We start from the raw sequence: 57,274 nt of genomic DNA on the forward strand, positions 1-57,274 counted from the left end.
GCGCGGACAACAGACCCCCAATCCCCGCCAAGAAGAGATACAGAACGCATCTTTCTCTTGAATCATAAGTCGGACACTCAATTCAATCCATTACCTTCGCGCCTATGGGGCAGCGCCCTCGCCTTGACCGACAATGACTATCCCTCAGCCTTCATCACAATCGGCCGATCCACCAGCACAATCGACAGAATCCCCGCCACCACCAGCGCCACGGCGCACATATACCACGCGATATCGAACCGCCCGGTATAGGACACGATATAGCCCGTCATGATCGGGGCCAGCAGCCCCAGCGAATTGCTGAAGGTCAGGGTCACCCCGGTCACGGCCCCGATCTTGCGCCCGTCTTCCACCAGATCGGTCAGCAACGCGGTATTGGCCCCGTTAGCGGCGATCAGGCAGCAGAGCGAGACCGACAGCACCAGCAGGATCGGCCCCATGGTATGGAAATGCGGCAGCAGGCCGATGCTCGCGGCCCCGGTGACGCAGGCCGCCACGATAAACCGGCGGCGCGGCGGGTGCAGGTCGCGCCGGAAGACGATGCGCTCCGACACGCGTCCCACCACTATCGCCCCGGCAGCGGCGGCGAGGTAGCACAGCGCGGTATGGGTGCCCGAGCCGGTCACGTCGATATGCAGCTCATGGATCAGATAGAGCGGCATCCACGACATGACGAGGAAGTTGAGGTAATTCTGCGTGCACTGCACGGCCAGGATGCCGAAGAACGAGCGCGAGCGGAACAGCGCCCGCACCTCGCCCAGCGAAATCGGGGTCTTCGGCTGCCGATGCACCCCCTCGCCGGGATTGCGATAGATCAGCCACCACGCCACGGCCCACACCAGCCCGATCACGCCCAGCGCGATAAACTCAAGGCGCCAGCCGAACAGCGCGATCAGATAGGCCCCCGCGATGGTGCCGCCCGCCAGCCCAAGCTGCATGCCGGTCAGCAGCACGGTCATCACCGATCCGCGCTCCTTCGGCAACGCCCAGTTCCGCACCACCGTCGCCCCGACCCCGAAGGTCGGGGCTTCGCCCACGCCCAGCAGCACGCGCGTCATCAGGAATTGCGAGACATTCTGCACCATGCCGCCCAGCAGCATCGCGCACGACCACAGCGCGACGGCCACACTGCCCACCAGCCGGGCGCCCACCATGTCCAGCACGATGGTGGACGGCAGGTTCAGCAGAAAATACGACCAGAGAAAGCTGGACGACACCCACCCCATCTGCACCGGCGTCAGCGAGAACTCCTTGCCCAGCGCCGGCAGGGCAATCGATAGCGCCGCCCGGTCGCCATAGCTGATGACGTACATCAGGAACACGAGGCCGAAGAACACATAGCGCGAGGCATGCGGCCCCCGCGCCGGCGCCGCGAGGGGGATCGGTGCAGGATGAGTGCTGGGGGCGGCGCTCATGACGGCGCTCCTTCGACAGGGGTTGAGGCCATGGCGGGTACGGGCGCTTTCGGCCGGTCGTGACGCAGCATCCACAGGCCCGATCCGACGATCAGCAGCCCGCCGGCCAGCATGGCCAGGCCGGGAACCTCCCCGAAACCAAGCCAGCCGATCATCGCCGCCCACAGCAGCCCGGAATAGGTGAACGGCCCGATGGCCGAAACCTGGGCCGAGGCAAAGGCTTCGGTCTGCAACACCTGGGCAATGCCGGCAAAGGCCCCCACCGCGACCAGGCACAGCGCGTCACCCATATGCGGCGTGGTCCAGATGAACGGCAGCGGGATGGACGTGGCCAGCGTCATCAGGATCGCCTGCCACAGGGCAATCGTGGTGCTGGATTCGGTGGCCGATAATTGCCGGATCTGCATGGTCGTCAGGGCGCCCACCGCACCCTGCGCCAGCGCCACCAGATAGGCCCAGCCGGCAACCGCCCCCACCACGCCCGCCTGGGGCGCATTCCGCCCCATGGCCACGACCACGACGCCGCAGAAACCGAGGAACACCGCAATCCAGCGATGGCGCGACGGCCGCTCATGCAGCAGCGGAATCGACAGCAGCACCAGAAACAGCGGCTGGGTGTAGGACAGCACCTGCTGCTCGGCCAAAGGCAGCCGCGTCACCGTGACCACGATCATGATCATGCTGATCAGCCCGACGACCGAGCGCGTCAGGTGCCCGCCGAAATGCTGCGTCTTCAGCGTCATCTTCGTGCGCGCCGCAATCATCATCACGAACGGCAGCGAAAACAGATTGCGGAAGAAGATGATCTCCAGCACCGGCAGGCGCGGCCCCGTCACCTTCTGCAAACCATTCACCATGGCCGTGAACAGCATGGCCGAGGCCAGCAGCAGGGCCCCGCGCTTCAAATCATGCCTCATGGCGCCATCCACCCGACACGACTCCATACCGCCACCGCAATGACTGGCGCACTCTCTCCGGGCAGGATGGGGCGGTCGGACAAATGGGAAATTCCTGTAGCTGGGGTCAGTCGGTCAGAAGGTGCGCGGGCGTCAGTTCGGCACCCGTCGCCTCGATTTCCGCGCGGACGGCCCGCGCCAGGTCCAGCGATCCGGGCGTGTCGCTATGCACCAGGATCGAACGCGCCTTCACCGGCAGCCGGCCGCCATCGATGGTCCGCACCGACCCGTCTTCCAGAAACTGGCGCACCCGCGCCCGCACCGCCGCCAGGTCATGGATCACCGCACCGGGCTGGCCACGTGGCACCAGCGCGCCCTCGGCGGTATAGGCCCGGTCGGCCAGAAACAGCGTCAGCGTCCGCAGGCCCGCTTTTTCCGCCGCGCGTTCGGTCGGCTGTCCAGGCATGCAAAAGACGGTCAATTCGCGGTCCAGCGCGGCGATCACACGCGCCAGCCGCAGGGCGCGCCCGTCATCCGCATTGGCCATGGTGCCGAAGGCGGCATGGTAGCTCACATGCGTCACCCGGTGCCCATGCCGCGCCGCAATCCCCTGCAACGCGCCGATCTGGCAGGCCAGCATCGCTTCCATCTCGGTGTCGGACACCGCCATCGGCCGCCGCCCGAACCCGATCAGGTCCGGCAGGCCCGGATGCGCGCCAATGCCCACCAGCCGCGCCTTCGCGGCCTGCACCGTAAGGTCCATGATGGCATAATCGCCGGCATGGAACCCGCAGGCGATGTTGGCCGAGGAGATGATTTCCATCAGCCCGTCATCGTCGGCGATGCTCCAGCGGCCGAACCCTTCGCCCATGTCCGAATTCAGATCGATCTTCATCATTTGGCTCCGGCTGCGCGGGGCGCCCGTCGCCGGGCAGAGCCGCCATACAGGGCGACCATCATGCGCAAATCATCGAGATACGCGGCAATCGGCCGCATGGCGGCCACACCCTCCGCATGGTCGCACGGCGCAAAGCGGATGCGCCTGCCGATGCGGGCCTGGGCCAGGCGCCACAGATCGGCTTCGATCACGGTGGCAATCCGCGGATAGCCGCCGGCCGTGTTGGCATCCGCCATCTGCACGATGGGCGTCCCGGCCGGCGGCACCTGCACAATGCCGGGCACGATCCCGTAGGACCGCAGCTCGACCGGCTGATGCAGGCTCAACGCTTCACCCTTCAGCCGATACCCCACCCGGTCGCTCTGCGGCGTGATCTGCCATTCCGTGGCCCAGAACCGCTCGCGCGACGCCTCGGTGAACAGATGGAAATCGGTGGCCGGAATGGCACGCAGCGTCACCACGCCGTCATCCCCGTCACAAGGCCGGCGCAGCACGACCGAAGGCGGCACCGCCCCATAGCCGCCTGCCACCGGGCCACCCACCACCGGCAGACTGTCCCCGGCCTCCAGCGGCCGGCCCGACAGCCCGCCGAATCCCCCGCGCAACTGCGTGCTGCGCGAGCCCAGCACCACCGGCACATCCACCCCGCCCGACACGCAGACATAGCCACGCGCACCCCGGCGCGGGGGCGATACCGTCAGCACCTGCCCGGCCGCCGCATGCGCCACGGCCCAGGGCAGGAGAGGGTGCCCGTCCAGGTCCAGCACGGCATCCACACCCGTAACGGCAAAGCTGCATGCATTCTCGAACCGGATGACGAACGGATAGGTCTGCAACTCGATACCGGCCGCATCCGAGGCATTGCCCAGCAGGATATTGCCGATTTCCAGCGCCAGAGGATCCATGGCGCCGGACGTGCCCACGCCCAACTGGCGATAGCCCGGCCGGCCCAGATCCTGCACCGTGTTCAGGGCGGAGGTTTCCAGAATCGTAATCACAGCTCAACGCTTTCCGGATAGAAGCGGATACGGTCCCCGATCGCGAACAGGGCAGGCGGCTCCCGGTGCGGATCGAACAGCGCGATTTCCGCAAAGCCGATCGAATTCCACCCGTTCGGCCCGGTCAGGGCGGAAATCCCGGCCTGCATGCCGCCGATCGTCACCGTGCCCGCCAGCATCTTCAGCGACGGCACCGATTTCCGGGGGGTCGCAATGCGCGGGTCCAGCCCGTGCAGATAGCCAAATCCGGGCGCACTGCCCAACGCGCAGACCGTGTATTCGCCCGCCTGATGAATGGAAATCACCTCGGCCGGCGACAGGCCGGTATGGGCGGCGACATGGGCCAGATCCTCGCCCAGCGCCCCGCCATAGCGCACGCCAACCTCGAACAGCCGCCCCGCAATATGCCGCTCGGGCAGCGTCTCCCAGGCATGGCGCAGCCAGTCGGCCACGATGGCGGGCCGTTCCGGCGGCACGGAAAAGACCAGCATCAGGTTGGTCACACCGGGGATCAGTTCCTGAACGTCGCTGCGCGCACCGGCTTCTTCCATCAGTGCCCAGATCCGCCGCTGCTGCGCCAGGGTAAACTCCCCCGGCGCTTCGAACAGCATCGCCCGGGTGCCGATCATGCTGATCACGGGCCTGTCCCCTGCGGGGGGCGTCCGGGCGGCAACGGGGGCCGGATTGTGCATCGTGTCGCTGTTCACCTTATGCCGTCTCCAGCCCGATATGCACACATGCGCAAAAGCGCGGAGGGTCCGATTCTAAAACCGATATCGCAACGATATGGGGTCCGATCGTCCTTCCGATACCCAAACGTATGGCGATTCACGGACCGCTCGCCAGACCGAATTTCGCTGTGATGTCATCGGATAATCTTATGGCTCCGGCCCCGGTGCCCTTCCATCGCATTATCTTATGACGCGAGAACGAACGGCTCTTGGCGCTCCGGTCGTTACGATACTAGCATCAAAAAACACCATGCCCGGACGACGCGCCACGACCCGCGCCGCGCGGCCATTTTTCCTTGCAGGATCAGGATTCAGCCAATGAGCACCCAGCCCTATAACACTGCTCTCGTCACCGGCGCCTCGTCTGGTATCGGTGCGGCGATCGTGGGGCGGCTGCAACAGGCCGGCATCACGGTCCACGCGGTCGCCCGCGACAAGGAACGCCTGGCCAAACTGGCGGACGAAACCGGCTGCGTCCCCCACGCCCTCAGCGTCGCCGACCATGCCGCGATCGCAGCCCTCGCCGAAGAGATCGAGATCGATGTCCTGGTCAATAATGCCGGCCAGTCCCGCACCGGCAACATCACCAACACGACGCCGGACGATATCGACGCGCTGGTCGACGTCAATCTGCGCGCGGTCCTGCACCTGACCAACCTGGTCGTCCCCGGCATGATCCGGCGCGACCGGGGGCATATCGTCAATATCAGCTCCATCGCCGGCCATTACGCCTTCGCCGGCGGCAACACGGTCTATCACGCGACCAAGGCCGGCGTGCATTCCCTGTCGCAGCAATTGCGGTGCGACCTCTACGGCTCGCATATCCGCGTCACCGAAATCTCTCCGGCCCGCGTGGAAACCGAAGTCTTCGGCCGGCTGATCGGCGACATGGCAGAAGCCAAGCGCCGCTTCTTCGACGAATATGACTCCCTGCTGCCGGTCGATATCGCCAATTCCGTCGCCTTCGCCGTCCTGGCCCCGCCGCGGATGAATGTCAGCTTCATGGAAGTGCTGCCGACCATGCAGGTGGTGGGCGGTCTGAACTTCGCGAAGAAAAAGCCCGACGCGGCGTAACGCCAGTGGACATCCAGCAGCTCAAACGCCTGATCGACCTGCTTGCCCGCTCCCCGATCCAGGAACTGGCGATCGAGGAAGGCGGCCAGTCCATCCGGCTGACCCGCCAGCCGGCCGGCGCCATCATCCCGGCCCCGGCGCCGCTGCTGGCGGCACCGCAGGCACCCGCCGCGCCGCCCCCGGCTCCGTCGTCCCCGGCTCCGGCGGCCGAGGCACCGCGCATCATCACGGCCCCCACCTACGGCGTCTTCCATCTCTCCCCGTCACCGGGCACCCCGCCTTACGTGACGGTGGGGCAGGCGGTCCAGGCGGGCCAGCAGGTAGGACTTGTGGAAGCGATGAAGGTCTTCAACGCCGTCAAGGCGACCCTCTCGGGTCAGGTCGCGGAGATCCTGGTCGAAGACGGTGCGGAAGTCGAGGCAGGCCAGCCCCTGTTCCGCCTGTCATGAGCGCGCCGCGCCGTTTCAACAGGGTGCTGATCGCCAATCGCGGCGAAATCGCCCTGCGCATCCAGCGCGCCTGCCGCGCCCTCGGGCTGGAGACGGTCGCCGTCCATTCCGAGGCCGACGCCGAAAGCCGCCATGTGCGCCAGGCCGATATCGCGCTGTGCATCGGCCCGGCCCCGGCGGCCCGCTCCTATCTCGATGCCGATGCCCTGCTGCTGGCCGCCCGCGCGACCGGCGCCTCGGCCATCCATCCGGGCTACGGTTTCCTGTCGGAAAACGCCGATTTCGCCGACGCGGTGGAAGCCGCCGGCCTCACCTTCATCGGCCCCACCGGCGCCTCCATCCGCATGATGGGCGACAAGATCACGGCCAAGCGCGCCATGCGCGACGCCGGCGTGCCCTGCGTGCCCGGCTCCGACGGCCCCCTGCCGGCCGAGATGGACGCCGTCCACGCCCTGGCGGCCCAGATCGGCTTCCCGGTCATCGTCAAGGCCTCGGGCGGCGGCGGCGGTCGCGGCATGCGCGTGGTCTGGAACGCCGAGGAACTGGGCGAAGCCGTCACCCTGACGGCCAAGGAAGCCCAGCAGGCGTTCGGCAACCCCACCCTCTATCTCGAACGCTTCATGCAGAAGCCCCGCCATATCGAAATCCAGGTCCTGTGCGACACGCACGGCACGGCATTGTGGCTGGGTGCCCGCGACTGCTCGCTGCAACGGCGCCACCAGAAGGTGCTGGAAGAGGCCCCGGCCCCGGGCATCCCCCCCGACATCATCGCCGAAATCGGCGAACGCTGTGCCGAGGCCTGCCGCCGCATCTTCTATCGCGGCGCCGGCACGTTCGAATTCCTCTACGAGGACGGCATCTTCGCCTTCATCGAGATGAACACCCGCGTGCAGGTGGAACACCCGATCACCGAGGCCACGACCGGCATCGACATCGTCGCCGCCCAGCTCCAGATCGCCCAGGGCGAGAAACTGGCCATCCGCCAGCAGGACGTCGCCACCCACGGCCACGCCATCGAATGCCGGATCAATGCGGAAGACCCGCTCTCCTTCATGCCGTCCCCCGGCCGCATCACGCGCTGGGACCTGCCGGGCGGCCCGGGCGTCCGCATCGATACGCATGTCACGGCCGGCTATACCGTCCAGCCCTATTATGACTCCCTGATCGGCAAAATCATCGCCCACGGCACCACCCGGCAGGAAGCCATCGCCCGCCTGCGCGTGGCGCTGGCCGAAATGCAGGTGGAGGGGGTATCGACCAATATCCCCCTGCATCGCGACGTGCTGGCCGACCCGCATTTCCAGGAAGGCGGCGTCGATATCCATTATCTCGAACGATGGCTGGCAGACAGGACGACGCCATGACCGCAACGCCGCCCCTGCTCCCCGACCTCTCGACCCTCCCGAACGTGGAGGAAATCGGCCAGATCACCACCTGGCTGGCCGAAGCCGGCCTCGCCGCGATGGAACTTGCCAACGGCGCCGGCGGAAAACTGCGCATCGCCGTAGCACCCGCCCCGGCCCAGGTCGCCACACCCCAACCGGCGGCCCCCATCGCCACCGCGCCCGAAACCGTCACCGCCACGGCCCCCTTCTTCGGCCGCCTGGCCCTGCACCACCCGCTCCGGCAGGACCCCTTCGCCCCGGTCGGGTCCACCGTGTGCAAGGGCGACACCATCGCCCTGCTGACCATCGACAGTCTCCAGCTTCCCGTCACCGCGCCGGCCGACGGCACGGTGGTGGAGATCCTGGCGCAGGAAGACGCATTGATCGGGTACGGCGCCCCCATCCTCACGATCGGGGCCTGACCCTCTTCGGTCTTTTCAGGGCCTGTCGGGGGCACGGTCCCTGTCGGCACGTTTCATCAGGACGGCAAGCACGAGCGCGACCAGCAGCAGCGCGGGAACGTCCCCTGCAAGATGCCCGTGATGCATATCCTGATTCAGCGCCTGCAATGCCATGACAACGGCATGCACGACACTCGACCAGACGGTGAACCAGATGAGTGACCGATTGTCGAAGGGCTTCCACGCCGCGCGGATCAGGAAGACGCCGAGGGTCGCATACACGCCGACGATCATCATGAAATAGTTGCTGGAGGCCGGCGACCCCGCATGCCAGGCCCACCCGGACGGCCAGACGACCGCAAGCGGATAGACCAGGCAGAACGTCACGCCGAACACGATCAGGGCGGCGGAAAGAAGGCGATCGTTGCGAACCATGGCGCTACTCCTGGTCGGGGACGGCAAGATCAATGCAAGGTCGAACGGGTCCGGCATGCCGGAGATGCGGAACGCGCGACCTGCTGCTGAGAGCGTCCTGAAGCGTCGCGGGTTTTCCGGCAGCTCCTATCCATGAGGGGGAGCCTTGCCGGCAGGCAGATCCATATCGGTATGGATGGACGCTCCTATGCCCTCGCAAGGATGGTATGGGGGGCAGCCTGTGTGCTATCCCGACAACGGCGTGTCGAAGCGTTTTTGCAACTGGGCGGCCTCCTATGTCGGGTGGCCTGCCAAATAGAACACCCGGACCTGTGGTCCTGTGGTGAGCCGCCTCGGCTGTTCACCACGGGGGAATAGGCAGGAGGTGCGTACGCCCACTGTGAAACACCTTTCGACCCGCCCGACGCCAGGCGGGGCGCGGGAAGGCCTGTCCGCCGAGGCTTTTATCGCCATGCCGGTCCCTGCATCGCGGCTCATGGGGTCTCCGTTCCGAACGGGAGACACTTTCTCCCTCTGATGCTTGCCATCCAAAGGCCGCGAAAACCCTCCCTTGCATTGTCTTTCCTCCCTGTCGAACAAGCCTGGCGTACGCGCAATGCGCTCTATGAGCCTGCGCCAGGGTGGTATGGGGCCAGCCTGTGTGCTATTGTAATAATGGCGTGTCGAAACGCTTTTGCAACTGAGCGGCCTCCTATGTCGGGTGGCCTGCCAAATAGAACACCCGGACCTATGGTCCTGCGGTGAACCGCCTCGGCTGTTCACCACGGGGAAATAGGCAGGAGGTGCGTATGCTCAGTGCAAAACACCTTTCGACCCGCCCGACGCCAGGCGGGTCGTGGGGAACGTGTGTCCCCCTTGCTTCCGTCGTCGTCATGCCGTGCGAGGGTGGAAAGCGGATTGGCGATACAAAAAGATGACGATATATCCAATGAAATGTCTGCATCGGACATGGCTGTTGCCCTGGTCCGAGCCTGCGGATGGAGTCGTGCGCGGAAAAAGGCGCATACGCACGTCATGCGATGCATCGAGACGGATCGGACGGGCGAGGCGGCATTCTGGATGGCCGTTCGCAACATCCTGGATCATCCGATGAACGCCGATCCAGAAGAGAACGATTTGATTCATTGATGAAAAAAGGAGTTTTTCGAATGCATGGGGTTCGAATGGAATCCATGGTGAAGACATGGATCGGGCAGAGCCTTCATGAGCGATTCGATCACGTTGTCGAAGAGCCCATTCCTGAAACACTCATACGTTTTCTCGATAGAATAGATAGAGATAATGAAACGGGTTCTGTCATGGCCGAGTGATGCTGGCCGGATGTGGATTTATTTTTAATAACTCACGTAATGTCAGAGCGTAATTGTCCGTATTTATTTTTGAATTCCATGAGTCTATTGATGTTCATTAAAATTACTGAGATGTTGTAACTGAAGGGTGAACGTTGGTTACGCCAGTTCGAGTTGGAAAACGCCGGTCGCTTTGCCGTTTGTGGATCGGCAGGCGATTGTGGGTTGGCGCCGTGGTCGCCGTTTTGCTGTCCACCACGATGGCCGGCATCATTCTGGTCCATGTCTGCCAGCTTTTCCTGCACGCCCGGCACGATGTGGCGGGCCTGGAGCAGCTTCGCCAGGTCCTGGACACCGCCAATCGCATCAGCGCCGAACGCGCCCCGTCCAATGTGCTGATGTCGGGCGAGCCCGGCCTGGCATCCGCCCGCGACAGGCTGCGTGCCGCGCGCGCCGAGACCGACCAGGCCCTGGCGCGCGACGCCGCCATCGTGCCGGCGGCGCAGTTCCAGGATGCCGTGCGGCATCTGGCGCGGGCACGGGAACTCGTCGATCGGGCCGCCGACCTGGCCCCGGCCGGCTATGACACCGTCCAGCACGCGGTCGATGCTCTCTTCGCGGCTTACGACACCTACCGGGCGGCAATCATGTGGGAGGCCGCCTCACTCATCCGCTCCGATCCCGGATTGGCCGGCTCTGTCCAGCACGCATTGCTCCTTTCCACCCTGCGCGACGACGCCGGGCGCCTGGGTTCGAGCATCATCGCGCCCCTGATCGTCCAGACCGCAATCCCATCGCCCAATATCGCGGCTGGCGACCGCCTGGCCGGACGTATCGCCATGCAGTGGCAGATGCTGGCTCTCAATCCCGACCTGACGGATCGTGGTCCACGCCTGACGGCCCTTAGGACCGAAGCCGAGGCAGCGTTCTTCGGCGATGGGCAGCCGCTGGTCACCCGGTTGATCGCCGAGGGAACGCATGGCGGCGCCTATACGCGAAGCGCCGCCGCATTTTCCAATCATTACGTCGAAACGCTGACGCCACTGGAAACCTGGCGGACCGCCTGCCTGGACACTCTTCTTTCCCATTACAGGCAGAGGGCGCGGCGGGCGCTGGAGCTGGCATGGGTGGTCGGGGCCATGATGCTGGCCGTCGTCGGCCTGATCGCCGGCGGGGTGCTGCTGGTACATCTACGGGTGCTGCGTCCCCTTCTGCAGGCCAGCGAGGCCGTTGTGGCCCTGGTCCATGACCAGCCCGTCCACCTGCCTCTCCCCCATCGCGGCAGCCCGGAATTGCGGCCGCTCTTCGCAGCCGTGGAGCTTCTGGACGTCAAGCTGCGGGAGCGTGCCGCGCATGCGCGGCACCTGAAGCACCAGGCCGAGACCGACGAACTGACCCGCTTGCTCAACCGGCGAGCCTTCCGGATGCTGGGGAAACCAAGACTGGATGTCGCGGGATCGGATAGACGCGCGTTTCTCATCCTGCTGGATATCGACCATTTCAAATCCATCAACGACCGATATGGCCATACCGAAGGCGACCGGGTGCTGGTCGCGGTTGCCGCCGCCTTGCGCGCGCATGTGCGACCTGACGATCTGGTCGCGCGGATCGGCGGCGAGGAGTTCGCCATCCTGATCCAGGCGCACACGCAAGGGACCGCGCTGTCCCTGGCGCACCGCCTGCGCCGGGGCGTGGACGATCTCGAGATCCTGTCCGCCGATGGTGCCAGGATCTCCGTCACCGCCAGTTTCGGCGTCGCGGCAGGTGACAGCCTCCCATGGCGGCAACTCATCGCGAAAGCGGATGCCGCCCTGTATGCCGCCAAACGGGCAGGGCGCAACTGCGTTCGCCTGGCCGAACAGGATGTCTTCGACTGGCCGCAGCCGCTTCCTGCAAAGACCGATCCATCGCGCTCCTTCGCATGATCGTAGCGATATGCTGAAGGGGCCATAAGCCTCGGCGGGGGTACGCTCTCGCGAACGCCAACCCCGCCTTTTGAATCAATCCCGAAGACCGGCCACAAACGCCGCAATCCGCCGGCACCCCTCGCGCAGCGTCTCGGTATCGGTCGCATAGGAAATACGAAAGAACGGGCTCATCCCGTACGCCGCACCCTGCACGCTCGCCACCTGCTGCTCTTCCAGCAGCGCCATGACGAAGTCGGTATCGCTGTCGATCCGCCGGCCACCGGCCGAAACCTTGCCCAGACAGGCACCGATCTCGGGATAGACATAGAACGCGCCCTGCGGCGTGTGGCAGTGCAGACCGGGGATGGCATTCAGCAGCCCCACCACAAGGTCGCGCCGGCCCTGATATTCGGCGGCCCGCTCCTTGAGGTAATCCTGCGGGCCTTCCAGCGCCGCGATGGCGGCAGCCTGCGCGATGGTGTTGATGCCGCTGGTGGCCTGGCCCTGCATGTTGTTCATGGCGGCGATCAGGTCGCGGGGGCCACCGCAGAAGCCGACGCGCCAGCCGGTCATGGCATAGCTCTTCGACACGCCGTTGACGGTCAGCACCCGGTCCTTCAGCCGCGGCTCGACCTGCGCCAGCGTGAAGAATTCGAAATCGTCATAGATCAGATGTTCGTAGATATCGTCGGTCAGCACCCACACATGCGGGTGCTTCATCAGCACGGCGGCAATCTCTTCCAGATCCTTGCGCGGGCAGCACGCCCCGGTCGGATTGTTGGGGAAGTTCAGCACCAGCCATTTCGTCCTGGGCGTAATGGCGGCATCCAGGTCGGCAGGCGAAAGCCGGAAATCATTGTCGGCCAGGCACGGCACCTGCACGATCTCGGCCCCACCCAGCCGGGCGATGTCGGCATAGCTGATCCAGTAGGGGGTCGGCAGCACCACCTCGTCACCCGGATTACAGGTGGCCATCATGGCGTTATAGATGATCTGCTTCGCGCCATTGGCGATCAGGATCTCATCCAGCGCGTAGTCCAACTGATTGTCGCGCAGGAATTTCTGCCGCACCGCCGCCTTCAGCGCCGGCTTGCCGGCCTGCGGCGGGTATTTGGTGTCGCCACCGCGCGCGGCGGTGATGGCGGCGTCAACGACATGGTCGGGCGTCGGAAAATCGGGTTCGCCGGACGACAGGCTGACAATCCGCGCCCCCTGCGCCTTGAGCGCGGAAGCCTTGTCCGTCATGGCGGCGGACGCCGAGATCGCAATCCCATTCAGTCGGTCTGCAAAGCCAGGCATCGATGATCACTCCAGGCGCGATGGCAAGATGGCGCACGGGGCGCATCCGGCAATTTAGTTCGTTTCGCATCCGTCGAGATACTGCCGAAAATAATCTGGCCCCATACAACTATTATATGGGGCCGGAGAGCCCCCTCAACATTACGGTATGGATACGGTCCGGCCGATGGGGCGAGCGCAGAACGCCCCGGCCGATCGGCCTCCTCTTCGGATGCGGGAATCACCATGGCGGACATGATACGCAATGACGAAGGCGCCGGCATGCCGGCTTCCGGCACGCGCACCGAACGCGACCTGCTGGGCCCGGCGGAGCTTCCCGCCGACGCCTTCTGGGGCGTCCATACCAGCCGGGCCGTCGCCAATTTCCCCATCAGCGGCACCCCCATCGGCGCGTTCGCCGAGCTGGTGCGCGCCCTGGCCGTCGTCAAGCAGGCCGCCGCCCGCGCCAACCGCACGCTGGGCGACCTCGACCCCGACCGCGCGGCCGCGATCGAGGCCGCGTGCATCCGCATCAGGGACGACCGGCGCTACCACGCGCATTTCGTCGTCGATGTCATGCAGGGCGGGGCAGGGACCTCGACCAACATGAACGCGAACGAGGTCATCGCCAACGTGGCGCTGGACATCATGGGCCGGCCAAAGGGCGACTACGCGACCCTCCACCCCAACGACCATGTCAACATGGCCCAGTCCACCAACGACGCCTACCCGACGGCGCTGAGGCTCGCCGCCCTCTTCGCCGTCGATCCCCTGCTCGACGCCCTGGCCGCGCTGGCCGAGGGGCTGGATGCGAAGGCGCGGGAATTCGCCCCGATCCTCAAGGTCGGCCGCACGCAATTACGCGACGCCGTGCCGATGACGCTGGGCCAGGAATTCGCCGCCTTCCGCAGCATGATCGAGGCCGAAATCCGCAATCTGCGCACGCAATCCGCCGCCTTCCTCCCGGTCAATCTCGGCGGCACCGCCATCGGCACCGGCGTCAACACCCGCCCCGGCTACGCACAGTTGGTGACGGAGGAACTGGCCCGCCTGAGCGGCCATGCCATCATTTCCGCCCCCGATTTCATCGAGGCAACGTCGGATGTCGGCGCCTTCACCATGTTCTCCGGCGCGCTCAAGCGGCTGGCGCTCAAACTCTCCAAGATCGCGGGCGACCTGCGGCTGCTGTCCAGCGGCCCGCGCGCGGGTTTGGGCGAAATCATCCTTCCCCCCGTCCAGGCCGGCTCGTCGATCATGCCGGGCAAGATCAATCCCGTGATCCCGGAAATGGTGAATCAGGTCGCCTACCTCGTCGCCGGGCACGACCTGACCATCACCATGTGCGCCGAGGGCGGCCAGCTTCAGTTGAACCCGTTCGAACCGATGATCGGCTATTGCCTCCTGTCCTCGATGCACCTGCTGACCGCAGCCGTGGACACATTCCGCACGCGCTGCATCGCCGGCATTACGGCCGACAGCGCGCGCTGCCGCGAACTGTCCGACAACAGCCTGGGCGTGGTCACCGCCCTCGTCCCCGTCCTCGGCTACGAAACCTGCTCGATCCTCGCCCGCCGCGCCCTGGCCGAAGGCCGCAGGATCGCCGACCTGGTGCTGGAGGAAGACCTCCTCTCCCGCGACCGGCTGCTCGACCTCCTGCGCCCCGAAAGACTGACCGCACCGAACCTCGCGAGAGCCGGGTAATGCGCGTCCGATCGCCGCCAGCGCGCATGTCCAGGCCGGCTTTACGTGGCTTGGGTTCCCGGCCAGTTCCGGGATGTCGCCATGGCCTTGGCCAGCGCGACCAGATGCTCCCGCACGGCGACCGAGGCTTCCGTTTCCGGAACCGTCTCGGGAATGCACAGCGAGACATCTTCCTGAATCACCGGGTTGCGCAGGGGATAGATCTTCGACCGTTCGGGCACGACAATCCGGCTGGCGACCGACCATGGCAGGATGGTACTGCCAATCCCCTGGGCAATCGCCTCCTGCAGGGTCGGCAGCGCCTCGATCTCCGCGACGATATTGGGCGTCAGCTGCTTGCGCAGAAACGCCATGTCGATCCGCTGGCGGACGAAATTATGCCGGGGCGGGACCAGAAGCGGAATCTCGATAATGTCCGCCAGTTGCACCGCCCCAGACGCATCTTGCGGAAATTCCAATAATGCCGGCGCAAGAAGAAAAAAATCCTCTTTCATCAACGGGGTGAACAGAACACCCTTGATCGGCCCGGACCCATGGATCACCGCCATGTCCAGCCGTCCGGTCATGATCAGCTCGCTGTAGATCTCGTCGAAACTCTCGGTCAGATGCAGCACGACCTCCGGCAGGCTGGTCCGCACCCGCTGCAGAAGATCGACGGCCAGCGTCGACCCGGCACTATAGGGCGAAAGACCGACCGAAACCTTGCCCACCAGCGGCCCCGCGCCGAGCGTGATTTCCGTCATCGCCCGGTCGAGCTGCTTGCTGATCGTCTGCGCGTGCCGGTACAGCTCCACCCCCGCCATCGTCGGGGTCACGCCGCTCTTGCTCCGGATGACCAGTTTCTGCTTGAAGGTACTTTCCAATGCCGCCAGTTGCTGGCTGAGCGCGGGCTGGGCAATGTTCAGCAGATCGGCAGCGCGGGAGATGCTGCCAAGATCTATAATTTTTACAAATGCCTGCAGCCGTCTTATGTCCAACTGTCACTCCGTGTCGCGCGCGTAAGGTTCCTGCGGATAGTAGGCATCGGCCTGCCGCCCGTCAACGAAACTGCGGGGTGGGCGCGCCCGGCCCCCGCTTGTCCCGCCCCTCCATGCTGCCCGGGCAGGGACCCATAGGATTTAACTATGCGGCCATATTCATAACTGCATCGTAACTTATGCATACGCAGTTGGTGTCGCTGTCTCGGATTTTCTGAAATGGCCCGTGGTTCGGCCACGGTTCGGATGCGCGCCGGTGTCATTGTAAATATCCTGTTTCATGACGGGAACATTCCTCAATCAAACCAGAAGGGTGGCGAATATGCTTCTTCAATATTCCCGGCTGCCGCAACCACAGGGCACCGCCGACATCGACCTTCCGGCTGCGCTGTCCGCGAAGCGGCAGGGAATCGCGCCAGCCTCCTTCGGATCATGGTGGAAGGCCGGCACCGCCCTGCGACCGGTCACCTGCTGGGCCGTCATCGGTCTTTTCGCAGCGTCGGCCACCGCCCCCGCGCGGGCCGCGACCGGCACGTCCGATGCAACCGGCACGGGCAGCGTGAAGGCTTCCGCCCCGGCCAAGGCCAAGGCCCGCACGCAGCCGAAGCACAAGGCCGACGCCGACGAGCAGGTCATCGTCACCGGCACCCGCGCCCCCAACCGCCACGCGCGGCAGAGTTCCAGCCCGATCACGGTCGTCACCGCCGCCACGCTGGCCCGCACCGGCCTGCCCAACCTGGCCGAGGCGCTGGCCCGCACCTATCCGTCGATCAACATCCAGGCGATGGGCCAGAACGCGGATGCGCTGACATCGTCCATCCGCATGCGCGGCCTCAACCCCAACCATGTGCTGGTGCTGGTCGATGGCGTCCGCCGTCATACCAGCGCCAATATCAGCACCGGGGCAGGGGTGAATTTCGGTTCCACCCCCACCGACCTGAACATGATCCCCGCCGCCGCGATCGACCATATCGAGGTGCTGGAAGACGGCGCCGCCGCGCTCTACGGCTCCGACGCGATCGCCGGCGTGGTCAACATCATCACCAAGAAGAAGCCCTCGGGCCTGCATGTCAGCGCAACGACCGGCGCCAACGCCTATCTGGGCGATGGCTGGACGGCCCAGCTCGACGCCGATGGCGGCATCCGCCTGGGCGATGACGGCTACCTGCATCTGTCCGGCCAGTACATGCACCGCGACGATTCCGTCATCAAGGCCATCGACCACCGGTTGATCGAAAACCAGGCCCCCGCCGGCGCCTATACGGGCAGCGCCTATACCGGCAGCCTCCCGGTCCCCCTCTATTCCAACCAGGTCACCAACGTTCCCGAGGAAACACGGGAATCCCTGGCGCTCAGCTTCGGCAAGCCCCTGACCGATAAGGTCGAAGGCTATGGCCTGATCACCTACGCCCATCGCCATTCGCAGGCGTTCGAACAGTTTCGCCTGCCCACCGTCCTGCCGTCAGCCTACCCGTACGGTTTCGAGCCCCTCGACGTGGGCGAGGAAAACGACTACGCCGCCACGCTCGGCGTCAAGGGCCGCGATCTCTTCGGCTTCGACTGGAATCTCAGCACCACCTATGGCGCCGACCAGGTCAATCTCTCCACGACCAACAACGTCAATCTCGGCATGCTGAAGTCTACATGCGTGCCCGCCTCGGTCGATCCCACCTCCATCTATGCGTCGGGCGACGGCTGCGGCTACGTCAAGGACAAGTTCTTCCTCAAGGGCTTCACCGCCGCGCAGTGGGACAACAAGCTGGATTTCCGCCGGGGTTTCACCCTGCCGTTCCACATCCCGCTCAACCTGGCCTTCGGCGCGGAACATCGCCTCGAAACCTATGAACTGTCGCCGGGCGAACCCTCGTCGTACCAGCTCGGCGGCCCCCAGGCCATCGTGGGGCTGACGCCGTCGAATGCCGGTTCGTGGAGCCGCGACATCTGGGCCGGCTATATCGACACCGACTTCAAGATCATGCCGCACTGGGACATCGACCTGGCCGGCCGTTTCGAGCACTATACCGACTCCGGCAATACCGAGAACGGCAAGATCTCGACCCGCTACGATTTCAGCAAGCGGATCGCCATCCGCGGCACGGTCAGCAACGGCTTCCGCGCGCCCACCCTGGCCGAGCAGCATTACAGCTCCGCCGCCCTGTCGCCGACGGTCGCGGGCGGCCTCCTGCCCGCCAATTCGGCGGCGGCGCGGGAACTGGGCGCCACGCCGCTCAAGCCCGAACGCTCATGGAACCTGTCGGGCGGCTTCGTCCTGGAACCGATCGACGGTTTCCATATCGAGGTCGACGCCTACCAGATCGCGATCCGCGACCGCCTGGTCAGCAGCAGCACCTATAATGGAACGGCGGCAGTCAGCGCGCTCGAATCCATGGGCTTCACGGTGCCGTCCAGCATCCCGGCCCAGAACGTCACGGCCAACTACATCACCAACGGCGCCAGCACCCGCACCCAGGGCGTGGATATCAAGGCGGACTACACGCTGCACCTGCAGCGCTACGGCAACCTGGCCCTGTCGGCTGCGCTGGATCTCAACCGCACCCGCGTCGGGCATATCGCCAGCAATGCCAAGGGCATTCCCCTGCTCAATGCACAGGCCATTTCCCAGTTCACCACGGAATATCCGCGCAGCAAGCTGATCCTGAACGCGCTGTGGACCATCGGCGATTTCGACATCAACATCCGCCAGAGCCGCTATGGCGAAACCAAGAGCCTGCTGACCTATCAGGATTGGGCCACCGGCACCTGCGCCGACGGATCGTCCCAGCAATATTCGACAAAGTGCTGGTATGAATTCAAGGGCGCACCCCGCTGGCTGACCGACCTGCAGATCGGCTACCGCGTCAACTCCCACTGGCACGTCGCGGTCGGCGGCAACAACATCTTCAACATCCGCCCCCGCGAAATCCCGCAATCGACCCGCTATAACGGGACGAACATCTACGACACCTTCGCGGCAGGCATCCCGATGACCGGCGGCTACTATTACGGCCGCGTCGACGCGACGTTCTAAAGACTGGTTACCCCCCGCCCGGATATGTTCATCCGGGCGGGGTCTTCTGTTCTTTTTTTGGAAAAAAGAACCAAAAAACTTTTGATTCGTTCAGGAGTTTTTTGCCGGGACATACGACGCCCCAAAACGAATAAAAGTCTTTTTGCTTCTTTTTCTTCAGAAAAAGAAGAACCCTTACCCCCGCGCAAACGCCAGCAGATCCGCATTCAGCCGATCCCCATGCGTGACGACAAACCCATGCGGCGCCCCCTCATAGATCGTCAGCGTCGCCTGCGCGATCATCTTCGCCGCCAGCGCCCCGGTAGCCTCCAGCGGCACCACCTGATCGTCATCGCCATGAATGATCAGCGTCGGCACATCGATCTTCGCCATATCCGGACGGAAATCGGTTTCGGAGAAGATGGTGACGCAATCGATTGTCGCCTTCAGCGACCCCTGAAGCGCAATCTGCAACGTCTGCTCCAGCACACCGTCCGAAACCTGCGCCCCGTGATTGATCCCGTAGAAAACCGGTGAAAAATCCTTGAGGAACTGCGCCCGATCGGCCCGCAATCCAGACCGGATTCCGTCGAAGACGCTCTTCTCGGGACCAACCGGATGGTCGTCCGTCTTCATGAACAGCGGCGTCACGGCCCCCAGCAGCGCCAGCCTGGCCACACGTTCGCTGCCATGCCGGGCGATATAGCGGGTCACGTCGCCACCGCCCATCGAAAACCCGACCAGGATCACGTCACGCAGGTCCAGATGCGCGATCAGTTCGGCAATATCGTCGGCCAGCCGGTCATAATCATGGCCCTGCCAGGGCTGGTCCGACCGCCCGAAACCCCGCCGGTCGAAGGCAATGGCCCGAAAGCCGTTCTCCGCCAGATGCAGCATCTGCCCATCCCACATATCGGCACTCAGCGGCCAGCCATGGCTGAATAGAACGGGCTGCCCCTTGCCCCAGTCCTTGTAATAGAGGCCAACCCCATCGGAGGTGGTAAAGCGTGTCATGGTCCCGTCCTTTTCGGATTCGCGTTTGCGGTTACAGGGAATGAAGAAGGTTCAGAGAGCAGGCGTTTTCGCGGACCGGCCCAGCCGCAGGGCAAACCGCCCCGGTCCGGCCACCGCAAGGGCGATCAACCCGCCGGCAATCCCGATATTCTTGTAGAAATGGATCATCATGTCGTACCGGAGCATTCCCTCCATGGTCCAGAAATGATGGCCGATAAACCCGGTCACAACGGTATAGGCAGCCAGCAGCAGCGCCAGCGGCTCGACGAACACACCCAGCACCAGCGCCACGCCGATGCCCAGTTCCACACCCGTCGCCACCAGCGCGGACAGGGCGGGCAAGGGGGCACCGGTCTGGGCCATATAGGCAACGGCGCCGGAATAATCCGACAGCTTGCCCCACCCCATGACGAGGAACAGGACAGAGAGGGCAATGCGGGAAGCGAGCAGCGCTGCATCGCGGGTGGCGGGCGTGATCATGGCAGATAATTCCTTTGGCAAGGTCCGGTGAAGCGGAAGGTCCGTGTCCGTCGGTTGACGTTGCAGTCACGTTATGAGCGATCGAGGTGCAATGAAACGGAAACAACAGAAATCCATCGGTTCCGTTTCTTTCCTCTTGCCGGTCAGGCCCCCGCCCGCTGCACGTCGTGGAACGGATAATCGGTGTAACCCCGCGCATCGCCGCCATAGAACGTCGTCCGGTCATACCGGTTGAGCGGCCAATCATGGCGCAGACGGTCCACCAGATCGGGATTGGCGATGAAATTCCGCCCGAACGCGATCAGATCGGCATCGCCCGACGCCAGCAGCCGCTCCGCACTGTCCCGCGTAAACCCGCCCGCCGCGATGATCGTTCGCGTAAACAGCGGCCGCAGCGTGGCGACATCGACCGGATTATCCTCCGCATCCGCCCCGATCCGGGGCTGTACCACATGCAGATACCCCACCCCCATCCGGTCCAGCATCGCCGCGACATACCCAAAGGTCGCATGCCGGTCGCTGTCGGCCATCGACCCATAGGCCCCGCTGGGCGTCAGCCGCACCCCAACGCGCGCCGCCCCCCACACATCGATGGCCGCCTGCGTCGCCTCACGCAGAAACCGCGCCCGGTTCTCGATCGGGCCGCCATAATCGTCCGTCCGCCGGTTCGTCCCATCCTGCAGGAACTGGTCGGGCAGATACCCATTGGCCCCATGGATCTCCACCCCATCGAACCCCGCCTTCAACGCCCGTTCCGCCGCATCCCGATAGGCGGCAATCAGCCCCGGAATCTCATCGCGATCCAGCGCCCGCGGCATGTCGTACGGCACGGTCCCCTCCAGCGTCCACGCCGTGCCCTCCGCCCGAATGGCCGAGGGCGCGACCGGCGCCACACCACCCGGTTGCAGCACCCGGGCCGACTGCCGCCCCACATGCCATAATTGCAGCACCATCCGCCCACCCTTGGCATGCACCGCATCGGTAATGCGCCGCCAGCCGGCAATCTGCGCATCGTCATAGATCCCGGCGGCACGCTCAAACCCATATCCCGTCAACGCCACCGGCGAGGCTTCGGAAATCAGCAGCCCACCCGGCGTCGCGCGCTGGCTGTAATAGGTCCGCATCAACTCATTGGGCAGGTCGCCGGCGCTGGACCGCATGCGCGTCAGCGGCGCCATGACGATGCGATGGTCCAGCCGCATCGGGCCCACGAATTTCGGCGAAAACAGCAGGTCGGTCATATCGAAATTATCCTGTCATCAACTCGCCACCCGGCGGATGGCGCGGCGGCGAGGGGCCGCCGTTGCAATCAAGGATGGACAGTTCCAGATCGGATTGGCAGACAGGATAATTCCATAGTCACCATTCCAGTCTGGAATAATAATGGACCGTCTCCAGGCCATGACCGCCTTCGTGCGGGTCGTCGAAACCGGCTCGTTCACCGCCGCCGCCCGCCGCCTGCATCTGGGCCAGCCGGCGGTCTCCAAGGCCATCGCCCAACTGGAAGCCCAGCTCGGCGTCCAGCTCCTGCTGCGCTCCTCCCACGGCCTGACCCCGACCAGCGCCGGCCAGCGTTATTTCGAACGCGTCGCCCGCATCGTCGCCGAGGCCGAGGAAGCCGACCGCGCGGCACGCGACAGCACCGCCAGCCTCGACGGCCGCCTGCGCGTGGCCCTGCCCACAACTTTCGGCCGCATCCAGATCGTGCCCAGACTGGGCCCCTTCCTGGCCGCCCACCCGAGGCTGGACGTCGATATCGAACTCGACGACCGCAGGGTGGACCTGATCACGGAAGGCATCGACATCGCCATCCGCATCGGCCCGATGAACGACAGCGCCGTCATCGCCAAACGCCTGGCCCAGGGCCGCCGATCACTGATCGCCACTCCCCACTACCTCGCCACCGCCCCATTGCTGGACACGCCGGAAGACCTCCCCAATCACCAGGCGATCCTCTACACACGCGGCGGCACTCTCAAACCCACCTTCCGCCGCTCCGACGGCACGGAAATGACCATCCCCCTCCACGCCCGCCTGCACCTCAGCGCCGCCGAAGGCATCCGCGCCGCCACCCTGGCCCATCTCGGCCTGACCATCGCCGCCGACTGGATGTTCCAGCCCGAACTGGAAAACGGCACGGTCATCCGCTGCCTGACAGACTGGCACCTCACACCTGTGGACCTCTGGGCCCTCTACCCAGCCGGAAGGCTGACCAGCGCCCGCGCCCGCGCCTTTTCGGACTTCGTACAGCATATCGTCACCATGGCCTGACAACCGGAATGCCGGGACCAGGCTTCTCCCTCGCCGATAGCATCAGCCTGCACATCATTCGGTCATCGCGCGCGACACGCTCAACGTCGCAATTCTTGCCGCCATTCCCGACAATCCAATGCCATGTGCAGGAGAATCGTAAATGGTCGGAAAGAGACAGGATAATCCCGCCCACAGAGTGGGAACTTGTTAACATATTGCGCGTTAAAGTCCCTGCGGCACGCCGCAATTATTCATGTGCCACCCTGAATGTTCTCCGAAAATGGGGAAGGGGCCTCCCGCAAGGACCGAGCGAAACGGTGCCTCTGGGCCTGGCATGAAAATCCGCAACGTCCAGGCGCATGCGCTTTCGGCGCATTGCCGCTCTGGAGTGATGAAACGGAGGAAACACATCATGGCGCTGGACGGATTGTCGCGCTTCAAAGGCCGCAAGGTGATCGTAACCGGGGCCGCTTCGGGTATCGGTCGCGCAACATCACTGCGTTTTCTCGAAGAAGGCGCCAGCGTCATCCTCGTCGACCGCGATGCAAAGGCCCTCGATGCCGTCATGGCGGGCCTGGACCCGAAACGGGCCATCCCCTCCCTCACGGACATTTCCATCCCCGCCCAGGTCAAGACCCTGCTGGACCTGACCCGCCAGCATTTCGGCACGCTGGACGTGCTGGTAAACAATGCCGGCGTAACGACAATGGGCACGGTGCTCGATTCCGATCTGCAATCCTGGAACACCGTCTGCGCCACGATCCTCAACGGCACGATCGACGTCAGCCGCACCTTCCTCCCGATGCTCATCCAATCGGTCGGCAACATCGTCAACGTCGCCTCCGTCTCCGGAATGCGCGGAGACTGGAACACGGCCTATTACGATGTCGCCAAGGGCGGCGTCGTCAACCTCACCCGCGTCATGGCCATGGACCACGGGCACACGGGCGTGCGCATAAACGCCATCTGCCCATCCGTAACCCGCACCGGCATGACCAAAGACGCCGTGAAGGACAAGGCCTTCGTCAAACGTGTCGAAGACCGTATCCCCCTCGGCCGCCTCGGAGAACCCGAAGACATGGCAGCTGCCATTTCCTTCCTGGCCAGCCCCGACGCCGCCTACATCACTGGCCTCATCATGCCCGTCGATGGCGGCGTAACCGCCTCCAACGGCCAGCCACCCTTTCCCATGAATTGAAACTCCTGATGGAAGCTATCTTATTTCCATCAGGTTTTTTGGAACGGAATCCGACACGCCCGCACAGACGGTATGTCCCGATTGGCAGGAAAGTGGAAGGTCGGCTTCTGAACTGGTAAGCAGTCGTTCGGTTGAGTAGGCTCGAATGATGGAACTGATGTTCGTAAAACGCAGCGGTAAGTATGACGAGCTGACCATCGTCCGGAGTGATGGAACAGTAGAGAGTGTTGCATGCCCAAAACAAGGGATCATTCCCCACGACATGGTGCATTACGCAGTAGAGAGCGTACTGGCCCATCGCGGTTTCCTCTCGTTGGTGAAGGAAGGACAGGCGTCGGCATTCACAACAGGTGCAGGGGACAGCGACGAAGCAGTAGAGCGGCTGGTGGAAACGTTTCAAGCCGAAATGTGGGGTGGGCGCGTATCGGCAGCAGATCTCCTTTCAACGTATGAGCATGCGTGCGAGTCCCGAGGGCACCGTATCGCGGCAGTTTCACGGGACGATGTAGAGGCGATCCGGGATCGTCTCGATGAGCTTACGCTTCAATGGGGTGCCCTACCGCAAAACGGAGCTCTGACCATCCGCTTCTGACGCTCGCCGGGGCGATCACGAGCGTCTGGCATGCGGACGCAAGCTGTCACACTCCCGTCAATTGTCGGCCCACGCTTACACCCCCACCAACCCTACAACCGCGTTCCCGCCGCAATCTCCTGCATATCCAGATCCTGCTCCATCTCTCGCAGCACATGGTCATGGATCTGCCCATGATGATGCAGCGCCAGGATCTCCGCCCGCGCCGCCTGAATCGCCGCCAGCACCGCCTGATAATGCGCAATCTCCTCCGGCCGGTGGGTTGCCATATCCTGCGCATAATCGCGCGTCACACGCAGGCGGTGCCGATACTGCTCCAGCAGCCGCGGATGCCGCTCGGTACCATCCGGCCGGCGCGATGCCCGCTCGATCGCCCGCAACTGCGCCTCCGCCACCCGCACCCAGGCCGTGTTTTCATCGCTCTGGATACGCGCCGCCTCGTCATCGGTCAGCTTCAGCGCCCGAACCAGCGGCTCCAGCGTGATCCCCTGCAACAGCACCGTCACCAGAATCGCGGCAAAGGCACAGCAGAGCGCCAGGTCGCGGCCGGGCAGGGCCTCGGGCAGCGACAGCGCCGCCGCCAGCGTGACGACACCACGCATCCCCGACCACCCCATGACAATCGTCTCGGGCAGGGAAGGGGTCGCGAACTGGCGCGGCCACCAGCGCCGCAGCACCGCCCGTACGGCATCGGCACCGAACAGCCACACGAAGCGCGAGACGATCATGGTCGCCAGAATGGCGGCCATCGGAATCACCAGCCGGTGCAGCAGGTCCGCCGTGCCCTCCAGCCGATGCAGCACGCCGCGCAACGACAGGCCGATCAGGATGAACAGCACCGATTGCAGCAGAAACACCATCACCTTCCAGAACGCCTGCGCTCGCACGCGCGTGCCGGCGCTGAAATCGGCATGCTGGTTCCACCCCAGCATCAGCCCGGTGGTCACAGTCGCCAGCACGCCGGAGACATGCAGCCGGTCAGCCCCGATATAAGACGCCGCCGCCAGCAGCACGGTCGCGGTAATGATCAGGTCGCTGTCCCGCAACCGGCGGATCAGGAATAGCCCGCCCCACCCCAGCACGGCCCCGATCGCCACCCCGCCCACCGAAACAAGACAGAACGCCCCCACCGCCGCCATCGGGTCGAACAACCCGGTCAGCGCCGCCGCCAGCGCAAAGCGGAACAGCACCAGCCCGGTGGCATCGTTCAGCAGGCTCTCCCCCAACAGCAGCGAGGTGATCCGCCCCGGCAGGCTCAACCGCTCCATCGCCGCCTCCGCCGCCACCGCATCGGGCGGCGAGACGATGGCCCCCAGCGTGAAACACACCGCCCAGGGCAGCGACGGCACCGCCAGCCGCGCGGCAATGCCCACCGCCAGCGTGGTGAACAAAGTGGTGCCGACCGCCAGCGCCAGAATGCCGCGCAGGTTGCGGCGGAATTCATGCCACGCCGTAAACCAGGCGCTGCTCATCAGCAGGGGCGGCAGAAACACGACCATGACCAGGTCGGGGTCCAGCGTCAGCTCCGGCGTGCCCGGCAGCAGGGCCAGCCCCGTGCCGCCCAGGATAAAGGCAGCCGCCGGCGGCAGCGCCAGCCGCCGCGCCAGCCGCTCCAGCGCCAGGATCACCAGCAGCAGGAACAGGAAATACTCATAGCGGGCGACGTCGGACATGGGGGGCGATCCGCAGCGGGAGGACGTATCGATCGCGATACAGCCCCCGCATACATCATATGAAGGGGCAGGGGGAACGGCCCCATGGCCCCGGCCCGGCCCGTTCCCCGGCCGGATACGACTGTCTCAGCTTTGCGACAGTCGGTGCGGGTCGGGACACGTTCGTGTGAAAGAGCTTACAGGATCGTAGCGATCCGAAAACCTTCATGACGATAAGCACGCTGGTCGGCAATAGCCATGGGGCCGCAGCCTCACGAGTTGTTCCGGATCACGGAAACTTCAATAAAGAATAGGAACATACGCGAGATGATTACGAGTGTGTTCTCGATCGTCACCTCGATCCTGATGGCCCTTGTGGGGCTTTTTCTTTTCCTGGGTGGTGGATACCTGCTCGTCCTGGGCGGGTCCTGGTTCTACGCCCTGGCGGGCGCCGTCATGATCGGCGCCGCGCTGGCGGGATTCAAATCGCCCAAACTGGCGCTGCGGCTCTATGCCGGTCTGCTGCTGTTCGCCACCTTGTGGTCGCTCTACGAGGTCGGATTCAACATCTGGAACCTCGAAGTCCGCCTGCTCACGCTGGTGGGCATCGGTGTGTGGATGCTGCTGCCATGGGTCTGGCGGCAGGGCGGAACCTGGCTGGCCGACAAGCGCGAAATGCTGGGCGCGGTCGGCGTCGGCGCCCTGGCGCTGGTGGTCAGCTGCTTCACCTCCTACTCGATCGACGGCACGGTGCCGGCCGACCGCATGGCGGCGCAGGAAGCCGCCGATTCCGCCGCCGACGGCATCCCCGCCGGCGATTGGCAGGCCTATGGCCGCACCATGGGCGGTGACCGCTATTCGCCGCTGGGCCAGATCACGACGGCCAATGTCGGCCATCTGAAGCGTGCCTGGCTGACGCGGACGGGCGATGTCCAGCAGATCGGCGAAGGCACGGTCGCCGGCCCCGACCAGGGGCATGAATTCAACCTGGAAGTCACGCCCATCAAGGTCGGCGACACGCTGTACATGTGCACGCCCCATAGCTGGGTGATGGCGCTGGACGCGGCGACCGGCAAGGTCAAATGGAAGTTCGACCCGCAGCCCGCGAAGGCCGACCAGGAGAAGAACGTCTATCTCTCCTGCCGTGGCGTGACCTATTACAAGATCCCGGACGAAATCCAGACCAGCTGCCGCACGCGCATCTACTCGCCGGTGGCCGATGTGCGCATCGTGGCGCTCGATGCCGAAACCGGCAAACCGTGCGATGATTTCGGCGATCATGGCTTCATTTCGCTGCGCCAGTATCTGGGCCATGTGCCGCACGGGTTCCATTTCGTCACCTCGCCGCCGCTGGTGGCCAAGAACCGCCTGATCACCGGCGGCTGGATCTTCGACAACCAGGCCAATTTCGAACCCTCGGGCGCGGTGCGCGGCTTCGACGCCACGACGGGCGCGATCGCCTGGGCCTGGGATGCCGGCCACACGCCGGAAACCTGGACACCCGGCCCGGATGACGTGCTGACGCGCGACACGCCGAACGCCTGGGGCGTCTATACGGCCGACCCCGACCTGGGCCTGGTCTATATCCCCACCGGCAACGCCCCGCCGGATAACTGGGGCGGCTCGCGCCGTCCGTTCGACGACGCCACCTCCTCGGCGACGATCGCGCTGGATATCGTGACCGGCGAACGCCGCTGGACCTACCAGACCGTGCATCACGACCTGTGGGACATGGACATCCCGTCCGGCCCGTCGATGGTCGACCTCCCCGGCCCGAGCGGCGAGATGATCCCCGCCCTGGTGCAGAGCACCAAGCGCGGCGAATTCTTCGTCCTGGACCGCCGCACCGGCCAGCCGGTCCCCGGCTACCCGGTCGAGGAACGCAAGGTGCCGACCGCCGGCATCGCGCCCGACGACCGCGTGTCGCCGACCCAGCCCTACCCGACCGCGATGCCCTCGGTCTCGCCGCCGGACCTCAAAGAGACCGACATGTGGGGTGCGACGCTGCTGGATCAGATGATCTGCCGCATCCAGTACCGTCAGTCGGCCTATGACGGGCAGTTCACCCCGCCGCATATCGGCAAGACCACGATCGTCTACCCGGCCTTCTACGGCGTCGTCGACTGGCAGGGCATCACGATCGACCCGCAGCGCAAGATCATGCTGGCGAACGCGAGCTACCTGCCGTTCCGCATCAAGCTCGATCACCGCCAGACGCTGGAAGGGCCGGGCACGCTGCCCAAATGGAACGGCCAGGGCGAAGAGCCCGCGGCCAAGGGTGACGCGCTGTCGGTCTCGCCGGATTACGGCACGCCCTACATCGCCTACACCAATCCCTGGCTGAACCCGCTGCAGATCCCCTGCAAGGGCCCGGTCTGGGGCACGCTGACGGCGATCGACCTGGTGACGAAGAAGATCGTCTGGCAGCATCCGGTCGGCACCACCCGCGACACCGGCCCGTTCCGGACGCACGACAACCTGCCCCTGCCCACCGGCATGTATAATATCGGCGGCAACATCGTGACCAAGGGCGGCGTCGTCTTCATGGGCGCCACCGCCGACGACTACCTGCGGGCCTTCGACCTCGCGACGGGCAAGGTGATCTGGCGCGACCGTCTCCCGGCGGGCGGCCAGGCCACCCCGATGTCCTACGAGATCGGCGGCAAGCAGTATGTCCTGATCGCGGCCGGCGGCCATGGCGGCCTGGGCACGCGCAGCGGCGACTACATCATCGCCTATACGCTCGACGGCGCGCCGGGAACCGGCGCGACCGCCCAATAATCAATAATAAACAACAACAGGTGCCGGGCGCGCGTCATGCGCGCCCGGCATCGCCCCCAACGGAATCAAACCAATGCGTTTGACAGAACGGCCGGAATGGCTTCGGACCCTGGTCCGGCTTTCCATCCCCGGTATCGCATTGCTCGGCGCAGCCCCCGCGGCGCATGCCGCGGACGTCACGCTCGGCATCATCGGCCCGCACGAATATGACCTGCCGGTCGATTTCCAGCCCTTCAACGTGCTGGTGCAGTACGGCGACGGCAACGCGGCCGGCTCCTATTACAACGGCTCGGGCCAGCGCACGGCAGGGCAGGGCAGCCACACCTGGTCGGGCCTGACCAAATACGTCCATTTCCGCAGCTTCGAGGCCATTCCCCATGTGGGCTTCGCCTTCGAGATCATCCAGGCCGAAAGCTTCACCCTGGCCAACGGCAAGAACTATGGCGGCCTGGGCCCCACCATCGTCGGCCCCGCTGCCTGGTTCAAGCCGAACGCCCACAGCACCTTCGGCTTCCAGACCTTCATGCAGACCCCGGTGGGCACGCGTGACGCCACCTCGCCCAATTACTGGTCGAACATCTCCAGCTTCATCTTCGACTATGAATGGAAACATTTCAGCTTCGACGGCGACGTGGGCACCGTCGTGGGCTCGACGAAGCATATCAGGGGCCAGAACAGCTATTTCCCCGGAATCGTCTTCTATTCCAACCTGCGCTGGAGCTGGAAGGCCACCAAGCTGCTCGAACCGTTCTTCGCCTTCGACTGGCAGAACGTCACGGGTACCTACAACAATACCACCCAGGCCTACGTCAAGGATTCCAGCGGCCGCGAGGTCGCGCTGGGCGTGGGCATGATGTTCAATATCGCGAAGAACTTCTCCTTCACCACCCGCTACACGCATTCGGTCGAAGGCCGCAACACGCCCGAAAGCAACGCCTATTACATCAAGCTGGTCTATCTCTGGTAACCCGCGCCTGTAGCCGGTTCCCATCATCACGACTTCTTGCCGCCGCGCCTTGTTGCCGGGCATTGACCTGGCGGCGGCCAGAAGATGTATATATGTATTATGCGTAAATTCAGGACCGGAATGTCCTGACAAATCCTGTGGGGGCGCCGTCGCCGACCCGATGCGGCCGGTCCGGCGCTCCACAGCGTGTTGTGAAGAAGCGGGCGCGGCGGCAGGCGATGGAACAGGCAGCTCTCCTGAGAGGCAGCACTGGCGCGGTGCGAAACAGCGCCGGCGGCATCATGGTGGAACGCTCGTGGCAGCGCTGCGCCGCCGCCCACAATGTCGATCCGGCCCAGGGCTGGGCGGCCGACATCCTCAGCGGTGCCGAATTCCGCCAGGTCAGCGGGCGCTCCGTCCCGCTGATGCGGGCGGCCCTGCCCGAAATGCGGCGCCTGTTCGACCTGGTCTATCCCATGGGCCTGCTGGTGCTGCTGGCCGACCCCGACGCCACGCTGCTGGCCCGCTGCGCGGACGAGGCCCAGTCCGCCCATTGCCGCCGGATGGGCCTGCAACAGGGCGCGATGTGGGACGAGGCCATCGCCGGCACCAACGGCGTGGGCACCTGCGTGCGCGACGGCGACCCGATCTTCCTCGGCCAGGGCGAGCATTGGCGTTTCTGCCTGTCGCTGCTGGCCAGTTTCGCGGCTCCCATATTCGACGCGCAGGGGCAGATGGTCGGGGCACTCAACCTCGCCGCCTTCCACGGGGATTCGTCGCGCCCCGCCGCCCCCCTGCTGATGGACACGCTCACCCTGGCCGGCCGCCGGATCGAGGAACAGCTGTTCCGCACCCGCTATGACGGGCGCAAGGTGCTGCTGCTGGACGCGGCCGATGGCTGCTCAGCGCCACTGGTCGCGATCGACGAAGACGGGCAGGTGGTCGGCGCCACCCGCGCCGCGCGCACGCTGATGCACTGGACGGACGAGATGATCCGCGAGCAGCCCAACCTGCTCTCGGCCCTCGAAGGCGACGACTCCCCCAGCTTCCGCAAGGCGGAAGAAAGCGTCATCCGCACCGCGCTCGCCACCACCCAGGGCAACGTCACCCGCGCGGCCCGCACCCTCGGCATCAGCCGCGCCACCTTCTATCGCAAGATGCGCATGCTCGGCATCGCATAAGCGCCTGTCAGCCTCCTCCCGCTCTCGTGGAGAAAGCGTCCGTCAGCTCAGCCGGAGCGCGCGAGAGAAGCCGCCCTCCGCGCGATAGCAGCGCGTCGATGTGATCGACGCAGTGAACAATCAGCACACACGGCACAGCCTCCCGAGCGACACATTCTCGACGCTCAGAGCCGATGCCGCAATCCGTCATCTACCCAAACCCCGGCGGCCGGAACCGGCACACCCGTTCGACCGGTCGAAAGTTCCCGCCACACGGCTTGAAGCCGCCTTCGGCACCCAGCCTGAACGTGATCAGGACACGATCGTCAGAGCTCTGGACGAACTGACCAATAGGGTATGAGGGACGCAGACCTTCCGCTTCCGCCTACATCCCGGACACCTAGGTAAGAGTTTGGCTTTTCGTAAAGCGGACATAAGTCCCAAAACAAAAACCTGTCGTCTGATTGTCAGCCACGATCTGTGCCGCCAGCATTCGAGTGGCCTTGTGCGTATGCGCGCTTCAGCATCTCCACCACGTCCGCTCGGGCAAAATGGTCTGTGTCGCTGTCTTGCCCAGGCCGGTAACGATCCCGAGGCTCGTATCCTGAGATGATGTTCGAGATTGCTGGCTCGCGTTCGCCTGGAGTGAGTTCATATGAGCCTCCCAACGGGGGGAGGCAGCATCAGGCGCGCGATATTTAGCTCTGTGACAGCTCCGCGCGCGGGGATCAAACCGATGACGCCGCTGTCCTGCGGGAGCGCCCATGCTGCAACGGGATACACGCTGTCGGCCTGACCTTCATTTTGATGTCGGAAGCTCCAACCTGAACATGGGGTAATCTGAACGATGTCACACTCATTGGTCGTCTGCTTGTCGCTCATTATTTCGGTTCTCCCGATGCCGCCGATATCTGCCACGCAGCTTGTTGAGCAGCTGTGGCGATCGGCCCGATTTTCCCCCGAAGCAAAGCAACCTGGCGCAGCACGGCGCGCGCATTGCACGAAGCAGCCGCAAGGGCGTCGTGGTCGCCGGTCATGCCCGCGTGCTTCGTCTTTCGAGATGACAATGGCCGGCTGTCCTGTATGTGTGACTCGACCTCGGACGACGACAGCCAAACGGCATCTCTCGTTTCGGTCGGCGCTGTGCCGGTCATCGGCTTGTCATCTCCAAGACTTTTGCAGGACATTTCAGGTCACGTGCCTGAGGGGAGCCCTCACCTGCTCCAGCATGTCAACGAGTCATCTCCTGCACGGCCACTATTTGTCTGGCTCGCGAAGTTGATATGGAAAACTCGTCGGCGAGTTTCTGGTCGTTAATATCCAGATGTCTTTAATTTTTATTACGATAAATTGAATTTATAACCTTTTCGTAGAGAAAAAAATTCTTATTTAATGAATAATTTCCCCGCGTTATAATATAAAATACAGAAACAAACGCAATGTTTATCGACAAAATCAATATAGAAGCTCCCCAAAAAATATCCAACATACCCCCATATGTTGAAATTAATTTAATAATTTCAAGCATAGAGAACGATGCGATGGCAAAATGGACAATATTATTTCTCATTTTTATGTTAAAGTTATATCCAAAAATCATAACAAAGCACATTGCGCCTAAAATAAAATCATACGTACAATCATAAACCAGATGATATTTTATCCTGAGAAATAAAACAATCACTCCCAAAAAAAACAATGAAACCGAACTCATATTTCACCCGATTGTGTTGAAAAAGACGAGGCGGGAGGTGGGTAGGACGGCGCGATGAATGCCGTCTGAGGCGCCCCTCTCGATCAGGCTGGGAGGACTGCTGATCTAATTGGGATCAGCTTTGCCAGCTTGCGGAGGTTCTGGGCTGCGGCAGCGAGAAGAAACTCGTCTTTGGCGCCGTTCGGTCCGCGCAATCGTAATCGATCGAGCTTCAGGATGCGTTTGAGGTGGGCGAACAGCATCTCAATCTTCTTGCGTTGTCTGCATGACGTGAAATAGGCATCCGTCAATGCGAGGTCGCGTGCCATGTCGCGGGCGCCTTCGTGAGCGGAGCGCATGATCTTGCGGGCTGGCATATTGGGCGTGCAGCGCGGTCGCAAGGCACAGCCTCCGCAATCCTGCTGGCGGGCGCGATAGCGGACGAAGCCGTCCTGATCGACGTAGGAGCGCGGCGTAGTGAAGTTACGGTGGGAGGGACGAAGCCGTTGGCCGCCCGGGCAGACATAGCTGTCATCCTCGTGATCAAAGACGAAATCAGATCGGGCGAATGTACCGTCGCTACGGGCAGATTTATCGAACACGCGAATATGCGGTTCGATGGCTTTCTCCTCGACCAGCCAGGCGAGGTTTGCTGCCTCACCATACGCGGTGTCGGCTGCCAGCCGTTCCGGCCAAAGGCCGAAGCGTTCCTGTGTCCGCTCGATCATGCGGCGTTGGGCGGTGACTTCCGCCTGGCGCACTGACGTGGTGGCCTCGGCATCGACGACGACAGCATGGTCGAGGTCGATGAGGTAGTTGGTGCTGTAGGAGAAAAAGGCCCTATCCGGCGTAGCGGCGGTAAAACGCGCAGCCGGGTCGGTCGGGGCCAATTGCTTGGGGACAACGGGTGTGGCCGCTCCGAAAGCGGCATCGTCGAGCACGGCCAGATACTCACTGACGGTGCGGCCGGTGGCATACGGTGGCAAACCGTCGCTGCCCGGCACTGCACGCTGGCGATCGACATCGGCGCGGATCAGGCTCGCATCGACTGCAAAGGCTTCGCCGCCGACCAGCTTTTCCTCGATGCAGCGCCTGACGGTCATCTCGAAGACCTCCGGCAGGAGGTTGCTCTCACGGAACCGGCCGTGCCGGTTCTTGGAAAAGGTCGAGTGATCGGGAACCGCGCCGTCCAGGCCGAGCCGGCAAAACCATCGGTAGGCGAGGTTGAGATGCACCTCCTCGCATAAGCGCCGTTCCGAGCGAATGCCTATGCAATAGCCGATGCTCAACATCCGGATCAGCAATTCAGGGTCGATCGATGGGCGCCCTGTATGGCTGTAGAATGGACTCAGATGCGCGCGCAGCCCGGATAAATCGACGAAGCGGTCAATCGCACGCAGCACATGGGATTGCGGCACATGCTGCTCGACGCTGAAGCCGTAGAACAGCGCCTCCTGCGTCCCGGTCCGCTCACCCATCATCTGCCTGCCCTCCGTCCATGGGCGAATACTGAATCAGCGCTCAGCCACTACCGCAAGGTAGGGTTTTTCAACACAATCGCCTCATATCGGACAGGCGTCGTACGGGTAGACTCTGCGCATAGCGGACACGCATTGTTCGAATCTAAACTGTCGAGTTAGTGCTAAATCAGATAGGCCGTTTTCCATTGCAACCTACTCGAACAGTGAACAGGATATGACACTATCCAGCCTTTTCCGGTTCATTTGTATGGTATGAGTATAGCGTTCTGTACTTCGATCAAAAGCCGTCACTAATGATCACTTGCCTTCTAGAGGCGGACGCCGTGTTGTCGCAGCATTTCGAACGGAGTAATCGAGCTAACTCCGAAGGCGTTGCCAGCATCAGGAATTTTTATTCTGCGCTGCGAGCCCGGGGTGCTCGTTTCAAGCGTCACGATCTGATGCTGGCCCAGCATAGCATAAGCTACGAGGTAAGAATCGGCTTTACTAAGAAATTCAGCTACGGCTGCAGTGGTATAACCATTGGAGGTTGCCCACGTCGCGACCTGCCCCATTGTGTTGGTAATAGCTGCGTTATCGGGAAGGAAGAGATCAGCTGCATGGAAGTCGATCCAATTCCTAATTTGGTCGTCCTTCTGTCTCAGTTCGCGTTTCACGGGTGAAATACTCTTCACGTGGCCGGCAGTAGCTGCTTGTGTTATCCAGTTCCAATAGCCCCCGCAGATATCGAATGCGTAGTAGGTCAGCGCCGGAGTGAGGAGCGCGTTAGAGTCCATCAACAACATCAGCTGGCTACTCCGAGGCGTCGAGCTTCTTCGCGGAAGGTCTTCGAGTTACTGAGGTTCAGAAGATCGAATGCATCACCCATGAGCGTTTGGCCTTCGAGTGCTGCCGAGATGACCGCCGATGCGAAGCGCGGATCTACACGAGCGCCCATAGTGGCGTAAAAATCTCCGCCCCCAGACGCTTTTTTTTCTGAACGCTTCAGCGAAGCAAGCTCTGTATCGTAATTCTCTTGGAAGCCAGCGTAAGACAGGCGTCCAAGATCTTTTAGGCGTCGTAGAGCAACTAGTGTGCTGACCCGGAATGTCCGAGCTATTATCGCCTTTGCAAGATTGACGTCGCTCGGCAGGTCCATTGTAGTCAATTGGGACATGGGCACCAGAACTTCCGCCGCGACGGCGTTGCAAAACCGCTCGAGGCTCTGATCCAGCCCAATATCCTCTGGCAAATCGTCAGCAGCACTATTGCTTATTCCATCCTGTCCGATCCAAATATGGGCCAGTTCGTGCGCGAGCGTAAAAATCTGCGCGGCTTTCGTATCGGCACCGTTAATGAAAATCAGTGGCGCGAAGGAATCAGGGATTGCGAAGCCACGAAACTCGCGAGGATTGAGTGGGCGGTGGGTGTTGTTCCCGACAACACCATTGACCATGACGAGAATGCCTGCATTCCGGGCATGGCCGATAAATTGCCGAAGAAACTCGCCCCAATTTGCCGCTCCGGACCGGCTACCGACTTCAAGTTTGAGCGCCGTTCGGATTTGCCCCGCGACGACAGCAGGCTGATCTGCGGCGGAAGCGGAGCTGACAAAACTCAAAATGTCGGCCCCAGAACCCGAAAGATGATCTCTATACCAACGTTGACGCAACTGACAGGTATGAATCGTGTCAATCAATTCGGTGCTCGGCCTCAGCGAACCGTCATCCGCCATGCGTCTAAAGTCGGGCAGAGGTAACTTCTCTTCCGGCGGCTCAGACAGAAATAACATCCCCATCGGCAGGTTAAGAACGCTGGCCAGCGTTTCGATTTGTTTGAAGGTCGGTCCACCTTTTCCTGCAAGCCACTCAGGGTAACTTCTAAAGCGCTTTGTGAGGGTATCAAGCGGCATTTCGGCCCGCTTACGAGCCCATTCCAGCACGCTAGGCGATATTTCAACCTTTGCCATTACGTGCTGTTCCTCTTATTCCCTCAATCATTCATCTCTGCTGGACACCCGATTGAATTAATCGGTCATCGCATCCTTCTGTCGTGTGCAACATAAGGAACAGGTAGATCAAAATGCTACAAGTGAGTAGCACGATACTCCGCTGACGAAAAGCGACAACTAAGTGATCGTCCGGTTGAATGGTCACGCATCCCGATATCCGACCCTCCGCTTATCCCGCCTAAATCGCCTGTCTGCTATGCGTGTAGACAGGCAACATCCGTCCTCATGCCGCCTCTGGTTATAGTCATGTCCGCCCGCAAAGCGCTCGTTCTTCACGACCCCCGGTCGTTCCAAAGGACATAGGACGTCGCCCCCACCTGCACGCAGGTTTTACAAACCCAGTTCCGAGAGTGAGGGATGGTCGTCCGGGCGTCTCCCTTGCGACCAGTGGAACAGGCGCTGTTCCGCCGAAATCGGCTGATCGTTGATCGAGGCGACGCGACGGCGCATCAGCCCGGCCTCGTCGAACTCCCAGTTTTCATTGCCGTGGGAACGGAACCACCGGCCCGTCTCGTCATGCCATTCATAGGCGAAGCGCACCGCAATCCGGTTTTCGCGGAACGCCCAGACTTCCTTGATCAGCCGGTACTCATGCTCCCGCGCCCATTTGCGGGTCAGAAACAGGACGATTTCCTCCCGTCCGCAAAGAAACTCCGTGCGATTGCGCCACTGGCTGTCGGGCGTATAGGCCAGCGCGACCTTCTGCGGGTCGCGACTGTTCCAGGCATCTTCGGCCAGACGCGCCTTCAGCGTGGCGGTTTCGGTATCGAAGGGTGGAAACGGCGGGCGGGACATGGGCGGACCTCCGGTTCAGGACCTGATGAACAGACAGGCGGCGGCCCTGCATGCCTGCATTTCGCGCCTGTCGGGAAGCAGCGCAATCGCCGCACGATAGCACGCCAGGATCGCTTGCGGAGCCGCCTCGGGCCGCCCGGCATCGAACGACGGATGCCGGTGCGTATGCGAACCCGCGTTGAAGGGCCCATGCCACCTCGGCCCCGGCCGGAACGGTCACCACGAAATCGATACCCGCCATCACGCCGCCCGCCTGCCACGAACCATCCCGACCGATACCGGCTATGCCAGCAGCAAAACCGTCGAAACGGTGCACGCCAGGGGCAGGGACCCGCCGGCGCCATCGGGCGCCCGGCGGATCGGCGCCCTTATGACGTCCGGTCACAGCCACCCCAATGAACCACGCCGGATCACCCAGCCCTGGCGCCTGGACATGAAGGCCATGCTGCCATCAGGCCCGTCACGGGCTTTACCCGCGTCTACCTCCCTGGTCTCGCCAACGTCATACCCGAATGGACGTTCAGCACCGCCGATGGCCCCATAAACTGCCGACACCAATTGTTACCATTGCGCCCGATCCGACGGAGTATAATCCACCCCGCACATCTTGCGCGATCATGGCTCGTCCGATAATATGAGAATAATTCTCATTATCGTGGTGGCGCGTGCTTCGGAAAATTCATCGCTGGATCGGGCTGGCCCTGATCCTGCCGTTCGCGTTGCAGGGCCTGACCGGGCTCCTGCTGGTGGTCCTGCCGCTGCTGCTGGCGGGCCGTCCCGCCGTTCCGGCCCCCGGGGCGACGACCGCACCGGGCATCAGCGCCGAGGCCATGATCGCCGCCGCCCGCACCGCGGCCCCCGCCGGCACGCTGCCCCTGCGCTTCGACCCGCCACGCTGGCCGGGCGACAGCGCGGTCGTCGCCTTCGGCCCGGCCGGCGAGCGCCATCCTGAATTCGAGGTGATGGTCGACCCAACCCACGCCGCAATCCTGCGCACCCACATCGTCCCGCATATCCTGCGCGTGCTGCACAATCTACACGCCGACCTGCTGCTGCTGCCCTACGGCCAGAACGCGACCGGCATCATGGGCGTGCTGCTGAGCGTAATGGCTATCACCGGGCTGATCCTATGGTGGCCGCACCCGGCGCTGTGGGCATCGGGCAAATGGCGCCGCACGATCACCGTCTCCCCCCGGGCCCGGGGCTATCGCCTGTGGCGCGAAACCCATCTCAGCCTGGGCTTCTGGACGTTGGGGATCATGCTGTTCCTCGCCCTCAGCGGCACGGTCCTGGCCTTCCCCTTCGCCCGCCCGCTCTTCGGCGTGCAGGGCGGCGACCGCCCGGCCCACACCCGCGCACACCATGCCGACCACACGCCCGCCATCCCCGGCGAGCAGGGGCTGGACACCGCCATGGCCGCCGTGCAGGCCCAGATGCCCGACGCAATCCTGACCTCGGCCCGCCTGGGCGCCCGCCCGGCCGAGCAATCCTTCACCATCATCCTGCCCGCCTACGGCCCCAACCGCCCGGCAACCGTGCGCTATGACGCCGATGCCGACACGGTGCGCTTCACCCGCGACCCCGGCCGGCAGCGCACGGGCGAACTCACCTTCATGTGGCTGCACACGCTGCACGAGGCCAAACTGGCCGGCCCCGCCGTCATCGCCAGCCTGTGGCGCACCGCCGTCGGCCTCGCCGGCGCCGCCCTGTTCTTCTTCTCCCTCTCCGGCGGCGTCATGTGGGTCCTGCGCCGCCGCCACCCGCAAGGCCCGGGTAGCCGCCGTGCCGGACGCCGCCGGCACCCCAAACCGCATGCAGGCGCGCCACGCCCATTCCCGAGACGACAATAAAGGGTGAAACGCAATCTCAAACTGGAGCGCCAGATGCAACTGGCGCGTGAGACGCTGAGGGAACAGGCGGACGTCCTTCAGGAACTGGCCAAGCGATAAAACGCCCGCTTGACCCGATACTGGACATCGCGCGCATGGTGCCGTCGATCGCGTGATCAGGCGGCCGGCGACGGAAATGGCGGGGTAGGGGGAAAGCCCAGTTTCCCGAACAAGCGCCCTCCGTCTACAGCCATTCCCGACACATTCAACCCCGCATTTGCTGGCCGATGTTTCTCTGCAGACGCACGATGGCCACACTGGCTGCCAGCAAGCTGCCAAACACCAGGGCGAACCCCGCCAGGCTCCCGGCGAAAGATGGCGGCACAGCGAAATGCGTACCCTCGACGCGCCAGATCATCATGACGGGATAGCCGAGCAGATAGACAGCAAGCGCCCTCCGCCGGGCATAGAGGGCAATCGCATCGAGCCACGCAGGGCGCGCGCAGGAAGCCCCAAACCAGACCAGCAGGGGCACGCCGACACCCAGCAACGGCCAGCCGATAAACCGGGTCGTCAGCAGGAGCATGCCAATGAATGAAGCGAGAACGCAGATCGGATGGAACTGCGGGGTGCGCGCGCCATAACGGTCATGGAGATGCCACAGCAACGCCCCACCGAAGAACCCCAGACCCATCCGGGGCCACCCACCCCAATAATGCACCGTGGACCAGCCCGCATTGGGATCATGCCAGACCCCGGCAAGCACAAGACAGACCGCCACCGCCCCGGCCCACACCGCGAACAGCCGTCGCGGAGAACCGGGAACGCGCAGCAGGGCCAGAAACGCAAAGCCGAACAGTTCCAGCACAATGGCCCAACTCGGCGGATTGAGCGGAAAGACCGAGCCATGGACAAGCGTCGAGAAGACCGGCAGCAGGACCAGGCCCGAGAAAAAGGCGCCGATCCAGTTCGCAACCGTCCACCCGTCCGCGTTGGCGAATGCAAAGGGCGCGAACGCGCAGAAGCCCGCGACAAGCGCTATTGCATATATCGGGTAGATATGGGCGATACGGTCACCGACAACCCGCCACCTGTTCGCAACCATAACAGTCGGCTGCGACAGATAACGCATCGAGAGAAAACCCTCGATCATGAAAAAAATATCGATCGGGATCTGCCCCTGCGGCAACAGCCGCGCAACATAGGGCTCCGACCAATGACCGATGAAAATGCTGATACCGACGAGCAAGCGCAGTATCTGCAGCGTCGGATAGCCCTCATTCTGTCCGCGCGCGGGCAGCCGCGCCACAGAAATCCTTGTCGTCATGCGTCCGCGTCCTTCATTGTTCCGGAGGGAGCGGCCTGGACGTCGAACGCCCGTTAGCCACGCTGCTGAAGGAAGGCCGCGTCACCGGAACATCGCCTCCGCGTCCCGGGCATCCTTCGCCTTTCCAGCACGTGCAGCAACCCGCCGGCGCACACTTCGTTGCGCGCGCACACAATTTAGTGACTGAACGGTTAACCGCCTCCGGCCTGATGTTCCGCCTTTTTCCTCCTTCCCAGACGCCGGCTAATGTCAGGACGGGTCCGGCCCGATGCGGCCATCCGCGCGATCCAGACCGGCGATCCGCTTCATATCCTCCGCAGGGGCTTTCGGCCCCCGTACCCCGTCAAAGGGGGGGGCGGCCTCCGGAAACCCGTTCGTTGCGGCCCGGGCTCAGATCTGTGCGGCAAGTTCTTCCAATTGCGTAAGGCATGTACCCCATCCTTGGAAGAATCCCATCTCTTCATGCTTCGCCCGATCTTGCTGGCTCTTGTGGCGCACCAGTGCGCGATAGCGCGTGCCGTCCGCAACCGGCTCCATGGTGACTTCCACAGTCATGAAGGCTTCAGCGTTCGGCCGGAACTGTGGGCCGAGGCCATCAGTCCAGACCAGGCGCCGTTCAGGCTCGACAACAAGAACGCAGCCCGGCTTTTCCGGAAAAGCATCTCCTTCCGGCGAGCACATGACAATATTGAACGTCCCCCCCGGTACAAGGTCGACCGAGGCTTTGGCCACGCCATAAGGCCGGGGGGCGAACCATTGCGTCAGCAAATCCGGCTCCGTCCATGCGCGCCAGAGTTGGGCTGGCGTGGCCTTTACCGTACGTTCGAGGACAAGGTCGCGTTCGTTATCGATTTCCACGTGCATTTTCCTTTTCAGACAATGTTTCGATAAAGCTATCCAACTGGTCCAGGCGGGTTTCCCAAACGCGCCGCTCCCGTTCCAGCCAGCCTTGTGCGGCTGTGAGCGCGTCGGGACGCAATTGACACATACGGACGCGGCCCGTTTTGCGGGAGATGACGACCTCGCTCTCTTCAAGCACACGGATATGCTTCATGAAGCTGGGCAGCGCCATGTGATGTCGTCGCGCAAGCTCGCCAACGCTCGCCGGCCCGCTGGCAAGCTGCGCGATGACCGCGCGACGGGTGCCGTCCGATAAACAATGAAAGACGCGGTCAAGGTAAGCCATATGGATAACTAATCCCATTCGAGATATCCCGTCAAGACAGTAAGCCATCCGGCTAAATATCTCCATGGAGAGCAAGGCATGGAAAGCAAGGATAGGGACGTGGCAGGGTCCGCTTATTGTGGTCGATGGCAGCCAGTTGGGTCATCATCGAACGACACCGCCATGCCTTTCGGAAGGCGAGAAATGAAGTGAGAGAACCCGATGCCGGGTCGCGCCGCTGGAAAGCGCATTTGCATCACCTCTGCTGGCGGATAAGTTGGGGCTCTTCTGGCGCCTTCAACGACGAGAAACTGCGGGAGTTCACTCACGGCGGCATTCAATGCAACCAATGCAGCGATGACAAGCCTGACCCAATCGGCAGCGATCGCTTGCCGCCCACGGGATCAGGGTCAACGGCATCGCGCCAGGACCGCTCCGGATGCCCATGCGGCAGGGCTGGATGCAGCCTTTGCGGTCGCCGAAGGGAAGGGGAAGGGAGACAAGATCAGGAGTGTCGCCGCCTCTACTCCCCAGAAGCGGTTCGGCGAGGCGTCGGATCTCCTCGGCGCGATGCTCTTCCTCGCTTCGGACGAGTCTGCCTTCGTGACCGGTCAGACAATCGATGTCGATGGAGGCCACAGACTCATGTCATAAGAACCGGTTGCAACGCGCGCTCTCTTGCCGCCGGTTCACGATAGCGGCGAACCGTTCCCGGGTTCTCGCATCGTGTCGAACGTCCGCGTGTTTCCCTTTCGGACGATGACTGCATCCGGGGGGCAACCCGGCTTCATTTTGCCCGGGAGGGATCGTCCGCCGGGTTGACGTAGGTCATGCCGAAGGGGCCGACGCCGGAGACTTCCACCACGACCGGTGAATCGGCCGTCCGCAGGGCATGCGGCGTGCCCTTGGGCAGATGGACGAAGCCACCGGCCGCAAGCGCATCCTCCCGCGCGCCGGTAAAGCTCCTGCCAATGAAATGGGTGAAGCGACCGGATAGAACGGTCAAGGTCTCGTCCATATTATGGGTGTGGGGCGCGATCTGCGCATGCGCCGGCATCCTCACGCGAATGACGAACGGGCCGGGGGCAGAGGCATTTCCATACACATAGGAAATCTCGACATGTTTTGGAAAATCGGCTGGTGCTGCCACCCACCTGACCTGCTCCTGCGTCAGAACGATGGATGCATCATCGGCATGGGCCGATCCGGCAGCCACGAGGCCCGCAAGGATCGGGAGGGCAAGAAGAGCGTTGCGGAACATTCTTTCCCGTCCTTCTCAAGTGCCGCCTAATATGTGGACGGGTCCGGCCCGATCCGGCCATCCGCCCGATCCAGACCGGCGATCTGCTGCATATCCTCCGCATCGAGCGCAAAATCGAAGACCGCGATATTCTCATCGAGCCGCTTCGGCGTGGCCGATTTGGGAATGACGATCAGCCCACTGTCGATATGCCAGCGGATGATCACCTGCGCGGCGGTCCTGCCGTGTTTCCCGGCAATCTTCGCAATCACCGGGTCGTCCAGAACCCGCCCCTGGCCGAGCGGGCTCCAGGATTCGGTCCTGATCCCATGAGCCTCATTGACGGCACGCAGCGCACGCTGCTGAAAACGCGGATGCAGTTCGATCTGGTTGACCGCCGGCACCACACCCGTCGCATCGATGATGCGCGCCAGATCCTCGGCCCGGAAATTCGACACGCCGATCGATTTCACCCGCCCCTCCTGCCGAAGCGCGACCATCGCCTTCCAGGTCTCGACGAACCGCCCCTCGGCAGGCTTGGGCCAGTGGATCAGATAGAGGTCGAGCCTCTCGCGGCGCAGCCTGCGCAGGCTGGCATCGAACGCCCGCAACGTCGTGTCATAACCCTGCTCATCATTCCGGATCTTGGTCGTCACATAGATGTCGGGCCGGCCTGCCAGCCCCTCTCCCACGCCCTCTTCGTTGCCATAGATCGCGGCCGTGTCCACGGCCAGATACCCGGCCGCGACCGCATGCCGCACGATCGCCGCCGTCTCCCCGGCCGGCGTCTGCCACACGCCAAGGCCCATCTGCGGCATCGTCGTGCCGTCATTGAGCGGGATATGCGGCTGGGCACGCTTGCTGCCGGGCGTATGGGGCATGTCGTTCATCTTCCGTCTCTCATCCTCTCTTCATGATCGTTTCACGACGCCACGGCCGCTCGCGAGCCGCCTGAAAACCACGTCCTCCATCTATTCTCGAATAATGGCGATTTTGTATCGTTTTATTAAAAACCGGAAAACTCTTCCCAGGCAGTGCAAAGCCCGCACGCTGCCTGATGACGATTCCACGTTTTCGAGGAAAACCCAACTGTTTCCTTTTTCTTCCAAAATCCGGCCTGTCTCGCCCCTTCAAGAGATCGTGTAAAAGAAAATCCCGTCTCCCCTTGTCCGGCGCACGATCGTGCCGACCTACCCACCGTGGTCCAAGCAACAGGAGGCCATCATGGCGGATACCACAACCAGAATTGACGAGACGCACGAACTCATCGCCTCCGACAAGGTCGAGGGCACGGCGGTCTATTCACCAGCCGACGAAAAGCTGGGAACGATCAGTCACTTCATGGTCGATAAACAGACCGGCCACGTGGCCTATGCCGTCATGAGTTTCGGCGGCTTTCTCGGAATGGGCAACAGCTACCACCCCCTTCCATGGCGGGCCCTGCACTACGACGTGAATCGTCAGGGTTATGTCGTCGACCTGACACCGGATCAGCTGAAGGGGGCTCCGAGTTACACCTCGGAAACCATGCCCAACTGGAGCGATCAACTATACGGTCACCAGATCGACAAATATTACGAAGGCCCCCTGGGGCATTAACGCCCTTCCGGGCCCAAGCGCGCATCCGGCGTGGCAACAGGCATGACGATGCAGCTCATGGCCACCGCCACGTCGAGATGCCGCTCCCGATTCGAAAAATACAATATGAAGGAACAGTATTAACGAATCAGGGAAGGGGCCTCACCCGGGGTGCCCCAGCAGCTCGAACTCGCCGATCGTCGCCGGATGTGCCCCCTCAGGCCGCCAGCGATACAGAAGATGCGGGCGCGGGTCCGCGATCAGGTAGGGCCGGGTCTGCCGCTTCCATGCGAAATGCTGGGCCTCGCGATGGTCGATCACCGTCCAGTGCACACCATCATCCGATGCCGCAAGATCCCACGCCCGCGCACCATCGTTCGGATCACCGCCCGACGTCACCGTATAGGCCAGCGCGGTCGCCGCATGAGGAAACACCGCCTTCAGGCCGCCGCCCGGCACCGGCGCACTGGTCATCGCATCATTGTCAAACAGCGCGGCAGGTCCCTCCGTGCGCGCCTGTTCTCGGTCTGTCAGGTCCACGGCCGGTTCGGGCATGGCGCTCCCACGGGTCAGGGAGGGCAGGGCGGCATCCGCCCCCGTCCCCCACGCCGACGGCCGGTCGCCCATCGTGAAATGCAATATGCCGCCAGCGGCGATGTCCGCATGGGACAACCACCACCACGTCAGATTTTTGCCATTCAGCGTCACGGACTGGATAAACCGCCTGCTGTCGCTCACGCCCGGCGCCTCGATCGTCAGGCGGTGCCCATTGTCGAAAGCAAGCTGCATCGTCTCGAAACGCGGTGCGCCGATCGCGTAGGTCGGCGTGCCGACCCGCAACGGGTAGAAACCGGCGGCGCTGAACAGCCACCAGGCCGACATCTCGCCATTATCCTCGTCGCCCGGATAGCCCTGCCCGATCGCCGTGCCGCGATACAGCCGGTTCATGACATCGCGGATCTTGTCCTCGGCCTTCCACGGCTGCCCCGCGAAATCGTACATATAGAGGATATGATGCGCCGGCTGGTTACTGTGGCTGTATTGTCCCATGCGGATATCATGCATCTCCCGCATCTCATGAATAACGCCGCCATACGCGCCCACATGATAAACGCCCGGCGTCGCGAAATAGGCATCGAGCTTGCGGGCCAGGCCCGCGCGGCCGCCATAGAGGTTCATCAGCCCCTGCGCGTCCTGAACCGGATCGAACGCCATCGTCCAGGCATTCGTCTCCGTATAATCTCCCCCCCACGCCAGCGGATCGAATATGTCCTTCCCGGCGCGCCACGCGCCATCCGGCCGCCGCCCGACAAAGAATCCAACATCGCGGTCGAACAGATTGACATAGTTCAGCGCACGATTCCGCAGATACCAGGCCTCCGCCTCGAAATCCGCCCGTTCCGCCGATCCCGCACGCGCCATCCGCGCCAGATCCGCCGCCATCGTGCCGATCGCGAAATCATTGAGCGTGGAGGCACTGGACCATGACAGCGCCTCATCCGTGTCGGTGTCCGTGTAACCCCGGAAGATGGAACGCGCCAACCCCTTGCGCCCCACACCCGGATCGTCCGGCACCACGGTCGCATCCTTCAATGCCGCCCGGTAAAAGCTGGAAATATCGAAATGCCTTACGCCCTTGCCCCAGGCATCGGCGAAGGCGACATCGGCACTCGTCCCCGTCATCAGGTCCGCATAGCCCGGCGAAGACCAGCGCGCGATCCACCCGCCTTCGCGATATTGCTGCACGAAACCATCGATCAGCGTGCCCGCCTCGTCGGGACTCAACAGCGCATAGGCGGGCCACGCCGTCCGATACGTGTCCCAGAACCCGTTATTGACGAAGAGCTTTCCCGTCTCGACCCGCGCCCCCGTATGCGTCTCGCTGTTCGGCCCCACCGGCGCCGCGAACGGGCTGGCATGCACGAAGGACGGCGCCTGAGGGCTGCCGGCATTTTCGTACGCCGCGTTCGGATAGAGATAGAGACGGTAAAGATTGCCGTAGAGCGTCCTCTGCTCGTCAATCGGCGCGCCCGGAATCGCCACCCGCGTCAGTGTCCTGTTCCATTCGGCCTTTGCCGCCGCCGCCACAGCGTCGAATGTCGTCCCCTCCGGCAATTCCATCGCCATCGTGTGCCGCGCCTGGTCGATGCCGATCAGCGATGTCGCGATCCGCAGCGTCACCGGCCGGCCGTCCGAGGTATCGAACGCCGCCCATGCCTGCACATCGTCGCGCTTCTGGCCCGTCATGCGCCCCTGCGCCCTGGCGGGACGATCGAAGACGATATGGACGAACATGCGCGTCGCCCCGGTCGACAGGTCACTGGCAACATCCGTGTAGCCATCGGCGCTCATGCCATCCTGCGCGATGACGATGCGCCCATGATCGCCGATATTGTCGAACGCGATCTGCCCTTCGTCACCCGTATAGGAAAAACGCATGATGGCGGCATGATCCGTCGGCGCAACCTCCGCGACGATCCCATTGTCGAGCGCCACCCGGTAACGATAGGGCAAGGCCGCCTCATGCGCGTGATCGAACCCTGCCGACCGCAGCCCCCGGTCGGCGGAGGGCGGCGCACCGCCCGGCACAGGCATGATCTGGAATGTCTGCCGGTCCCCCATCCAGGGGCTGGGCTCGTGGCTGAGCGAGATCGCCTGAAGCCTCGGCCTGTTCTGCGCGTCGTTTCGGTCCTGATACTGATAAAGCCAGTCGGAATTGCCGCGCGTGACCGGCGTCCAGAAATTGAATCCATGCGGCACGGCAACGGCGGGAAAATTGTTCCCGCGCGAATAATGGCCGTTCGCATTGGTGCCGCGCCGTGTATCGACCAGGTCGGCAGGCGTAGCCCCCTGCATATTGTCCGCATCGCCGATGCTGATATCATCGAAATAGACGTGATAGGCCCCACCTCCGGGCCGCCCCGCCTGCACTTCGATCGCCGCGATACGCTTGTTGTGCGCGATCGCCCCCAGGGGCACTTCGACCATGTTCCACTGATTCGGATACAGGCCCCGCCCCTGTCCCTGCGGGGTCAGCGGCGCGCCGGCCATATCCCGCGCCCCCAGTGACGAAGCCCGGGTGCCATCGTCAAAGACGATATCGAGCGCCGTCCCGGTCGCAGGATCGGTCAGGGACAGCGGATCATCGACGGGAAAGATCATATAGCGCAGCACGCTGTCCGGCGTGATCGCCGCCCGCTCCGCCGGCGGCACCGTCTTCACGACCGCACGCACCGGCACGCCGCGCGCATCGAACCGCATCGCGTGCAGGCCCGTAAAACCGCTATCGGGATGCGCCGTCACCACCTCATTTTTTCCCGGCCCCGCAACCAGAGAAGCCGCCCAACCCGGACCCGAGAGGGGAGGGAAGCTGCCAGCACCATCGAAGCGCTCGGACAGGACAGGCGCCCCCTTCGCGGCCGATACCACAGCGCATGCGGACGAAAGGGCGATCAGCGCGGCATATCCCGCCCCAAAATGGCGTTTCATGGTCATGATTCCTGCGAATGGGATCGAACGAGGCCCATTCCGCCCCTCCGTCTCGGCGCCGCATGAAAGACCGGCCATACGCAATGATCAACCGGTCGCGCCTACGGCATCGGCGAGATGCGGCTCAGGAATGCCGGTCCATCCAGACATTCCGAGACCGATTTAAATCATCCATTCAGGAACGCGGCCAGTTCAGGCAACAAAATTCCAAAAAAAGACAAGAAGTTTTTTGGTTCTTTTTTTCAAAAAAGAACAGAAACAACCGCCCCGGCCCCCTCAGCCCAGAAGCGCCTGAAGCTCCCCAATCCCGCTCTCCGCGAAAACCCGCACGCCATGCGCGCGCAACAGCGCAGTCGTCACACCCACGCCGTCATGCCGCCCGCCGCCGAAGCTCCCGTCATAAATGAAGCGGCTCCCGCAGGACGGGCTGCCATCGGTCAGGATGGCAAACCGGCACCCATGCTCCCGGGCCAGGCTCAGGGCAATTTCGGCCCCCGCAATAAAGAGGTCCGACACATCCGCGCCGCCCGCTGTGATCACACGGGCCGTCCGCGCCAGCACCGCCTGACCGGACTGCCCACCGGCGATTTCGGCAGGCGGGCGCGGCACCGGGAAGCCCGCCGAAAGCTCCGGGCAGACGGGCACCAGCCGCCCTTCCGCCTGCCACCGGCCCAGGGCAGGGTGCCGGGCCGATTTGGCCCCCCCGTCATAGCGGACAGGGTGGCCCAGAAGGCAGGCACTGATCAGGATCTTCGCGTTCGCCATGGCCAACCCTACCATGGCAGCGGACAGATCGTTACCGCCTCAAACGAGTTCGGCCAGCGCCGCGCGGTCGAAACCCTTCAGATTCTCATGGTCCCCGGCCTTGACCTTCACCACCCAGTCGGGATCGCTGAGCAGCGCACGGCCGACCGCAATCAGGTCGAACTCATCACGTTCCATCCGCGCGATCAGCGGCGCGATCCCGGTCGAATCCGCACCTTCCCCGCTGAAGGTCGCCACCACATCCCCCGACAGCCCGACCGAACCGACACTGATGGTCGCGGCTCCCGTCAGCTTCTTCGCCCAGCCGGCAAAATTCAGGCCGTTCTCGCCGTCGATTTCCGGAAATTCGGGTTCCCAGAAGCGCCGCTGCGAGCAATGCAGAATGTCCACACCGGCCTCGACCAGGGGCGCCAGCCAGTCCGTCATCAGGTCCGGCGTCTCGGCCAACCGGGCGGCAAAATCCTGCTGCTTCCACTGGCTGACGCGCAGGATGATGGGGAAATCATCGCCCACGGCCCGCCGCACGGCCGCAACCACCTCGGCCGCAAAGCGCGACCGTTCCCGGATGCTGGCACCGCCATAGCGGTCGGTCCGCCCATTGGTGCCCGACCAGAAGAACTGGTCGATCAGATACCCATGCGCCCCATGAAGCTCCAGCGTGTCGAATCCAAGCCTCTTGGCCTCCACGGCCGCCTTCGCGAATGCCGCCACCGTGTCGGCAATCGCTTCCTCGCTCATCGCCTCGCCACGCGGCGCCTCGGGGGCCAGCAGGCCGGACGGGCTTTCGATTGGCGTGTCCGGCTGCCAGCCGGTCATGCCCGGCATGGACCCGGTATGCCAGATCTGCGGCCCCATGCGCCCGCCGGCTTCATGCACGGCATCGATCACCTGCTTCCACCCCGCAAGGGCTGCGTCCCCATGGAAGAAGGGAATGGTGGGCTCGTTGCGCGCGGTCGGCCGATCGATCACGGTCCCTTCGGACAGGATCAGCCCCACCTCCCGCTCGGCGCGGCGGCGATAATAGGCGGCATTGGCCTCTCCCGGCACGCCCTCGGGCGCGAACATCCGGGTCATGGGGGCCATGACGATCCGGTTCTTGAGTTCGAGCCCCTTGAGGCGGAAGGGGCGAAAAAGCACGCTGTTTTCGGCACGAGACATCGACAGGCTCCGTTGTGATCTCGTGGCGAACGGTATACATCGTAGACCTGACGTCAATCAGGCACCTGAAGTCGCCCAGGTATACGCAAGGAAACCGCCGATGATGGTCTGCAACCCCCAACGCTTCGCCGGCGATTGTCCCAGCCGCATACTCTTCGACCAGATCGCGGACAAATGGTCGATGATGGTGCTGGCGGTCCTCCACGCCGGCCCTTTGCGCTTCAACGCAATCCGCCGCCTGCTGGAGGGCGTGACGCAAAAGGCCCTCACCCAATGCCTGCGCCGGCTGGAACGCAACGGCCTGGTCTCCCGCCGCGTGATCACGACCTCCCCGGTCGCCGTCGAATACGAAATCACCCCCCTGGGCCGCACCCTCCAGGACCCCCTCAAGGCCCTCTACGCCTGGACCTACGCAAAAATGCCGGAAGTCGAACAGGCCCGGCAGGCGTTCGATCAACGAAACGGGAAGGGGTGAGGTACGAGGGATTTTCCCGACCCCTTCTTTTTCGTAACCGTCCGAAACTGGCACGCTGCGCCTGCCTGGATTTTGTGCCCTGCGTTCAGCGAACTGAACACGGGGCTTGCGATCTCACCTGCGACGGCGGTGCAGAAGATCGAAAAAATGTGCTAAATGGCGATTGAAATCATAGTTTAATCTTCCGGAGAATTCACTCTGCTCAAGAGCTCCCTGATTATATCCGTTTTCAGGAAGCCCATATGCACTCGAGAATATCTCAAGTGAGGCGACGCTGGTCCTTTTTTGAGTTTTTCCCTTGGCTCAAAGAGGGAACATTTTTTCGAATGTTCTCCGTCCCTTCTGGGTAAAGTGGACAACACGGCTGCGAGGGAGTTGCGTTGCCCAACCCTTCTGGAAAATAAAATCCATGAGGCCTCTGCCCAGTGAGCCACCCAGATGAAAACGTCGCTCGCTCCAGTCCAGACAGTTCCGGCAAAGCGGGGGACGCGCCTTGTTTACACCTGTCAGGTCCAGGCCGCATGAGACAAGAAAATCCTCCCCTTGCGTCGTGAGACTCAGCCCGTCTGGAGCAAGCGCCAGAAAGCCTCGTCCCATGAGGCTGTCGTACATCCGCACACCCGCTTCTCCGGCCAGATGCCTGTAACAGACTCGGGCTGCACGTAGGGCCGGATCTCGCGGTCCTGGGCGTGTCCTGAGATATCCTTGAGCCGCCGCAAACCCCATCATGACTTCCAGCAGATTTGCAACATGGGGCCCAGCTAACTGGAAATATCTGTGTCGCCCCTGGCTGCATCCCAGGATCAGACCGCCGCCCATCAGCTTCCGGACATGGCCTGACACTGTCGGCGCGGCAATCCCGGCCTCGCAGGCCAGTTCCGTGGCCGTCAGGGCTTTGCCCGACATCAGCGCGGTCAGGATGTTGGCGCGTGCCGGATCACCGATCAACGCTGCGACATGCGCAATGTCAGGACCTTCCTTCATGCTTCGATCTGCACCGAAACATCCGGGTATCGCAAGCCCTCAAGGTCTGCCGGAAATAATCGCGAGATCCAGTATGATTGCCGTCCTGTTCGAAGCGTGGCCAACCCCGCAAGGGAGGGAAGGTTACGCAGCTTTTGCCGCACAACCGGCTGCTGCTCGCCAGGTCGCCGCAGCCTGGGCGACGGAACAAGGCGGCTTTTAGGTCCCCGCCCGAAAGACGACACTCCAGTTGAAGCGGGCAGTCACCAATACGGGGCGGCTTCACGTTCTCGGACGGAAGAGGCGCGAAGTCCCCCAGGGCGAACTTGTCCGCGCAATATGTGTAACCCATGCTGGCCTTGTCTGACGGTACAGGAAAACACCCTGTCGTTCGGGCAATGGCTTCGACCTTGGACCAGAGATCTGCCGAGGGCAGATTGAGAGTGCATTCCCCGGTTTCACGAATGTTCCGGAGCGCCTGACCGGTCGTTCCCAGTCCGATGACAATATTCGGCCCAAGGGCCCAGGCTGATGAGATCGGGGTGATGTTCGTCTTGCCGTCATGGCTGGCCGTTCCAACAAGAACAACAGGGGTGCCGAAATACAGCACGGATGGCGAAATAGTCAGGATATCAGGTGCAGCCATGGTTACATCCTACGAAAGCAGTTTTCAGCCTGCTCATAGGCCACCCTGAAGAAAGAACGCTTTGTTCTGCACCAAAATATGCCGCGCTAACCCACCTCCTCACTCCCAGGTCCGCTTTGCGGAAGCGCAAGTGACATATCCTATGCCTGAGATAAGGCGGAAGCGGCCCTCAAACAGGCTCTTGCCGCCTCACCCCCCAGCCAACCCCCTTACATCCGCCAGCAGGCGATAAACGGCCTCATCCTCCATCCGCGCCACATTGAAGCGCAGACAATCGGCCGCGGTGCCATTGGCGCTGAACAGATTGCCTGGCGCCAGGATCACGCCATGCGCCAGCGCGCCGCGCGCAACACGGGTGGCATCCAGCCCCGCGGGCAGGCGGCACCAGACGAACGGGCCGGACGCCGGCTCCACCACCGGGCTCAGGCCCAGCCGCTTCAGCCGGTCCAGCACCCGCACCCGGCACTGGTCCAGCCGCATGCGCATCTGCGCCACATGCCGCCGATAGCCGCTATCGGTCAGCACCGCATGGCAGATCCCGGCCGCCAGCCGCCCGGAAGCAATCCCGCTGGCCACGCGCAGATCCACCAGCCCTTCCACCCAGTCCGGCCGCACGGCGATATAGCCGCACCGGAAAGAGGCAGAAACGGTCTTGGAAAAACTGCCGATCCGCACCACCCGCTCCAGCCCGTCGAAGGTGGCCAGACGCGCGGCCGGCGCCGCCTCGAAATCGGCAAAGATATCGTCTTCCACCACGATGATGTCATGCGCCTCGGCCAGCCGCAGCACCCGATGCGCCACCACGGGGGAGAGGACCGCGCCGGTCGGATTATGAATGGCGGAATTGGTGATGTAGAGCCGCGGCCGGCAGGACTCCGCGACTTGCGCGAAAGCAGCAATATCCGGCCCATCGGCCAGATAAGGCACGCCCACCACCCGCACCTGATGCGCCCGCAACAGTGCGAGAAAGTTGAAATAGCACGGATCGTCCACCATCACCGTGTCCCCCGGCCGCAGCAGGAAACGGCAGATCAGGTCCAGCGCATGCGATCCGGAATCCGCCGTCAGGATCTGCGCGGGCGAAACCCCGACATCCTGCTCCGCCATCCGCCGCGCGACGAAGGCACGGATCGGCGCATGCCCCAGCGGAGAGTCATAATCGAACAGCGCATCCGGCGCCCCATCCCGCGCCACGGCCCGCAATGCCCGGCGCACCAGTTCCTCCGGCATCCAGGCGGCGGGCAGCCAGCCGCATCCGGGCGACAGCGCGGCCGGGTCCTGCTCCAGAGACGCCCGCAACATGCAGACCGGATCGACCATGCGCGCCGGCTCCGATGACGGCACGTCCAGCGACAACGGCGCCAGCGGGGCGGCGACATAAAAGCCCGCACCGGGGCGCGAGCGGATAACCCCTTCGGCATGCAGCCGGTCATAAGCCTCCACAACGGTGGATTTCGACACCCCCGCACCATCCGCCATGGCGCGGATCGAGGGCAGGCGGGCACCCGGCGTCAGCAATCGCCGCTCGATCCGGTGGCGCACCAGCCCCATCACCTGCGCCACCCGCGTCCCATCCGCCTGCTGAACGTCCATCCGTACCGGTCCCCTGAACAATACAGTTCATTGTAATTGTACCGGACCGTATCTGGAAACCCGTCGCCGCCCGCCGCATCACCGATCGGCACGAAAGGACGGAACGATGCAGGACAGAACAACGGAAGGCTGGATCGCGGGCCTGATCGGCATGACGATCTTCAGCGGCTCGATGCCGGCCACCAAGCTGGCCATCGCGGGGTTCGACCCGCTGTTCCTCACGGCGGCCCGCGCCGCCCTGGCCGGGGTTCTCGGGGCGCTGTGCCTGTGGCGATGCCGGGCCAGCGTGCCCGCACCGCGCGACCTGTTCGCCCTCGCGGTCGTCGCATTGTGCGTGGTGCTGGGCTTTCCGCTGCTCAGCGCCCTGGCGCTGCAGGCCATGCCCTCCACCCGCTCGATCCTGTTCCTCGGCCTGCTGCCGCTGGCCACGGCTACGTTCGGCGTACTGCGCGGGGGCGAACGGCCCTCCGCCGCCTTCTGGGCTTGGTCGGTCGCCGGGGCGGCACTGGTCTGCGGCTTTGCCGCACGCCGGGGCGGGGCGGGGTCCTACGGCGCCGACCTGACGATGATCCTGTCCGTGATCGTCTGCGGGCTGGGCTATGCCGAGGGCGGCCGCCTGTCACGCACGCTGGGCGGCCTGCGCGTCATCTGCTGGGCGCTGGTGGTGGCGCTGCCGGTATCGGCGGCAGGCGCGCTGGCGACGGCGCCGGCCCAATGGGGCAACATCGCGCCCTCCGCATGGGCGGGGCTGGCCTATGTCACCCTGTTCTCGATGTTCCTGGGGTTCGTGTTCTGGTATCGCGGGCTGGCGCTGGGCGGCATCGCGGCGGTGGGGCAGTTGCAGCTTCTCCAGCCCTTCCTCGGCTTCTTCCTCGCCTTCCTGACCCTGCACGAACCGGTCGGCGGCCAACTCGTGCTGACCGCCATGGGGGTCGTACTCTGCGTGGCGGGGGCGCGGCATTTCTCCCCCGCCCGCACGCCGGCCCGCTAGGGCCGGCACCCGCTTCCGCTTGGCCTATAAAGGCGGCGCCGGAACACTGGCCCCGACAAAGGGCCCGACGACGATCAGCTGGTTGGTCACCGACGTCACCCCCGGCGTGTTCTCCGCCGCCACCCGCGTGGCCGAGACCAGCCGCTCATCGGTCACGGCGCCGCTCAGGACAACCGCCCCGCGATAGACCTCGACCTTGACGAGGTCCCGCACCCCGGCCCCCAGCCCCCTTTCCAACGCGGCTTCCACCGCCTCGCGGATGACGTTGTCGTCGGTGGCCACGGGCGGTTCGGCGGCCAGCGGCATCAGCGCGCGCAGCACGTCGGCCCGCGCCAGGATACCGATCACCCTGCCATCCTGAAGCACCGGCAGGCGCCGGACGTGATGGACGGTCATCATGTCGATGGCGTCCGACAGGCGCGCATCCGGCTCGATGGTGACCGGCTGGTCGGTCATCACATCGGCAATCTTGCGGCCATGGGTGTGGACATATTCGTCCGCCCGGCTACCGGGCGAGAGGAACAGATCCTTCAGCCACGAATGCGCGCCGACCGTGCCCAGTTCGTGCCGTCGCAACAGGTCGCCCTCGGTCACGATGCCGACCAGTTCCCCCTGCGGGGTGGTGACGGGCACCCCGCTGATCCTGCGCTCCAGCATCAGCTGGATCGCGTCGGAGATGCCCTGCGTCGGTTGGAGGCAGAACACCGGTGATGTCATGATGTCCCGGACTTTCATGGCGTGCAGCCTTTGCTCTAGAGACTCACCGATGGTGGGCACGCACCCCGGTCCCCGCAATCGCAGTCCGGATTTTGTGAAGAGCGCCCCGCGTCCACGGCAGGCAAGGGCGAAAGGGCTGGACGGAAATGCAGGTTCCGTGGAAGGTGCGGCCATGCGCGCCGGTGACGGGACAGGGAGAATGCAGGGGTTCATCTCGACAGCGACGGGACGGATGCTGGCCAGCCTGCTGCTGCTGGTCGGGCTGATGCTGCCCGCCACCCTGTCGCACGCCACCTCCGCGCCCCCCGCCATGGCGGCAATGCCCGGCATGGACCCCGGCATGGACATGGGATGCGCCACCCCATCCACCACGGCGCCCGACAGACCCATCTCCTGCCACTCCCCCCGCCATCACCACGGCCATGCCGGCGATTCCTGCTGCCCGCAGGGCGCGTGCGCCGCCGCCTGGCTCCCGGCCCCAACCGCCCAGGCCCCGCCCGCCCTGCGCAGCGTCGCCTCGGTGCAGCCTATCCACATCCACCGCCTCGCCGGCCGCATCTGCGCGCCCGGACGACGCCCACCCAGAAACCGCGCCTGAGAGCCTGACCGTAAATGCGCGCTGGCGGCGCGTCCTGTGCGCGTTTCCTCCGCTTCGGTGCTCACGGCCATCAAGGCCGCTCCGCTCCGATGCTCGGAAACGCAACCCCGGACGCGACCCTTGCGGGCCGCTCCCGCTCGCCAGCCCACATGTCCGGTCAGGCCCCTGAACTCCGCGGCGACCAGGCCCACAAGGCCCCTCGCACGCGTCGGATTGCAGATCGTTCTTCCTGGGCGGATGACCAAGACATGATTTCTCTTCCCCTAGCGCGGCGGGGGGCGCTGACGCGCCGCCGCTTCGTCATCGGCGCCGCCCTGGGCGGCACCGGCCTGTGCCGCGCGGGCGCCCTCGCGGCCCCGGCCACCCCGGCACCGCCTTCCTCGGGCATTCCCCCGGCGGTGCCGGATACGCGCTTTGACCTCGCGATCGGCCCGGTCGGCGTCAACGTCACCGGCCGGCCGGCACGCGCCATCGGCATCAACGGCACCACCCCGGCCCCGATCCTGCGCTGGCGGCAGGGCGACACGGTGGAGCTGACCGTCACCAACCAACTGCGCGAACCCAGTTCCATCCACTGGCACGGCATCCGCCTGCCGGCGGACATGGACGGCGTACCGGGCCTCAGCTTCGCCGGCATCCCGCCGGGCGGTCGCTTCACCTACCGGTTCCGCCTGCATCAGAGCGGCACCTACTGGTACCACAGCCATTCCGGCTTCCAGGAGCAGATCGGCCTCTATGGCGCCCTGATCGTCGACCCCAGGGCCGGCTACGCCCAACCGTTCGACCGAGAATACGTGATCGTCCTGTCGGACTGGACGGACGTGGACCCGGCCGACATCGTCTCGAACCTGAAATTCCAGAGCGACTATTACAATTTCCGCCAGCGCACGGTCGGCACCTTCGTCCGTGACGCAGCACGGCAGGGGCTGGGCCCCACCATCGCCGACCGGCTGCGCTGGGGCGCGATGAACATGGCGCCGACCGATATTTCGGACGTGTCCGGCATCATCTACACCTATCTGGTCAATGGCTGCGCGCCCGCCACCAACTGGACCGGCCTGTTCCGCCCCGGCGAGAGGGTGCGCCTGCGCGTGATCAACGCGGCATCGATGACGCTGTTCGACATGCGGATTCCCGGCCTGACCATGCAGGTGGTGCAGGCCGACGGCAACGATGTGGAGCCTGTACCGGTCGACGAATTCCGCATCGCCCCCGCCGAGACCTACGACGTGATCGTCACCCCCTCCGGCCCCGGCCCCTACACGATCTTCGCCCAATCCGAAGACCGCACCGGCTACGCACGCGGCACCCTGGCCACCGCCCCCGGCCAGACCGGCCCGATCCCCCCCATGGACCCGCGCCCCCTGCGCACGATGGCCGACATGGGCATGGCTGGCATGGACACGCCCCATGGCGCCATGCCCGGAATGGACATGCCTAGCATGGACATGACCGGCAAAGAACAAGGCGATATGCCGCCCGGCATGAAGATGGACCCCACGCCCACGCCCACGCCCTCCACACCACCCGCCCCACCCCTGGGCGTCGAAATGCAGAATATCGCCCGGATGCCCACCAACCGGCTGGCGGAGCCGGGCGCGGGGCTCGAAGGCAACGGCAGGCGCGTCCTCACCTACGCCGACCTGCGCGCCACCATCCCGGGCGCCGATCCGCGCCCCCCCTCGCGCGAGATCACCCTGCGCCTGACCGGCAACATGGAGCGCTTCATCTGGGGCTTCGACGGGCGGAAATTCTCCGAAGCCCCGCCGATCCGCCTGCGCGTGGGCGAGCGCGTGCGCTTCGTGCTGATCAACGACACGATGATGGAACACCCGATCCACCTGCACGGATTATGGAGCGAGCT

Annotated in this window: 51 protein-coding genes and 1 pseudogene (1 of these 52 cut by a window edge); 22 read left to right on the forward strand and 30 right to left on the reverse strand. The window is 63.9% G+C overall.

From position 1 onward, the window contains the following. Nucleotides 1–137: 137 nt before the first annotated feature. From HLH35_RS05775 to pxpB, 5 genes are all read right to left on the reverse strand, one after another. Nucleotides 138–1,313: an MFS transporter gene (locus HLH35_RS05775; protein WP_246384910.1), complete on the reverse strand. Its 1,176-nt coding sequence runs from the start codon at nucleotides 1,311–1,313 to the stop codon at nucleotides 138–140. A gap of 98 nt (nucleotides 1,314–1,411) precedes the next feature. After that, complete coding sequence (locus tag HLH35_RS05780) at nucleotides 1,412–2,332, reverse strand: DMT family transporter (RefSeq protein ID WP_182978252.1); 921 nt, start codon at nucleotides 2,330–2,332, stop codon at nucleotides 1,412–1,414. 106 nt (nucleotides 2,333–2,438) lie between these two features. Beyond that, nucleotides 2,439–3,206, reverse strand: a complete 768-nt coding sequence (locus HLH35_RS05785) for a LamB/YcsF family protein (RefSeq protein WP_182978462.1) — start codon at nucleotides 3,204–3,206, stop codon at nucleotides 2,439–2,441. Then, complete coding sequence (locus HLH35_RS05790; protein WP_182978253.1) at nucleotides 3,206–4,207, reverse strand: 5-oxoprolinase/urea amidolyase family protein; 1,002 nt, start codon at nucleotides 4,205–4,207, stop codon at nucleotides 3,206–3,208. Before HLH35_RS05790 ends, HLH35_RS05785 begins: the two co-directional genes overlap by 1 nt. Continuing rightward, nucleotides 4,204–4,899 (reverse strand): 5-oxoprolinase subunit PxpB, encoded by a 696-nt coding sequence (pxpB, locus tag HLH35_RS05795; protein WP_182978463.1) that lies wholly within the window; start codon nucleotides 4,897–4,899, stop codon nucleotides 4,204–4,206. Before pxpB ends, HLH35_RS05790 begins: the two co-directional genes overlap by 4 nt. A gap of 357 nt (nucleotides 4,900–5,256) precedes the next feature. On the opposite strand from pxpB, the gene HLH35_RS05800 reads away from it, so the two are divergent. The 4 genes from HLH35_RS05800 to HLH35_RS05815 are packed head-to-tail and all read left to right on the forward strand — an operon-like array spanning nucleotide 5,257 to nucleotide 8,268. Beyond that, nucleotides 5,257–6,012: an SDR family oxidoreductase gene (locus HLH35_RS05800; protein ID WP_182978254.1), complete on the forward strand. Its 756-nt coding sequence runs from the start codon at nucleotides 5,257–5,259 to the stop codon at nucleotides 6,010–6,012. A 5-nt stretch (nucleotides 6,013–6,017) separates the two neighbouring features. Further along, nucleotides 6,018–6,461 (forward strand): acetyl-CoA carboxylase biotin carboxyl carrier protein, encoded by a 444-nt coding sequence (gene accB / locus HLH35_RS05805; RefSeq protein ID WP_182978255.1) that lies wholly within the window; start codon nucleotides 6,018–6,020, stop codon nucleotides 6,459–6,461. Further along, nucleotides 6,458–7,825, forward strand: a complete 1,368-nt coding sequence (gene accC, locus HLH35_RS05810) for an acetyl-CoA carboxylase biotin carboxylase subunit (RefSeq protein WP_182978256.1) — start codon at nucleotides 6,458–6,460, stop codon at nucleotides 7,823–7,825. Before accB ends, accC begins: the two co-directional genes overlap by 4 nt. After that, complete coding sequence (locus tag HLH35_RS05815; protein WP_246384884.1) at nucleotides 7,822–8,268, forward strand: acetyl-CoA carboxylase biotin carboxyl carrier protein; 447 nt, start codon at nucleotides 7,822–7,824, stop codon at nucleotides 8,266–8,268. Before accC ends, HLH35_RS05815 begins: the two co-directional genes overlap by 4 nt. A 15-nt stretch (nucleotides 8,269–8,283) precedes the next feature. On the opposite strand, the gene HLH35_RS05820 is transcribed toward HLH35_RS05815, so the two are convergent. Continuing rightward, a complete protein-coding gene (locus HLH35_RS05820) occupies nucleotides 8,284–8,682 on the reverse strand; it encodes a DUF6632 domain-containing protein (protein WP_182978258.1) in 399 nt (132 codons plus the stop codon). Between the two features lie 897 nt (nucleotides 8,683–9,579). Between HLH35_RS05820 and HLH35_RS05825 the strand changes: the two genes are divergently transcribed. Beyond that, nucleotides 9,580–9,810 (forward strand): hypothetical protein, encoded by a 231-nt coding sequence (locus tag HLH35_RS05825; RefSeq protein WP_182978259.1) that lies wholly within the window; start codon nucleotides 9,580–9,582, stop codon nucleotides 9,808–9,810. A gap of 394 nt (nucleotides 9,811–10,204) precedes the next feature. Then, entirely contained in the window at nucleotides 10,205–11,896 is a 1,692-nt protein-coding gene (locus HLH35_RS05830; RefSeq protein WP_338029301.1) for a GGDEF domain-containing protein, read from the forward strand. A 75-nt stretch (nucleotides 11,897–11,971) separates the two neighbouring features. Here HLH35_RS05830 and HLH35_RS05835 read toward each other — a convergent pair whose 3' ends face one another. Beyond that, complete coding sequence (locus tag HLH35_RS05835) at nucleotides 11,972–13,177, reverse strand: pyridoxal phosphate-dependent aminotransferase (RefSeq protein WP_182978260.1); 1,206 nt, start codon at nucleotides 13,175–13,177, stop codon at nucleotides 11,972–11,974. Nucleotides 13,178–13,402: 225 nt separating this feature from the next. Between HLH35_RS05835 and HLH35_RS05840 the strand changes: the two genes are divergently transcribed. Next, a complete protein-coding gene (locus HLH35_RS05840) occupies nucleotides 13,403–14,857 on the forward strand; it encodes an aspartate ammonia-lyase (RefSeq protein WP_246384885.1) in 1,455 nt (484 codons plus the stop codon). Between the two features lie 41 nt (nucleotides 14,858–14,898). On the opposite strand, the gene HLH35_RS05845 is transcribed toward HLH35_RS05840, so the two are convergent. Continuing rightward, on the reverse strand, nucleotides 14,899–15,834 hold the full coding sequence (locus tag HLH35_RS05845; protein ID WP_182978261.1) for a LysR substrate-binding domain-containing protein: 936 nt from the start codon (nucleotides 15,832–15,834) through the stop codon (nucleotides 14,899–14,901). Nucleotides 15,835–16,156: 322 nt separating this feature from the next. On the opposite strand from HLH35_RS05845, the gene HLH35_RS05850 reads away from it, so the two are divergent. After that, nucleotides 16,157–18,862 (forward strand): TonB-dependent receptor plug domain-containing protein, encoded by a 2,706-nt coding sequence (locus HLH35_RS05850; RefSeq protein ID WP_182978262.1) that lies wholly within the window; start codon nucleotides 16,157–16,159, stop codon nucleotides 18,860–18,862. A gap of 174 nt (nucleotides 18,863–19,036) precedes the next feature. Here HLH35_RS05850 and HLH35_RS05855 read toward each other — a convergent pair whose 3' ends face one another. From HLH35_RS05855 to HLH35_RS05865, 3 genes are all read right to left on the reverse strand, one after another. Beyond that, the gene (locus tag HLH35_RS05855; RefSeq protein ID WP_182978263.1) at nucleotides 19,037–19,855 is read right to left on the reverse strand and encodes an alpha/beta fold hydrolase; all 819 of its coding nucleotides are present in this window, start codon (nucleotides 19,853–19,855) and stop codon (nucleotides 19,037–19,039) included. Nucleotides 19,856–19,906: 51 nt separating this feature from the next. Continuing rightward, nucleotides 19,907–20,335 carry a DoxX family protein gene (locus HLH35_RS05860; protein ID WP_182978264.1) on the reverse strand — a complete coding sequence of 143 codons (429 nt, stop codon included), beginning with the start codon at nucleotides 20,333–20,335 and terminating at the stop codon, nucleotides 19,907–19,909. A 143-nt stretch (nucleotides 20,336–20,478) separates the two neighbouring features. Further along, nucleotides 20,479–21,576, reverse strand: a complete 1,098-nt coding sequence (locus HLH35_RS05865) for an alkene reductase (protein WP_182978265.1) — start codon at nucleotides 21,574–21,576, stop codon at nucleotides 20,479–20,481. A gap of 142 nt (nucleotides 21,577–21,718) precedes the next feature. Here HLH35_RS05865 and HLH35_RS05870 point away from each other — a divergent pair, with 142 nt between their 5' ends. The 3 genes from HLH35_RS05870 (at nucleotide 21,719) to HLH35_RS05880 (ending at nucleotide 24,378) form a co-directional block, all read left to right on the forward strand. Further along, nucleotides 21,719–22,606: a LysR family transcriptional regulator gene (locus tag HLH35_RS05870; protein WP_182978266.1), complete on the forward strand. Its 888-nt coding sequence runs from the start codon at nucleotides 21,719–21,721 to the stop codon at nucleotides 22,604–22,606. A 394-nt stretch (nucleotides 22,607–23,000) separates the two neighbouring features. Next, the gene (locus tag HLH35_RS05875) at nucleotides 23,001–23,786 is read left to right on the forward strand and encodes a meso-2,3-butanediol dehydrogenase (protein WP_182978267.1); all 786 of its coding nucleotides are present in this window, start codon (nucleotides 23,001–23,003) and stop codon (nucleotides 23,784–23,786) included. Nucleotides 23,787–23,931: 145 nt separating this feature from the next. Next, nucleotides 23,932–24,378 (forward strand): phasin family protein, encoded by a 447-nt coding sequence (locus tag HLH35_RS05880; protein ID WP_220790562.1) that lies wholly within the window; start codon nucleotides 23,932–23,934, stop codon nucleotides 24,376–24,378. A 92-nt stretch (nucleotides 24,379–24,470) separates the two neighbouring features. Here the strand turns inward: HLH35_RS05880 and HLH35_RS05885 are convergent, their stop codons facing one another. Beyond that, complete coding sequence (locus HLH35_RS05885; protein WP_182978268.1) at nucleotides 24,471–26,051, reverse strand: Na+/H+ antiporter; 1,581 nt, start codon at nucleotides 26,049–26,051, stop codon at nucleotides 24,471–24,473. 306 nt (nucleotides 26,052–26,357) lie between these two features. Between HLH35_RS05885 and HLH35_RS05890 the strand changes: the two genes are divergently transcribed. From HLH35_RS05890 to HLH35_RS05900, 3 genes are all read left to right on the forward strand, one after another. Beyond that, entirely contained in the window at nucleotides 26,358–28,811 is a 2,454-nt protein-coding gene (locus HLH35_RS05890; protein WP_182978269.1) for a membrane-bound PQQ-dependent dehydrogenase, glucose/quinate/shikimate family, read from the forward strand. Between the two features lie 73 nt (nucleotides 28,812–28,884). Beyond that, nucleotides 28,885–29,778, forward strand: a complete 894-nt coding sequence (locus tag HLH35_RS05895) for a transporter (protein WP_182978270.1) — start codon at nucleotides 28,885–28,887, stop codon at nucleotides 29,776–29,778. A gap of 281 nt (nucleotides 29,779–30,059) precedes the next feature. After that, entirely contained in the window at nucleotides 30,060–30,938 is an 879-nt protein-coding gene (locus HLH35_RS05900) for a helix-turn-helix domain-containing protein (RefSeq protein ID WP_246384911.1), read from the forward strand. Nucleotides 30,939–31,568: 630 nt separating this feature from the next. Here the strand turns inward: HLH35_RS05900 and HLH35_RS05905 are convergent. The 6 genes from HLH35_RS05905 to HLH35_RS05930 form a co-directional block, all read right to left on the reverse strand. After that, nucleotides 31,569–31,799 (reverse strand): hypothetical protein, encoded by a 231-nt coding sequence (locus HLH35_RS05905; protein WP_182978272.1) that lies wholly within the window; start codon nucleotides 31,797–31,799, stop codon nucleotides 31,569–31,571. Further along, nucleotides 31,799–32,071, reverse strand: a complete 273-nt coding sequence (locus HLH35_RS05910; protein ID WP_182978273.1) for a hypothetical protein — start codon at nucleotides 32,069–32,071, stop codon at nucleotides 31,799–31,801. The genes HLH35_RS05905 and HLH35_RS05910 overlap by 1 nt, the downstream gene beginning before the upstream one ends. Nucleotides 32,072–32,714: 643 nt before the next feature. Further along, on the reverse strand, nucleotides 32,715–34,091 hold the full coding sequence (locus tag HLH35_RS05915; protein WP_182978274.1) for a transposase: 1,377 nt from the start codon (nucleotides 34,089–34,091) through the stop codon (nucleotides 32,715–32,717). Between the two features lie 308 nt (nucleotides 34,092–34,399). Next, complete coding sequence (locus tag HLH35_RS05920; protein ID WP_182978275.1) at nucleotides 34,400–34,876, reverse strand: DUF4411 family protein; 477 nt, start codon at nucleotides 34,874–34,876, stop codon at nucleotides 34,400–34,402. Beyond that, nucleotides 34,876–36,039 carry an ImmA/IrrE family metallo-endopeptidase gene (locus tag HLH35_RS05925; protein ID WP_182978276.1) on the reverse strand — a complete coding sequence of 388 codons (1,164 nt, stop codon included), beginning with the start codon at nucleotides 36,037–36,039 and terminating at the stop codon, nucleotides 34,876–34,878. The genes HLH35_RS05920 and HLH35_RS05925 overlap by 1 nt, the downstream gene beginning before the upstream one ends. A 372-nt stretch (nucleotides 36,040–36,411) precedes the next feature. After that, on the reverse strand, nucleotides 36,412–36,876 hold the full coding sequence (locus HLH35_RS05930; protein WP_182978277.1) for a nuclear transport factor 2 family protein: 465 nt from the start codon (nucleotides 36,874–36,876) through the stop codon (nucleotides 36,412–36,414). Nucleotides 36,877–37,129: 253 nt separating this feature from the next. On the opposite strand from HLH35_RS05930, the pseudogene HLH35_RS19855 reads away from it, so the two are divergent. Beyond that, a pseudogene (locus tag HLH35_RS19855) lies at nucleotides 37,130–37,354 on the forward strand (IS5/IS1182 family transposase); the annotation flags it as partial. Between the two features lie 187 nt (nucleotides 37,355–37,541). Then, a complete protein-coding gene (locus HLH35_RS05935) occupies nucleotides 37,542–38,726 on the forward strand; it encodes a PepSY domain-containing protein (RefSeq protein ID WP_182978278.1) in 1,185 nt (394 codons plus the stop codon). 244 nt (nucleotides 38,727–38,970) lie between these two features. On the opposite strand, the gene HLH35_RS05945 is transcribed toward HLH35_RS05935, so the two are convergent. The 3 genes from HLH35_RS05945 to HLH35_RS05955 form a co-directional block, all read right to left on the reverse strand. Continuing rightward, the gene (locus HLH35_RS05945; RefSeq protein WP_246384886.1) at nucleotides 38,971–40,032 is read right to left on the reverse strand and encodes an acyltransferase family protein; all 1,062 of its coding nucleotides are present in this window, start codon (nucleotides 40,030–40,032) and stop codon (nucleotides 38,971–38,973) included. A 390-nt stretch (nucleotides 40,033–40,422) separates the two neighbouring features. Next, entirely contained in the window at nucleotides 40,423–40,890 is a 468-nt protein-coding gene (locus HLH35_RS05950) for an SRPBCC family protein (protein WP_338029302.1), read from the reverse strand. Then, a complete protein-coding gene (locus tag HLH35_RS05955; RefSeq protein WP_182966683.1) occupies nucleotides 40,877–41,218 on the reverse strand; it encodes an ArsR/SmtB family transcription factor in 342 nt (113 codons plus the stop codon). The genes HLH35_RS05950 and HLH35_RS05955 overlap by 14 nt, the downstream gene beginning before the upstream one ends. A 267-nt stretch (nucleotides 41,219–41,485) precedes the next feature. On the opposite strand from HLH35_RS05955, the gene HLH35_RS05960 reads away from it, so the two are divergent. After that, a complete protein-coding gene (locus tag HLH35_RS05960; RefSeq protein WP_275944218.1) occupies nucleotides 41,486–41,851 on the forward strand; it encodes an SDR family oxidoreductase in 366 nt (121 codons plus the stop codon). A 133-nt stretch (nucleotides 41,852–41,984) separates the two neighbouring features. Here HLH35_RS05960 and HLH35_RS05965 read toward each other — a convergent pair whose 3' ends face one another. Next, nucleotides 41,985–42,458: a cupin domain-containing protein gene (locus HLH35_RS05965; RefSeq protein WP_182978280.1), complete on the reverse strand. Its 474-nt coding sequence runs from the start codon at nucleotides 42,456–42,458 to the stop codon at nucleotides 41,985–41,987. A gap of 26 nt (nucleotides 42,459–42,484) precedes the next feature. Then, nucleotides 42,485–43,327 carry an aldo/keto reductase gene (locus HLH35_RS05970; RefSeq protein WP_246384887.1) on the reverse strand — a complete coding sequence of 281 codons (843 nt, stop codon included), beginning with the start codon at nucleotides 43,325–43,327 and terminating at the stop codon, nucleotides 42,485–42,487. Between the two features lie 334 nt (nucleotides 43,328–43,661). Here HLH35_RS05970 and HLH35_RS05975 point away from each other — a divergent pair, with 334 nt between their 5' ends. Next, a complete protein-coding gene (locus tag HLH35_RS05975; RefSeq protein WP_182978281.1) occupies nucleotides 43,662–44,036 on the forward strand; it encodes a PRC-barrel domain-containing protein in 375 nt (124 codons plus the stop codon). Between the two features lie 141 nt (nucleotides 44,037–44,177). Here HLH35_RS05975 and HLH35_RS05980 read toward each other — a convergent pair whose 3' ends face one another. The 3 genes from HLH35_RS05980 to HLH35_RS05990 form a co-directional block, all read right to left on the reverse strand. Continuing rightward, entirely contained in the window at nucleotides 44,178–47,504 is a 3,327-nt protein-coding gene (locus tag HLH35_RS05980) for a GH92 family glycosyl hydrolase (protein WP_246384888.1), read from the reverse strand. A 276-nt stretch (nucleotides 47,505–47,780) separates the two neighbouring features. Continuing rightward, nucleotides 47,781–48,269, reverse strand: coding sequence for a DUF523 domain-containing protein (locus HLH35_RS05985; RefSeq protein ID WP_220790564.1), 489 nt, complete (start codon nucleotides 48,267–48,269; stop codon nucleotides 47,781–47,783). Nucleotides 48,270–48,308: 39 nt separating this feature from the next. Next, nucleotides 48,309–49,427 (reverse strand): NADH:flavin oxidoreductase, encoded by a 1,119-nt coding sequence (locus tag HLH35_RS05990; RefSeq protein ID WP_182978284.1) that lies wholly within the window; start codon nucleotides 49,425–49,427, stop codon nucleotides 48,309–48,311. A gap of 100 nt (nucleotides 49,428–49,527) precedes the next feature. Between HLH35_RS05990 and HLH35_RS05995 the strand changes: the two genes are divergently transcribed. Further along, nucleotides 49,528–49,902, forward strand: coding sequence for a winged helix-turn-helix transcriptional regulator (locus tag HLH35_RS05995; protein ID WP_182978285.1), 375 nt, complete (start codon nucleotides 49,528–49,530; stop codon nucleotides 49,900–49,902). Nucleotides 49,903–50,205: 303 nt separating this feature from the next. On the opposite strand, the gene HLH35_RS06000 is transcribed toward HLH35_RS05995, so the two are convergent. The 3 genes from HLH35_RS06000 to HLH35_RS06010 form a co-directional block, all read right to left on the reverse strand. Continuing rightward, entirely contained in the window at nucleotides 50,206–50,886 is a 681-nt protein-coding gene (locus tag HLH35_RS06000) for an ArsR/SmtB family transcription factor (RefSeq protein WP_182978286.1), read from the reverse strand. Further along, on the reverse strand, nucleotides 50,870–51,511 hold the full coding sequence (locus HLH35_RS06005) for a flavin reductase family protein (RefSeq protein WP_182978287.1): 642 nt from the start codon (nucleotides 51,509–51,511) through the stop codon (nucleotides 50,870–50,872). The genes HLH35_RS06000 and HLH35_RS06005 overlap by 17 nt, the downstream gene beginning before the upstream one ends. A 189-nt stretch (nucleotides 51,512–51,700) precedes the next feature. Then, the gene (locus tag HLH35_RS06010) at nucleotides 51,701–53,104 is read right to left on the reverse strand and encodes an aminotransferase-like domain-containing protein (protein ID WP_182978288.1); all 1,404 of its coding nucleotides are present in this window, start codon (nucleotides 53,102–53,104) and stop codon (nucleotides 51,701–51,703) included. Nucleotides 53,105–53,210: 106 nt separating this feature from the next. On the opposite strand from HLH35_RS06010, the gene HLH35_RS06015 reads away from it, so the two are divergent. After that, nucleotides 53,211–54,095: a DMT family transporter gene (locus HLH35_RS06015; RefSeq protein ID WP_182978289.1), complete on the forward strand. Its 885-nt coding sequence runs from the start codon at nucleotides 53,211–53,213 to the stop codon at nucleotides 54,093–54,095. A 24-nt stretch (nucleotides 54,096–54,119) separates the two neighbouring features. On the opposite strand, the gene HLH35_RS06020 is transcribed toward HLH35_RS06015, so the two are convergent. Continuing rightward, nucleotides 54,120–54,830 (reverse strand): CBS domain-containing protein, encoded by a 711-nt coding sequence (locus HLH35_RS06020; protein ID WP_182978290.1) that lies wholly within the window; start codon nucleotides 54,828–54,830, stop codon nucleotides 54,120–54,122. Nucleotides 54,831–55,011: 181 nt separating this feature from the next. Here HLH35_RS06020 and HLH35_RS06025 point away from each other — a divergent pair, with 181 nt between their 5' ends. Further along, on the forward strand, nucleotides 55,012–55,410 hold the full coding sequence (locus HLH35_RS06025) for a hypothetical protein (protein WP_182978291.1): 399 nt from the start codon (nucleotides 55,012–55,014) through the stop codon (nucleotides 55,408–55,410). 248 nt (nucleotides 55,411–55,658) lie between these two features. After that, nucleotides 55,659–57,274, forward strand: partial view of a copper resistance system multicopper oxidase gene (locus HLH35_RS06030; RefSeq protein WP_182978292.1) — the 5' portion only. 169 nt of this gene lie beyond the right edge of the window; the window shows 1,616 of its 1,785 coding nt (coding positions 1–1,616); the start codon lies at nucleotides 55,659–55,661; its stop codon lies beyond the right edge, outside the window.

Source organism: Gluconacetobacter asukensis, assembly GCF_014174375.1.
Taxonomy (GTDB): Bacteria; Pseudomonadota; Alphaproteobacteria; order Acetobacterales; family Acetobacteraceae; genus Gluconacetobacter; species Gluconacetobacter asukensis.

What these genes read in the sequence shown, in the direction of transcription:
- HLH35_RS05775 (WP_246384910.1), bottom strand. Translation starts at nt 1,313, where the DNA reads ATGTACGTCATCAGCTATGGCGACCGGGCGGCGCTATCGATTGCCCTG.
- HLH35_RS05780 (WP_182978252.1), bottom strand. Translation starts at nt 2,332, where the DNA reads ATGAGGCATGATTTGAAGCGCGGGGCCCTGCTGCTGGCCTCGGCCATG.
- HLH35_RS05785 (WP_182978462.1), bottom strand. Translation starts at nt 3,206, where the DNA reads ATGAAGATCGATCTGAATTCGGACATGGGCGAAGGGTTCGGCCGCTGG.
- pxpB (WP_182978463.1), bottom strand. Translation starts at nt 4,899, where the DNA reads ATGCACAATCCGGCCCCCGTTGCCGCCCGGACGCCCCCCGCAGGGGAC.
- HLH35_RS05800 (WP_182978254.1), top strand. Translation starts at nt 5,257, where the DNA reads ATGAGCACCCAGCCCTATAACACTGCTCTCGTCACCGGCGCCTCGTCT.
- accC (WP_182978256.1), top strand. Translation starts at nt 6,458, where the DNA reads ATGAGCGCGCCGCGCCGTTTCAACAGGGTGCTGATCGCCAATCGCGGC.
- HLH35_RS05815 (WP_246384884.1), top strand. Translation starts at nt 7,822, where the DNA reads ATGACCGCAACGCCGCCCCTGCTCCCCGACCTCTCGACCCTCCCGAAC.
- HLH35_RS05820 (WP_182978258.1), bottom strand. Translation starts at nt 8,682, where the DNA reads ATGGTTCGCAACGATCGCCTTCTTTCCGCCGCCCTGATCGTGTTCGGC.
- HLH35_RS05835 (WP_182978260.1), bottom strand. Translation starts at nt 13,177, where the DNA reads ATGCCTGGCTTTGCAGACCGACTGAATGGGATTGCGATCTCGGCGTCC.
- HLH35_RS05840 (WP_246384885.1), top strand. Translation starts at nt 13,403, where the DNA reads ATGGCGGACATGATACGCAATGACGAAGGCGCCGGCATGCCGGCTTCC.
- HLH35_RS05850 (WP_182978262.1), top strand. Translation starts at nt 16,157, where the DNA reads ATGCTTCTTCAATATTCCCGGCTGCCGCAACCACAGGGCACCGCCGAC.
- HLH35_RS05855 (WP_182978263.1), bottom strand. Translation starts at nt 19,855, where the DNA reads ATGACACGCTTTACCACCTCCGATGGGGTTGGCCTCTATTACAAGGAC.
- HLH35_RS05860 (WP_182978264.1), bottom strand. Translation starts at nt 20,335, where the DNA reads ATGATCACGCCCGCCACCCGCGATGCAGCGCTGCTCGCTTCCCGCATT.
- HLH35_RS05865 (WP_182978265.1), bottom strand. Translation starts at nt 21,576, where the DNA reads ATGACCGACCTGCTGTTTTCGCCGAAATTCGTGGGCCCGATGCGGCTG.
- HLH35_RS05870 (WP_182978266.1), top strand. Translation starts at nt 21,719, where the DNA reads ATGGACCGTCTCCAGGCCATGACCGCCTTCGTGCGGGTCGTCGAAACC.
- HLH35_RS05875 (WP_182978267.1), top strand. Translation starts at nt 23,001, where the DNA reads ATGGCGCTGGACGGATTGTCGCGCTTCAAAGGCCGCAAGGTGATCGTA.
- HLH35_RS05880 (WP_220790562.1), top strand. Translation starts at nt 23,932, where the DNA reads ATGATGGAACTGATGTTCGTAAAACGCAGCGGTAAGTATGACGAGCTG.
- HLH35_RS05885 (WP_182978268.1), bottom strand. Translation starts at nt 26,051, where the DNA reads ATGTCCGACGTCGCCCGCTATGAGTATTTCCTGTTCCTGCTGCTGGTG.
- HLH35_RS05890 (WP_182978269.1), top strand. Translation starts at nt 26,358, where the DNA reads ATGATTACGAGTGTGTTCTCGATCGTCACCTCGATCCTGATGGCCCTT.
- HLH35_RS05895 (WP_182978270.1), top strand. Translation starts at nt 28,885, where the DNA reads ATGCGTTTGACAGAACGGCCGGAATGGCTTCGGACCCTGGTCCGGCTT.
- HLH35_RS05900 (WP_246384911.1), top strand. Translation starts at nt 30,060, where the DNA reads ATGGTGGAACGCTCGTGGCAGCGCTGCGCCGCCGCCCACAATGTCGAT.
- HLH35_RS05905 (WP_182978272.1), bottom strand. Translation starts at nt 31,799, where the DNA reads ATGAGCGACAAGCAGACGACCAATGAGTGTGACATCGTTCAGATTACC.
- HLH35_RS05910 (WP_182978273.1), bottom strand. Translation starts at nt 32,071, where the DNA reads ATGACCGGCACAGCGCCGACCGAAACGAGAGATGCCGTTTGGCTGTCG.
- HLH35_RS05915 (WP_182978274.1), bottom strand. Translation starts at nt 34,091, where the DNA reads ATGATGGGTGAGCGGACCGGGACGCAGGAGGCGCTGTTCTACGGCTTC.
- HLH35_RS05920 (WP_182978275.1), bottom strand. Translation starts at nt 34,876, where the DNA reads ATGTTGTTGATGGACTCTAACGCGCTCCTCACTCCGGCGCTGACCTAC.
- HLH35_RS05925 (WP_182978276.1), bottom strand. Translation starts at nt 36,039, where the DNA reads ATGGCAAAGGTTGAAATATCGCCTAGCGTGCTGGAATGGGCTCGTAAG.
- HLH35_RS05930 (WP_182978277.1), bottom strand. Translation starts at nt 36,876, where the DNA reads ATGTCCCGCCCGCCGTTTCCACCCTTCGATACCGAAACCGCCACGCTG.
- HLH35_RS05945 (WP_246384886.1), bottom strand. Translation starts at nt 40,032, where the DNA reads ATGACGACAAGGATTTCTGTGGCGCGGCTGCCCGCGCGCGGACAGAAT.
- HLH35_RS05955 (WP_182966683.1), bottom strand. Translation starts at nt 41,218, where the DNA reads ATGGCTTACCTTGACCGCGTCTTTCATTGTTTATCGGACGGCACCCGT.
- HLH35_RS05965 (WP_182978280.1), bottom strand. Translation starts at nt 42,458, where the DNA reads ATGTTCCGCAACGCTCTTCTTGCCCTCCCGATCCTTGCGGGCCTCGTG.
- HLH35_RS05970 (WP_246384887.1), bottom strand. Translation starts at nt 43,327, where the DNA reads ATGAACGACATGCCCCATACGCCCGGCAGCAAGCGTGCCCAGCCGCAT.
- HLH35_RS05975 (WP_182978281.1), top strand. Translation starts at nt 43,662, where the DNA reads ATGGCGGATACCACAACCAGAATTGACGAGACGCACGAACTCATCGCC.
- HLH35_RS05980 (WP_246384888.1), bottom strand. Translation starts at nt 47,504, where the DNA reads ATGAAACGCCATTTTGGGGCGGGATATGCCGCGCTGATCGCCCTTTCG.
- HLH35_RS05985 (WP_220790564.1), bottom strand. Translation starts at nt 48,269, where the DNA reads ATGGCGAACGCGAAGATCCTGATCAGTGCCTGCCTTCTGGGCCACCCT.
- HLH35_RS05990 (WP_182978284.1), bottom strand. Translation starts at nt 49,427, where the DNA reads ATGTCTCGTGCCGAAAACAGCGTGCTTTTTCGCCCCTTCCGCCTCAAG.
- HLH35_RS05995 (WP_182978285.1), top strand. Translation starts at nt 49,528, where the DNA reads ATGATGGTCTGCAACCCCCAACGCTTCGCCGGCGATTGTCCCAGCCGC.
- HLH35_RS06000 (WP_182978286.1), bottom strand. Translation starts at nt 50,886, where the DNA reads ATGAAGGAAGGTCCTGACATTGCGCATGTCGCAGCGTTGATCGGTGAT.
- HLH35_RS06005 (WP_182978287.1), bottom strand. Translation starts at nt 51,511, where the DNA reads ATGGCTGCACCTGATATCCTGACTATTTCGCCATCCGTGCTGTATTTC.
- HLH35_RS06010 (WP_182978288.1), bottom strand. Translation starts at nt 53,104, where the DNA reads ATGGACGTTCAGCAGGCGGATGGGACGCGGGTGGCGCAGGTGATGGGG.
- HLH35_RS06015 (WP_182978289.1), top strand. Translation starts at nt 53,211, where the DNA reads ATGCAGGACAGAACAACGGAAGGCTGGATCGCGGGCCTGATCGGCATG.
- HLH35_RS06020 (WP_182978290.1), bottom strand. Translation starts at nt 54,830, where the DNA reads ATGAAAGTCCGGGACATCATGACATCACCGGTGTTCTGCCTCCAACCG.
- HLH35_RS06025 (WP_182978291.1), top strand. Translation starts at nt 55,012, where the DNA reads ATGCAGGGGTTCATCTCGACAGCGACGGGACGGATGCTGGCCAGCCTG.